The following is a 57,031-nucleotide window of genomic DNA, read 5'->3' on the forward strand; positions in this document are numbered from 1 at the left end:
ATCACGCCTTCGACGATCTCCGAGCGTGCGCCGATGAAGCAGTCGTCCTCGATGATGGTGGGCGCGGCCTGCAGCGGTTCGAGTACGCCGCCGATGCCGGCGCCGCCCGAGATGTGCACGTGCTTGCCGATTTGCGCGCATGAGCCGATGGTGGCCCAGGTGTCCACCATCGTGCCGCGGTCCACATAGGCGCCGATGTTGACGTAGCTTGGCATGAGTACCACGTCCGGCGCGAGGAAAGCGCCGTAGCGCACGGTGGCAGGCGGCACGATACGGGCGCCTTCGCGCTGGAATTCAGCCTGACTGTGCGCGGTATATTTAAGCGGAATCTTGTCGTAAAAGCGGGTGCCGGCGCCCGCGATGACCTGATTCGGCTGAATGCGGAAATACAGCAGCACGGCCTTCTTTAGCCACTCGTTCACCTGCCAGCGGCCAGCATGCTTTTCGGCGACTCGCAGCGTCCCGCTGTCCAGTTGCGCAATGGCGGTGTCCACTGCCGCGCGCAGGTCCGGCGGTGTGCGCTCCGGTGTGAGAGCGGCGCGCTGTTCATAAGCGGCATCAATTGTCTGGCGCAACATGTCGTGCATCACAGCGACTCCACGTAGCTGCGGATGCGCTTGGTCGCCTCGATGCACTCGGCCAGCGGCGGGACCAGCGAAATACGCACGCGGTTTGTGCCGGGATCGCCGGATGGAGTTGGGCGCGAAAGATAGCTGCCGGGCAGCACCGTGAGGTTTTGCGTGGCATACAGTTCCCTGGCAAAACGCTCGCCATCCACCGGTGTTTTCGGCCAGAGGTAAAACGCCGCTGGCGGACACTGCAGGTTCAGCACCGGGCCGAGAATTTCCATGGCGGCTTTGAATTTCGCCCGATACAGTTGGCGGTTGGCGGCGACATGAGGTTCGTCGTTCCAAGCCTGCACGCTGGCCGATTGCACCGGCAGCGGAACTGCGCAACCGTGGTAGGTGCGGTATTGGAGAAACTTTGCGAGGATGCCGGCATCGCCGGCCACGAAGCCCGAGCGCAAACCCGGCAGGCTGGAGCGCTTCGACAGGCTGTGAAACGTCACGCAGCGGCGAAAATCGTGGCGGCCGGTTTCCTCGCAGACCTGCAGCAGGCCGGGGGGCGGCTTGTCCTCATCCAGGTAGATTTCGACATAGCACTCGTCCGAGGCCACGATGAAGTTGTGTTGGTCAGCGAGTTCCAGCACCCGGGCGAGGTAGGCGCGGTCCATGACCGCACCGGTGGGGTTGCCGGGCGTGCATATATATAGGAGTTGGCAGCGTTGCCAGATGTCCGTCGGCACCGCATCCAGATCGGGCAGATAGCCGTTGGCTTCCAGGGTATTGAGGTAATAAGGTTCCGCACCGGCCAGCAGCGCGGCGCCTTCGTAAATCTGGTAGAACGGGTTCGGCATCAGTACCACCGGATTGACGCGGCGGTCAATCACCGCCTGCGCGAAGGCAAACAGGCCTTCGCGTGTGCCGGATACCGGCAGCACGTGGCGTTCCGGGTCAATGCGGCCGGGCTGAAGCTTGAAGCGGCGCGTGAGCCAAGCCGCGATAGACGCGCGCAGTTCCGGCAGACCCTTGGCTGTGGGGTAGGCGCCGAGCCCGCCGAGATTGTCGCGCAGCGCCTGCAGCACGAATTCCGGCGGCGCATGCTTGGGCTCGCCGATAGAGAGCGCGATATGGCGCAGATGCGCCGGCGGAGTCACGCCTTCCTTGAGCTTTGCCAGGCGTTCAAAGGGGTAGGGAAAGAGTTTCTCGAGATCAGGATTCATGCGGGTTCCGTCGTTGTCGGGCTTTCACGCGGCGTCGTTCAGTTGGGTGAGCAACACCGTGCGCAGCCGCTCGCGTGCGGCCGCATCGTCGAGCGGCCGGTTGTTGTTGTCGGTTATGAAGAATACGTCCTCGGCGCGCTCGCCGACGGTGGTTATTTTGGCATTCCACAGGTGGATCTCGCACTGCGCCAGCGCTTGACCGATGACTGACAACAGTCCGGGCCGGTCCCCGGCGCGTATTTCCAGCGCGGTACGCCGGCCGGAGAGATCCGCGGCGAACTCCACTTCGCTGCGTGTGGTGAACAGGCGCACCTGGCGCGGTGCATGGCGCGTGATCGTCATCGGCCTCTGCTGCTGCCGCTGGGCCTCGTGCTGCACGCTGCGGGCGATTTCGGCAAGGCGTTCGGAGTCCACGATCGGCTGACGGTCGTCTTCCAGCACCACGTACGTGTCGAGTCGCCGGCCATGGGTCATGGGTACGAGGCGCGCGTCCAGGATGGTAAGTCCGAGTTCCGCGAGTGTCGCGGCCACGCGCGCAAAAATGAAAGCATCGGGCCCGGCGTAGACGCTGATGGCGGTGCCGCCGCGCGCGGCCTGCTGACGCAGCAGTACCAGCGGTGCGCTGCCCGTGAGGTTTTTACGCAAGCCCGCGGTGTGCCAGGCAATTTCATCCGGGGCGTGGCCAAGGAAGTATTCCTGCGAGAACAGGGTCCAGACCTCGTGCGCAGCTTCGGGTTCAAGCCCCTGTGCGCGCAGCAGGGCGAGCGCCTGCGCCTGGGTTTCGCGGATCAGCTGCTCCTTGTCCAGGGGATTTTCCAGGCCCTGGCGCAATGCGCGGCTGGCTTCGGCGTAAAGCTCGTGAAACAGGCTGGCTTTCCAGGAATTCCACAATTCAGGATTGGTGCCGCGCACGTCGGCCACGGTGAGCACGTACAGGTAATCCAGATGCAGCTGGTCGCCGACCACGCGCGCAAAAGCGTGCACAACCCTCGGATCGCTGATGTCGCGTTTCTGGGCGGTGAGCGACAGCAGCAGATGGTGTTCCACCAGCCAGCCGACCAGACGCGCATCGTAACGGCTCAGGCCGTGGTCGAGGCAGAAGGCTTCCGCTTCCTGCGCGCCCAGCTGCGAGTGGTCGCCGCCGCGGCCCTTGGCGATGTCGTGGAAGAGCGCGGCCAGGTACGCCAATTCGGGCTTGGGCAGCGCCTGCATGATGCGGCTGCATTGGGGGAATTCCTGATCGTAGCGGCTCAAGGCAAAGCGCCGCAGATTGCCGATGACGAACAGGATGTGCTCGTCCACGGTGTAGGCATGGAACAGGTCGTACTGCATGCGGCCGACGATGCGGCCGAAGGCGGACAGGTAGCGCCCCAGCACGTCATAGCGGTTCATGCGCCGCAGTTCGTGGGTCACGCTCTGCGGCGCGCGCAGAATCTGCATGAACTGCGCGCGCGGTTCAGGCGCGGCACGAAAGTCGTCATCAATGTGCTCGAGATTGGCGCGCAAGCTGCGCAAGGTTTCCGCACTTACGCCCTTGAGGCGCGGATGTTGCTGCAGCACATGGAACATTTCCAGCAGCGCCGCCGGCCGGTGTTTGAACAGCCCGGGATCGCGCAAGCGCAGGAAACCGCCGCGCTCCTCGAAATTGTCATCCAGGACTGCGGGCGCCGGCGGCGCGTCGGCGAGGATCACTTCTTCCAGTGATTGCAACAGCATTTCGTTGAGCAGGCTGAGTTCCTTGATGCTGCGGTAATACGCCTGCATGAACTGCTCGACGGCCGGGTTCGCGGGCGCATCGTGGTAACCGAATTGCCGTGCGAGGCGCGGCTGAGCGTCGAACAGCAAGCGGTCCTCGCGCCGGCCGTAGAGCAGGTGCAGGGCGAAGCGCACGCGCCACAGAAAGGCCTGTCCTTGCTGCAGCGCCCGGTGTTCGTCCGCGGTCAGAAAACGGCGCGTCACCAGTTCCTGCAGGCTGACGGCACCGGTGTATCGCTGTGCGACCCAGGCAATCGTTTGAATGTCGCGCAAACCGCCAGGACTCTCCTTGACGTTAGGTTCCAGCCGGTACGCGGTATCGTGATATTTGGCATGCCGCAATTGCTGCTCACGCTGCTTGGCCCGGAAAAATTCTTTTGCCGGCCACATCTGCTGCGGTTGCATCTGCTGCTGCAGCTGGGTGCTCAGGTCCGCGGCTCCGGCCAGATGCCGGGCTTCCATGAGGTTGGTGGCGATGCTCAGATCGACGCGCGCCTGCGCGAGGCATTCCGCCACGCTGCGCACGCTGTGGCTGGCCTGCAGACCGATATCCCAAAGCGTGGTCAGGAATGTACCGATGGTACGGCGCTCGGGTCCGCCATCGGGTTGGCGCAACAGGATCAGCAGATCAATGTCTGAGTACGGATGCAGCTCGCCGCGCCCGTAGCCGCCGACGGCCACGAGCGCCACGTCCTGCGTATCGGCGGACCAATGCAACTGGAAGGCGCGGCGTAGCACCTCATCCACAGCTTGCGCGCGCGCGCGTACCAGCTGCTCAACCGGAACCGCTGCACTGAATTGCCGGCGCAGGTCTTGATCGCAAGCCTGCAGCGCAGCGCGCAGCTGCGCAAGTGCGGGAGGAAGCGGCGGTCGCGCGGCTTTGTGCGCTGTGGCGGGACTGGCGATGGAGTGGGTGCCGGATGTGGCGTTCAAGCGCGCGGTCAGATTTCGCCGCCCGCGCGCGCGGTCAGCACTTCGTGGCCGGATGCCGTGACCAGTAGGGTGTGCTCCCACTGCGCAGAGAGCGAATGATCCTTGGTTACCACGGTCCAGCCGTCCGGCAGCAGACGCACGTGACGTTTGCCGGCGTTCACCATCGGTTCGATGGTGAAGGTCATGCCCGGCTGAAGTTGCAGGCCGGTGCCGGGCGCGCCGTAATGCAGTACCTGCGGATCCTCGTGATACACGCGGCCGATGCCATGACCGCAGTATTCGCGCACCACCGAGTATCCATGCTCCTCGGCGTAGCGCTGGATGGCATGACCGATGTCACCGAGCTGCACGCCGGGTTTGACCATCTCGATGCCGGTGAGCATGGCGTCGTGCGTGACCTGCACCAGCCGACGCGCAGCTACCGAGGGTTCGCCCACGTAGTACATCTTGCTGGTGTCGCCGTGGAAACCATCCTTGATGACGGTCACGTCAATATTGAGGATGTCGCCGTGCTTGAGTTTGCGGTCGCCCGGAATCCCGTGGCACACGACATGGTTCACCGAGGTGCACAGGGTCTTGGGGAAACCGTGGTAGCCGACGTTGGCCGGGATTGCATGTTGCACGTTGACGATGTAATCGTGACACACGCGATCGAGTTCCTCCGTGGTCACGCCCGGCTGTACATAGGACGCGATCGTATCGAGCACCTCGGCCGCAAGCCGCCCGGCCACGCGCATCTTGGCTTGTTCTTCCGCGGATTTGATGGTGACGGGCATGTGAGTTCGGTTGAATAAATGGGGCCGCCGATGTGCGGCGCAAGCCCGGGTCAGCGTTGCCGTTGTGGGCGGCTTATGGTATAAAGCGCGGCCTTTTTTGGCAAACCGCCGGCTGCAGGCCGGCGAATTTCACTAAACCCACACATACACCGATACCGCTCGCGGGGTGCCCGCCGGTCCGCTTGGACCAGGGTTGCGATTCGGGGTGTATGGAGGCATAACCCCTGGAACCTCCGGGTTCCGAACCGCACGGAGTACATCCATGGGCGAGCTGTCCATGCGCCAGATGCTGGAAGCTGGCGTGCATTTCGGCCACCAGACACGTTATTGGAACCCGAAGATGGCACCGTACATCTTCGGCGAGCGCAGCCGTATCCACATCATCAATCTGGAAAAGACGCTGCCGCTGTATCGCGAGGCGCTGGAGTTCGTCAAGCGCCTGGTGACCGACGGCGGCACGCTGCTGTTCGTGGGCACCAAACGCGCGGCGCGCGAGGCCGTCAGCGCGCAGGCGCAGCGCTGCGCCATGCCGTACGTCACACAACGCTGGTTGGGCGGTACCCTCACGAATTTCAAGACCGTGCGCCAGTCCATCAAGCGCATGCACGAACTCGATGTGCAGTCGGAGGACGGTACCTTCGAACGCCTGGGGAAAATGGAAGTCATCCGCCTGCGTCGCGAGATGGAAAAACTGGAAAAAAGCCTGGGCGGCATCAAGGACATGAACAACCTGCCGGACGCGCTGTTCGTGATTGACGTTGGCCACGAGAAGATCGCGGTCAGCGAGGCGCGCAAGCTGGGTATTCCCATCGTGGCCATCGTGGACACCAACAACGCGCCGGACGGCGTGGATTACGTGATTCCCGGCAACGACGACGCGATTCGCGCCATTCAGCTGTACGCCGAGGGTGTGGCGGATGCGGTGCTCGCCGGGCGCGAATCCATGCCGCAACTCGCGGGCAGCGACGAAGATGAGTTCGTGGAGCTGGATGAGCACGGCAATCCGAAGCGCGGCCGCGGCCGCCGCCGGGCACCGGTGAAAATGACCACCGCCAAAAAGCCTGCGGCGCGGCGCAAACCCGCGGAAAGACCTGCGGCCCCGGCGCCCGCGCAAGCGACCGCCCCCGCAGCGCAGGCGGCACCGGCGGATGCGGCTGACGGGACTCCGGTACACAAACCCGTGGTGCGCAAAAAGTCGCCGGTCAAAAAAGCCGCGAGCCACAAGCGCGTGGCCAAGAAAGACAAAGCCGAAGACAGCACCGAGTAGCACCGCGACACTCCGGTGCGACGGCAGCCGGTGCGGGTTGGCACACGTTCACTACAGGATTTTGCATGACGATTTCAGCCTCTTTGGTCAAGGAACTGCGCGAGCGCACCGGCGCCGGCATGATGGAGTGCAAGAAGGCGCTGGCAGAAACCGGCGGCGATCTGGAACGCGCCGTCGAGCACATGCGCAAGGCCGGACTCGCCAAGGCCGACAAGAAAGCCGGGCGCATTGCGGCCGAAGGCCGGATTGCGATTGCGCAGATGCAGGGCGCAGTCGCCATGGTCGAGGTGAATTGCGAAACCGACTTCGTCGCCAACGGCGAGGACTTCAAGGCATTCGCCGCGCACGTGGTACAAGCGCTGCTCGAACAGGCACCACAGGATCCCGCTACGCTCGACACGCTGCGGCTGACGGGCGGCGCCAGCGTGGATACCGCACGCCGCGAACTGGTCGCCAAGATCGGCGAGAACGTGAGCGTGCGGCGCGGCACGTACTTCAAAAGTGGCGCAACACTCGGCAGTTATCTGCACGGCGCGCGCATCGGCGTGCTCGTGGAGTTGCAGGGCGGTGATACCGCCCTTGCCAGGGACATCGCCATGCACATAGCTGCCAGCCGGCCGCTGTGCGTGAGCCCCGATCAGGTGCCGGCCCAAGTGCTCGACAAGGAACGCGAAATCATCCGCGCCCAGTCCGCCGATAGCGGCAAGCCGGAAGCGATCGTCGAGAAGATGGTCGAAGGACGGCTGCGGAAATACCTCGGGGAAATCACCTTGCTGGGCCAGCCGTTCGTCAAGGAACCGGAGATCACCGTGGACAAACTGCTGGCGCGCCATGGCGCCAAGGCATTGCGATTCGCGCGCTTCGAAGTGGGCGAGGGTATCGAAAAGAAGCAGGAAGACTTCGCCGCCGAGGTCAAAGCCCAGGCCGCGAAAACCGCCTGAAGCGCGCCGCCGCAACACGGGCGGCGGCGGTTTACGGTACAATTCCGCCGGGAGCCCCGCGTTGCGGGGCTCTGCATATCCCTGGCGTGGCGGCGCATCAATGTCGAACCCGGCTCCGGCCTACCGGCGCATACTTCTCAAGCTGAGCGGCGAAGCCCTCATGGGCCGCGTCGACTACGGCGTCGATCCGGTCGTCATCAAGCAGTTGGCCGAAGAAGTGCGCGCGGTGCGCGATCTCGGCGTGCAAATCGGCATGGTCATCGGCGGCGGCAATATTTTCCGTGGCGCCGGGCTGGCGCGCGCCGGCATGGACCGCATCACCGCGGACCACATGGGCATGCTGGCCACCATCATGAATTCCCTCGCCATGCAGGACGCGCTCGAGCGCCTGGGCGTGTACGTGCGCGTGATGTCGGGACTGAGCGTCAACGAGGTGTGCGAGGACTACATCCGCCGGCGCGCGGTGCGCCACCTGGAAAAGGGACGGGTGTGCATCTTTGCGGCCGGCACCGGCAATCCGTTCTTTACCACCGACACCGCCGCGGCGCTGCGTGCCATCGAAACCGGATGCGAGCTGCTGCTCAAAGCCACCAAGGTGGACGGTGTGTATGCCGCTGATCCCAAGCAGCATCCGCAGGCGCAGCGCTACGCGCACATCACCTATGACCGGGTACTGGCCGACAAGCTCGGGGTCATGGATGCCACCGCCGTCGTCCTGTGCCGCGACAACAATATTCCACTGCGAATCTTTGATCTCACCCGTGCCGGCGACCTGCTGCGCATCGTCCAGGGCACCCCCAATGTGGGTACCCTGGTGGATAACGGAGGTTCAACATGACGACTGACGATCTGAAGAAGCATGCGGATGGCCGCATGCAGAAAGCCGTGGACACGCTCAAGGATGTGCTCGCCCGGCTGCGCACCGGCCGTGCCCACACCAGTCTGCTGGATCACATCCGCGTGGCCTATTACGGATCGGAAGTTCCGCTCAACCAGGTGGCCAACGTCAGCGCCTCGGATGCACGCACGCTCAACATCACGCCCTGGGAAAAGCAGATGATCCCGGTGATCGAGAAGGCCATTATGACGTCGGATCTGGGCCTGACCCCGGCCACCGCCGGCAACGTGATTCGCGTGCCCATGCCGCAGCTTACCGAGGAACGGCGGCGCGAAATCATCAAGCTGGCGCGCCAGGAAGCCGAGGGCGCGCGCGTGGCCATCCGCAATGCGCGCCGCGATGCGAATACGGAACTCAAGACCGCGCTCAAGGACCGGAAAATCACCGAGGACCAAGAGCGCCGCACCCAGGATGACATTCAGAAGCTCACCGACCGGCATATCGCGGGCATAGACAAGATTCTGGCCGCCAAGGAAACCGAGCTGCTGGAAGTCTGAACCTTGCCTGAGGCGCGGGGCAGCGCGCCGGAATTCACCCCATGACGAAAGATGAAGGCTCTAGTCTGCCGCGCCACATTGCCGTCATCATGGACGGTAATGGCCGCTGGGCGCAGCGTCGTCTGCTGCCGCGCCAGGCCGGCCATCGTGCAGGTCTCACCGCGGCGCGCCGCCTGATCGAGGCCTGCGTGCAACGCGGCATCGGCGCACTCACCCTGTTTGCCTTTAGCAGCGAGAACTGGCGGCGCCCGCAGCCGGAGGTTGGCAGTCTCATGGGCTTGTTCATGAACGCGCTGGAAAGCGAAATCGCGGAACTGCACAAGAACAAGGTACGCATGCGCTTCATCGGTGCACGTGAACAGTTTTCGGCGGCGCTGCAACAGGGCATGCGTGAATCCGAAGAGTTGACGGCCGGCAATAACGGCCTGGTGTTGAACATCGCGGCGGGTTACGGTGGACGCTGGGATTTGTTGCAGGCCGCGAGGCGCCTGGTGGGCGAGGCCGTAAGCGGGCGCTTGCGTGTCGAGGAGTTGGACGAACCGCAAGTGTCGCATGCGCTGGCGCTCGCGGAGCTGCCGGATCCCGATCTCTTCATCCGCACCGGTGGCGAACAGCGCATCAGCAATTTTCTGTTGTGGAATCTGGCGTACACCGAGCTGTATTTCACCGAGGTGCTGTGGCCGGATTTTGATGCTGCGGCGCTGGAGGCGGCGTTGAGCTGGTTTGCGCAACGCCAGCGGCGTTTCGGCCGCACACCCGAACAGACCCGGGACGCGGATCATGCTTAAGCTGCGCATCCTCACCGCCGCAATCCTGGTGCCGGCAGTCGTGGCGCTGGTGTGGTTTGCACCCACTTGGGCGCTGGGTCTGGCGGCCGGAGTGGTGGCGCTGGTGGCCGCGTGGGAATGGACCGCCCTGTCCAGACTGCGCGCGCCGTGGCTGCAAGCCGCTTTCACACTGCTGCTGGCGGTGCTGCTCATCTGCTTCTGGGTGCTGCGGCACAACAATTGGGTGCTGTGGATCACGACTGGGGCGGCGCTGGGCTGGTGGTTGTTCGCGCTCGTCTGGATCGCCGTCTGGCGCAGGGAATTTGCGCTGCCCGTAAAATTGCTGTGCGGCCTGCTGACAATCCTGCCCGCGTGGGTTGCCACCATCGCACTGCATGCCAGTGTCGACGGCCGGCGCAAGCTGCTGTTCCTGCTGGTGCTGATCTGGGCGGCGGATATTGCCGCGTATTTCGCCGGGCGGGCCTTCGGGCGGCGCAAGCTTGCGCCCGAAGTGAGCCCCGGCAAAACCTGGGAGGGCGTCGCCGGTGCTACGCTGGCGCTACTGGCTGTAGCCTGCGCCGGTGTGTTCTGGGCGCTGCCGGCCGGCGGCTATGCTCTTATTCTGGTGTGTGTACTCACAGGCTGGCTGTCCATCGTGGGCGATCTTTCCGAAAGCATGTTCAAACGTGAAGCCGCGCTCAAGGACAGCGGCCGGCTGTTTCCCGGTCACGGCGGCGTGCTCGACCGCATTGACAGCCTGACGGCCGCGCTGCCGGCTTTCTGGCTGGGTCTGGCGATCCTGGAGCGCCTGAAATGAAGGGCGTGACGATCCTCGGCGCCACCGGCAGCATCGGCATGAGCACCCTGGATGTCGTCGGGCGCCATCGCGAGGACTACCGCGTGGTGGCGCTGACGGCGCGCAGCAATGTCGAGCGCCTGCTCGGCCAGTGCCGCGAGCACCAGCCGGATTATGCGGTGATGGTGGAGGAGGCCGCGGCACGGGAATTGCGCGCGCAGCTCAAGGCGCAAGGCCTGAAAACCGAAGTGCTCGCGGGTGCGCGCGCCCTGGAAGACGTCGCGGCGCTGCCGGAGAGCGACTGCGTGATGGCTGCGATCGTGGGCGCGGCCGGGCTGCTCGCGACGCTGGCCGCCGTCAAGGCCGGCAAGCGCGTGCTGCTCGCCAACAAGGAATCGCTGGTCATGAGCGGTGCGCTGTTCATGCAGGCGGTGCGCAGTTACGGCGCCGAACTGCTGCCAATCGACAGCGAGCACAACGCGCTGTTTCAGTGCATGCCGAACGGGTATCGTGCCGGCGCACGTCCCGAGGGTGTACGCCGCCTGCTGCTCACCTGCTCGGGTGGGCCGTTCCGCGGCTGGTCGCGGGAACGGCGGCACACGGCCACGCCGGATCAGGCGTGTGCGCATCCGCGCTGGAAAATGGGGCGCAAGATTTCGGTGGACTCCGCCACGCTCATGAACAAGGGCCTGGAAGTGAACGAGGCATGCTGGCTGTTTGACCTGCCGCCCGAGCGCATCGATGTGGTGGTGCATCCGCAGAGCGTGGTGCACTCGCTGGTGGAATATGCCGACGGTTCGGTGCTGGCGCAGCTCGGCAATCCGGACATGCGCACGCCCATCGCCTGCGGGCTCGCCTGGCCGGAGCGCATCCAGGCCGGCATCCAGCCGCTGGACCTGTTCGGTGTGGCGCATCTGGATTTTGAACCGCCGGATTTCGCGGCGTTCCCGTGCTTGAGTCTGGCCATCGAAGCGGCCAAGACCGGTGGCAGCGCGCCGCTGGTGCTGAACGCTGCCAACGAAATCGCGGTGCAGGCGTTTTTGTCGGAACGGCTGCGGTTCACGGCGATTGCCGAGGTGGTGAGCGAGACCCTGGAACGCTGTCCTTCCGCGGCCGCTGGTTCCATTGAAGAGGTGCTCGACTGTGACCGGCGTGCGCGCAGCATGGCGACCGGGATTGCCGCGCAGGTGATGGGGCAGGCGTCGTGAACGTACTTATCAGCATCGGCGCGTTTTTGGTGGCCATCTGCGTGCTCATCATCTGGCACGAGTTCGGCCACTTCGTCGTGATGCGCGCCTTCGGCATCAAGGTGCTGCGTTTCTCCGTATTTTTCGGCAAACCGCTGCTGCGCTGGCAGCGTACTCCTGAGTCCACTGAAATCGCCGTCGGCTGGCTGCCACTCGGCGGCTACGTCAAACCGCTCGACGAGCGCGAGGGCGAGGTGCCGGAGGCCGAGAAACACCTGGCTTTCAACCGCCAGTCATTGCCCAAGCGGTTTCTGTCGGTGCTGGCCGGACCGGGCTTCAATTTCGTGTTTGCGATCATTGCCTATTGGGTGATTTTCATGATCGGCGTGCCCGGCATTCGCCCAATCGTGGGCGAGATCCGGGCCGGCTCGCCCGCCGCAATCGCCGGTTTGCAGCCGCAGGACGAGATTGTGTCCGTCAACGGTCACGCCACGCCTACCTGGGATACCGCGGTCGTGCACCTGTTCGAAGGCGTGTTGCAGAGCCATCGCATCGAAGTGACCGTACGTACTCCGCAACATGCCGAACGCCAGTTGCTGCTTCCCGCTGCCGACACCCGTGCGCTCACGATGCCGGGAGCACTACTCACAGGTCTGGGATTGAGCCAGTGGCAACCGCAGGCCGCGCCCGTGGTGGGACAGTTGGCCGCGGATGGCACCGCCCGGCAATCGGGGCTGAAACCGGGAGATGTCATTCTCGAAGTCGGCGGCACGGCACTTACCGGTCCGGGCCAACTGGCGAAAGTTCTGCAGGCTGCGCCACAGCAGACGCTCGAGATCCTGGTGCAACGGGGCAAGCAGCGGCTGAATTTATCGCTGCGCGTGGGCGCGCAGGAAGTTGACGGCAAAGTCGTCGGTCACATCGGCGCCGAGCTCGGGTATCCCGCCTGGGTGTTGCAGCGTCTGGAGTCCGAAGAACGGTATAATCCCGCGGCCGCTCTGGGCCGTGCCGTGGTGCGCACCGGCAGCCTGGCTTGGCTCACCCTGGATGCTTCCTGGAACATGGTGATCGGCAAGGTTTCGCTGCGCAACCTGAGCGGGCCGATAGACATTGCGCGCTACGCTGGCTACACCGCGGAGAGCGGCCTGGTGCCGTTTCTTGCGTTTCTGGCCATCGTGAGTATCAGCCTCGGGGTGCTGAATCTGTTGCCGGTTCCGGTGCTGGACGGCGGCCACCTGCTGTACTACGTCATGGAGGCGATCAAGGGTTCACCCCTGTCCGCCCAGGCGGAGATGACCGGTCAGCGTATCGGGTTGACGCTGATCCTGATGTTGCTGGGTTTTGCCGTCTACAACGATCTGCTGCGACTGTTTGGGTAAGGAGGACGAGTGGGTCTGTTAAAAGGCACCGGGATAATCCTGGCAACGCTGTTTGTCCTGATGCTCACTCTTCCTGCCGCCCGGGCGGATGAGTCGTTCGTGGTGAAGAAGATCGAGATCGTCGGCCTGCAGCGCATTTCCCAGGGCACGGTCTTCGACTATCTGCCCATCAATATCGGCGATCAGATCGACGCCACCCGCATCCAGGACGCCATCCGCGCGCTTTACAAGACCGGATTTTTCCGCGACGTCGCCATGCGCCGCGACGGCGATACGCTCATCATCGTCGTGCAGGAGCGTCCCTCGATTGCGAGCTTCGTGGTCACCGGCAACAAGCTTATCAAGAGCGACGACCTCAACAAAAATCTCACCAAAGCCGGCCTGTCCACCGGGCAGATCTTTAACCGCGTGACCCTGGATGGATTCCTGCAGCAGCTCACCGACGAGTACTACAGCCACGGCCACTACGGTGTGGTCATCACGCCCACGATCACCGACATCGGTGACAACCGCGTCAACGTGGCGGTGAAGATCAACGAAGGGGCGACCGCCAAGATCCGCGCCATCGACATCGTCGGAAACCATGCGTTCTCGGAGGATGAGCTGCGCGATGTATTCAAGCTCAAGGTGGCGGATTTCTGGACCTTTTTCGGCAGCTCCGACGAATACGCGCGTGAAAAGCTGGTCGGCGATCTGGAGTCCTTGCGCTCGTATTACATGGACCGCGGCTACGCGGACTTTGCCGTGGATTCCGCGCAAGTGGCGATCTCGCCGGATCGCACCAGCGTGTACATCACGGTGAATATCAGCGAGGGCGCGATTTACAAGGTCAAGGACGTGAAGCTTGCGGGCCAGTTCGTGGTGCCGGAAGCGGTATTGCGCAAACTGGTGCTGGTCAAGCCGGGCGAGACGTTTTCCCTGCAGCTTGCCACCACCACCACCAAGCTGATGCAGGCGCGGCTGGGCGAGGACGGCTATGGTTTTGCCAAGGTCAATTCCATTCCCGACATCGATCGCAAGGATAAATTGGTATCCATCACGTTCTTTGTCGAGCCCGGCCCGCGGGTGTACGTGCGGCATATCAATTTCAGCGGCAGTTCCGGTACCGATGACGTGGTGTTCCGCCGCGAGATGCGCCAGTTCGAGGGCACGTGGCTGTCGAACGTGGACGTCGAGCGTTCACGGGTGCGCCTCAATCGTCTGCCGTGGGTGGAAAATGCGACGGTCAAAACCGTGCCGGTGCCCGGAACCAATGACATGGTGGACGTGGATTACACGCTCACCGAGCGCCCGGCGGGCACGGCGCAGGTGGGAGTGGGCTACGGCAGCCTGAGCGGCCTGGTGTTGAGCGGGCAGATCGTGAACGCCAATTTCCTGGGAACCGGCGAGCGGCTGGAAATCAATGCCAACCGTACCTACATCGGCCACACTTATTCCGGAAGTTTCACCGATCCCTATTGGACCGTGAATGGCGTGAGCCGCACGATTTCCCTGTTCCAGAGCCAGTCTTCTTCCATCACCGTCAACAGCGCACCGCTGTCCACTAATTCCTACGGCGGCAGCCTGAGCTTTCTCATGCCGCTCACCGAGGTGAGTTGGTGGGGCTTGGGCGCAACGTATTCGCACAATGAGCTGTTCACGCAATCGGGCTCGTCACAGCAATACGTGGCTTTCATTTCCAATCCGCAGAACGGCAAAGTCGTGAATACGCTGGGTGCCTGCTCGGATGCGCGCGGATTCTTTTTCCTGTGTCCATACCCGGCGCTGCAGTACAACACGCTTGAGGGCAAGTTGAGTTATGTACGAGATACCCGCGATCGCATTATCTTCCCGACCAGCGGCTCGCAGGAAACCCTGAGTCTGACCGCGGCTTTGCCGGGATTCGATCAGCAATACTACATACTCACCTACCAGCAGCTGGCCTTCATCCCGCTGTTCAAGGGATTCATTTACGGCATCAACGGCGAAGCCGATTACGGCGCACCCTATGGCAAGACCGCCACCTACCCGCCTTACAAGAATTTCTTCGTGGGTGGCGCGGACACGGTGCGCGGCTGGCAGGTGGCGACACTCGGCCCCAAGGATTCCTACGGCTTTCCGTTTGGCGGGCGTGCTGATTTCTGGATCCAAAACGAGCTGATATTCCCGAATTTCGGCAAGAGTGACAATACCTCCGGCACCGGGGGTACCGGCTCAAGCCGCTGGGCACTGTTCATCGATGCGGGCAATGCGTTTGCCGATCCCGGTGATTTTCGCTGGAATCGGCTGCGGGTTTCCGCGGGCCTGGCCGCCACCTTCCTGACACCGCTCGGCGCTATGAAATTCAGTTATGCTTTCCCGCTGAATCCCAAACCCGGGGATTTGACGGAGCGCTTCCAGTTCACCCTCGGTACTTATTTCTGATGGTTACGGAGATCACTATGCGATTCGCTTACCGTATGTTGCTGATGGTCGCCGTTGCCGCGCTGTTGCTCGGCGCCGGGACGCTGCGTGCCGCGGAACTCAAGATCGGCGTAGTCAACATGCAAGCCTTGATGAAGGAGTCGCCACAGGCCAAAGCGGCGGAAGCAGACATGCAGAAGAAATTCGGCAGTCGGCGCAGCACGCTGCTTGCGCAGGAAAACAAGGTCAAGGCCTTGCAGGAGCAGATCAACCGCAATGGCTCGGTGATGAGCGCCTCACAGTTGCAAAGCCTGCAGAATCAGCTGGATGCCGATCAGCAGGATTTGAGCCGCAAGGAAAGCGATTTTCAGGCGGACTTGAATCAATGGCAGAACCAGAAGCTCGGCGCCATCCAGGAAGTCGTGGTCAAGGAAGTGCAGGCCTTTGCCAAGGCGCACAATTACAACCTGATCGTCGGCCTGGGCATCGTGTATGCCGACGGCACGGTGGACGTGACCGATCAGGTGCTGGCGCAGTTGCAAAAGGACTACAAGGCGTCGGCCCCTGCGGCGGCCACGGGCGGTAGTTGAGGTCGAGCGGCGCGTGGCGGCGGAATACACGCTGGCCGAACTGGCGGAAAGCTGCAGGGCACAGGTACGCGGCGATGCCAGTGTGCGTGTCCACAGCGTAGCCACGCTGGAGCATGCAGGTCGCGGCAGTATCAGCTTTCTTTCGAATCCGCACTATCGGCGTTATCTGGCGGGCACGCGCGCCTCGGCAGTGATTCTGGCGCCGGCCGATGCGGACGCCTGCCCGGTGCCCGCACTGGTGGTGTCCAACCCGTATCTGGCGTATGCGCGTGTCGCCGCCATGCTGGCGCCGGCAGCGCCGGCTCGGCAGGGAATTGATCCCGCCGCCCGGGTGCATCCCGCAGCCAAAATTGCCGCCAGCGCCTGGATTGGTCCCGGGGCGGTGATTGAGGAGACGGCGGAGATTGCCGCCGGTGCTGCCGTCGGACCCAACTGCGTAGTGCTGCGCGCGGCGCAGGTGGGCGAACACTCGCATCTGGTGGCCAACGTCACGCTCGCCGAGCGCGTGCAGATCGGCAGGCGCGTGCTGGTTCATGCCGGTGCGGTCATCGGCGCGGACGGCTTCGGTATCGCGCGCGACGACGAACGCTGGGTCAAGGTTCCACAACTGGGCTCGGTGGTAATCGGTGACGACGTGGAAATCGGCGCCAATACCACCATTGATCGCGGTGCGCTCGATGACACGCGCATCGAGAATGGCGTGAAGCTGGATAATCAGATTCAGATCGGGCATAACGTGCACATCGGCGCGCACACCGCCATCGCCGGTTGCGTGGCGATTGCCGGCAGCACGCGCATCGGCAAACGCTGCATGATCGGCGGCGCCGCCGGCATCGTCGGGCACATCGAGATTGCCGACGATGTCGTGATTACCGCGATGACCCTGGTGAGCCACTCGATACACGCGCCCGGGGTGTACTCCGGCAGCGCCCCTATGGATCGTGCGGCAAAATGGCGCAGGAACAGCGTGCGCTTCCGTCAGCTGGATGATCTGGCGCGGCGTCTGCAACAGCTTGAGCAAAAGTTGAAGGACTGAAACAGCATGTCAACGGCATCGTCCCTGGATATACACGCGATCCTGCGTCAACTGCCGCACCGCTACCCGTTCCTGCTGGTGGATCGGGTGCTGGAGTGCGTGCCCGGCAAGCGCCTGGTCGCCATAAAGAACGTCACCATCAATGAACCGTTTTTCCCCGGTCATTTTCCCCATCGGCCGGTGATGCCCGGGGTGCTGATCCTCGAGGCCCTGGCCCAGGCCACGGGGCTGTTGGCATTTGCCAGTCTGGGCCACGCGCCCCAGGCCAACGAACTGTACTATTTCGTCGGCATCGACAAGGCGCGCTTCAAGAAACCGGTGGAACCCGGCGACCAGGTGCTGCTCAAGGTGGAATACCTGTGGGACAAACGCGGCGTGTGGAAATTCGCCACCCACGCCGAGGTGGATGGCCAGATGGTTGCGGAAGCGGAACTCATGTGCGCGGCGCGGGAGTTCGAGGCTTGATTGACGCGCGCGCCGCCGTGGATCCGGGCGCACGGCTGGCGGCGGATGTCACGGTCGGGGCCTTCGCGGTCATCGGTGCGCAGGTGGAAATCGGTGCGGGCTCGGTGATCGGGCCGCATGCCGTGATCCAGGGTCCCACGTGCATCGGCCGCGACAACCGCGTCTTCCAGTTTGCCTCGATCGGCGGCATTCCCCAGGACATGAAATATCACGGCGAGCCGACCTGGCTGGAAATCGGCGACCGCAACACATTCTTTGAATGCGTCACCATCAATCGCGGTACCGCGCAGGACCGCGGCAAAACCACCATTGGCAACGACAACTGGATCATGGCCTACGTGCATGTGGCGCATGATTGCCAATTGGGCAATCACATCATCATGGCCAACAATGCCACGCTTGCCGGGCACGTGAACATCGAGGACTGGGCGATACTCGGCGGGTTCACCAAAGTGCACCAGTTCTGCCGCATCGGTACCCACAGTTTTACCGGCATGAACGTGGACCTGAGCCGCGACGTTCCGCCCTACATGATGATTTCCGGCACACCGGCCGAGCCGCGCGGCATCAACAGCGAAGGCCTGCGTCGCCGTGGATTCGATGCCGCGCAGCTGCGTAACATCAAAAACGCCTACCGGGTGTTGTATCGTTCGGATCTGCGTCTTGCGGAAGCGCTCGCCAAGCTGCGCGCGCTGAGCGCCACTCAATCCGAGTTGCAATGCCTGGTGGAGTTTCTGGAAGCGAGCGAGCGCAGTATCACGCGCTGAGAGTACGGCAGGACAGCGGGGCGCAGCCGGGCATGTTGCGAATTGGAATGATTGCAGGCGAAAGTTCCGGCGACCAGTTGGGGGCCGGGCTGATGCGCGCCATCCGTGCGCGCGTGCCGGATGCCGAATTCGAGGGCGCCGCGGGCCCGGCGATGATCGCGGCCGGTTGCCGGCCCCTGGTACACGCCGAGACGCTTGCGGTCATGGGCATCACCGAAGTGCTGGCGCACCTGCCGCGTTTGATGCGGCTGCGCCGGCGCCTGTACAAACATTTCCTGCAACACCGTCCCGATGTGCTCATCGGCATCGACATGCCGGATTTTAATCTCGGTCTCGAATCCAGGTTGCGCAAGGCCGGAATCCGCACCGTACATTACGTCAGCCCTTCGATCTGGGCCTGGCGCGCACGCCGTGTATTCAAGGTCGGCAAGGCCGCGGAGCTGGTGCTCACGCTGTTGCCATTTGAACAGCCGCTGTACGCGCAACATGGATTTCATGCCGTGTACGTCGGCCACCCGCTTGCGGATCGCGCGCCGCGCAGTCTGGACCGCGGCGCGTTGCGTCGCGGCCTGCATCTGCCGGTCGAGGATGCGCTGGTGGCCTTGTTGCCCGGCAGCCGTTTCACCGAGGTGGAACGCCTGCTGCCGGTGTTCCTGGAAACCGCGCAGTGGCTGGCGAACCACCTGCCGCAGCTAAGATTCGCCATGCCCGCCGCATCGCCGGCGCTCAGCCGCCATATCAAGAATCAGGTGCGCATGCTGGTGCCCGATCTTCCGGTCACCGTGATCGAGGGGCATGCGCAGGAGATTCTGGGAGCGGCCAATGCCGCACTCATTGCCTCCGGCACCGCCACCCTGGAAGCCATGTTGTGGCGCTGCCCGATGGTGGTCGCCTACCGCCTGTCCGCCGGCAGCTACGCGCTGGTCAAGGGCCTGGGACTGTTGCGAGTGCCGCATGTGGCCTTGCCGAATCTGCTGGCGGGCCGGGAGGTGGTACCGGAATTTCTGCAATACCGGGCGCTGCCGCTCAATCTCGGCAATGCCATACTGCGCCTGCTGCAGGATGCGCGTGCGCGCGATGCCCAATTACAGAGTTTTGCCGAGCTGGAACGGGGCTTGCGCTTGGGCGCGAACGAGCGTGCCGCCGCCGCGGTTCTCGCTCTGCTGCAACGACCGGCGGCGACGCCGCAGGCGCGCACGCGGTCGCGCGCCGATGGTGCGATCTCATGACACAGGCACACAGCCATATTCTGGTCGCCGGCGTGGACGAGGCCGGACGCGGGCCGCTTGCCGGTCCGGTGGCCGCCGCCGCGGTGATTCTGCGCGCCGCAGTGCCGATAGCGGGATTGCGCGATTCCAAACAACTCACGGCCGCGCGCCGCGAAACGCTTGCGGCTGAAATTCGCGCGCTGGCCGTGGCCTGGGCAGTGGGTTGGGCGGATGCCGCGGAGATCGATCGCATCAACATCCTGCAGGCCTCGCTGCTGGCGATGCAGCGCGCGGTGATGGCATTGGCGGTGACGCCGCAGCGCGTGCTGGTGGACGGCAATGTGTGCCCACGCCTGGACTGCCCGACAGAGGCGCGCGTGCAGGGCGATTGCAGCGTAGCCGCGATCAGTGCCGCGTCGATTCTTGCCAAGGTTGAACGCGACGCGCTCATGTGCCGCATGGATGCGGAATTTCCGCATTATGGTTTTGCGCTGCACAAGGGTTATCCGACGCCGGCACACCTGCGGGCGCTCGCAAGTCACGGACCCTGCAGCATCCACCGCCTTTCATTCGCGCCGGTGCGGCGCGTCCTGGAGCACTGAGATGAGTGCGGCTCCGGGTTTCGTGCACCTGCGCCTGCACAGCGAGTATTCGCTGGCCGACAGCGTGATCCGCATTCCCGAATTGGTAGAGGCCGTGGCGGCGGCGGACATGCCGGCCGTGGCGCTCACCGATCAGGGCAATGTGTTTGCACTCGTGAAGTTTTTCCGCGCGGCGGAAGCCGCCGGCATCAAGCCGCTGATCGGCGCGGATTTGCGCCTGCGCGACACCGAGGCGGACAGCAGCAGCCGGTTTACGCTGTTGTGCTGCGATGCACGCGGCTATCGCAATCTGTCGCAGCTGATTACGCGCAGCTATCTCGAGGGTCAGCAACGCGGCCAACCGGTGCTGGAGCGCGCCTGGCTGGCGGAACACTGTACCGGATTGATCGCCCTGTCCGGCGCGCGTGAGGGCGAGATCGGCCGCGCGTTGCTCGCCGGCCGCGACGCCCAGGCGCAGTCGCTGCTTGAGGAATGGGCGCGGTGGTTTCCGCAGCGCTTTTATCTGGAACTCCAGCGCACCGGGCGTGAAGGCGAGGAGGAATATCTGCGCACGGCGGTGGCCCTGGCGGCACGCAGCGGCTTGCCGGTGGCGGCCACCAACGACGTGCGTTTCCTGCAGGCCGCGGACTTCGGTGCGCACGAGGCGCGCGTCTGCATCCAGGAGGGCTACACGCTCAACGATGTGCGGCGGCCGCGGCGTTACAGCGAACAGCAGTACCTGCGCAGCACGGCGGAAATGCAGCAGCGCTTCGCGGATCTGCCGGAAGCCCTGGAAAACAGCGTCGAGATCGCGCGCCGCTGCAATTTCAGCCTGGAGGCGGGGAAAAATTTCCTGCCGGCCTATCCGGTGCCGTCCGGCATGGATATCGGGAGCTTTCTGCGTGCCGAGGCCGAGCGCGGGCTCGCGCGGCGGCTGCATGCCGTGGCCGCGGTTGAGGACAGCGCACACATGCAGCCTTACCGCGAACGTCTGGCGAGCGAAGTCGACGTGATTCTGCGCATGGGATTTGCCGGCTACTTCCTGATCGTGGCGGATTTTATCCGCTGGGCGCGCGAGCACGGCGTGCCCGTGGGTCCGGGCCGAGGCTCGGGAGCGGGCTCGCTGGTGGCGTACGCGCTCGGCATCACCGATCTCGATCCGTTGCAGCACCATTTGCTGTTCGAGCGTTTCCTCAATCCCGAACGCGTCTCCATGCCGGACTTCGACGTGGACTTCTGCATGCAGGGGCGTGATCGCGTGATTGACTACGTGGCCGGGCGCTACGGCCAGGGTCATGTGGCGCAGATCATCACCTTCGGCAGCATGGCTGCACGCGCGGTTGTGCGCGACGTCGGTCGGGTGCTGGGGCACAACTACGGCTACGCGGACCAGATTGCCAAGCTCATTCCCTTCGAGCTGGAAATGACGCTCGACAAGGCGCTGGCCCAGGAACCGGAGTTGCGCAAGCGCTATCAGGAAGACGACGAGGTGCGCCAGCTGATTGATCTGGCGAAATCCCTCGAAGGCCTGGCGCGCAATGCCGGCAAGCATGCCGGCGGCGTGGTGATTGCGCCCGCGGAGCTCACCGATTTCATGCCGCTGTACTGCGAAGCCGGTGGCAGCCACCCGGTCACGCAGTTCGACAAGGATGACGTGGAGGCCGTGGGTCTGGTGAAATTCGATTTTCTCGGCCTGCGCACGCTCACCATCATCGACTGGGCGGTGAAGAGCATCAACGCGCGCCGTACGGACAAGGATGAACCGCCGCTCGACATCGCCACCCTGCCGCTCGACGACCCGGAAGTCTTCAAGCTGTTCCGCGCGGCACGCACGGTCGCGGTATTCCAATTTGAAGGCGGCGGCATGCAGCGTCTGCTGAAAGACGCGCACCCCGACCGCTTCGAAGACCTGATCGCACTCAACGCCTTGTTCCGTCCCGGCCCCATGGAGCTGATTCCCAATTACGTGGCGCGCAAGCGCGGGCGCGAACCCGTCGTCTATCCGGACGCGCGCGTCGAGCCGATCCTGAAGGAGACCTACGGCATCATGGTCTATCAGGAACAGGTCATGCAGATGGCGCAAATCATCGGCGGCTACACGCTGGGTGGCGCCGATCTGCTGCGCCGTGCCATGGGCAAGAAAAAGCCCGAAGAGATGGCGCAACAGCGCACGATTTTCCGCGAAGGCGCCGCTCGAAACGGGCTGGCCGCTCACAAGGCCGACCGGATTTTCGACCTCATGGAGAAATTCGCGGGCTACGGTTTCAACAAGTCGCACGCCGTGGCCTATTCCCTGGTGGCGTATCAGACCGCCTGGCTCAAGGCGCACTATCCGGCGGAATTCATGGCGGCGGTGTTGTCCTCCGACATGGATCACACCGACAAGGTGGTCGGTCTAATCGATGAATGCCGCAAGCTGGAGCTCGAAATCCGGCCGCCGGACATCAATCGTTCCGAGTACCTGTTCACGGTGGTCGATGCACGCAGCATCAGTTATGGTCTGGGCGCCATCAAGGGCGTGGGGCTGGCGGCCATCGAAGGCGTGCTCGCCGAGCGCCGCGCACACGGCGCTTACCGCAATCTCGAGGATTTCTGTCGCCGCATCGATCTGCAGAAAGCCAATCGCCGCGTGCTCGAGGCGCTGATTCGTGCCGGCGCCCTGGATACCTTCGGCATCAATCGCGCCACACTCATGGCGCGTCTGCCGCAGGCACTGGCGGCGGCGGATCAGGGCAGCCGTGCGCAGGACGCCGGGCAGGTGGATCTCTTCGGTCTGGCCGGCGCGGCGGCGCGCATGCCGGCGCAGCCATCGGCCCGCGAGCTGCCCGACTGGGAGGAGGACGAACGCCTGCGCGGTGAGCGCGAAACCCTGGGGCTGTATCTCACCGGTCATCCGGTAACACGCTATGCCGCGGATCTGCAGCATGTGGTGAGCGCGCCCCTGGCGGAGCTTGCGGATGCCGCGCCGCCCGCCGGCGATCGCGGCCAGGTGTTCGCGAGCGCGCGTAACGTGACCGTGGCCGGACTGGTGGTGGAGATGCGCCGCCGCGGCGGCCGCGTCAACCTGACGCTGGATGACCGCAGCGGCCGGCTCGAACTCACCTTGTTCGAGGAGGTGTTCAATCGCTTCCGTACCCTGGCGGTCAAGGACCGGGTGGTGGTGGTGGAAGGGCGGCTCACCTTCGACGAGTTCAGCGACGCCTGGCGCGTCACCGTCAAAAACATGTATGGGGTGGACGAATTGCGCGAGCGTTACGTGCGCCGCCTGGATGTGGACTGGACGGAGCAGGCCGGAGCGGATTTCCCCGGGCGCCTGCAGGATGCACTCAAACCGTATCTGGGGGGGCGTTGCGCGGTGTGGGTATGCTATGCGGAGGCACAGGCCAGCGTGCCGGTTTTCCTGGGCGACGCCTGGCGGGTGCATCCGGCCGAGATGCTGGTGCGCCGGCTGCAGGCGTGGCTGGGCGCCGACAAAGTCCGGTTGCATTACGGCGCCCGCCCCATGGAACCAGCCGGTGAGCGGGCCAGTGCCTGAGCGTCCCGGGTGCGCCGACCGTGGACCGGAGCCCGGACTCTGTGCATCCGGGGGGTTGCCCGCCGCCAGGCCAGCCGGTAACGTTTGCCCTTCCTGAGAGGTCCGGCCGCCGCGATGAAATTCAGTTTCCTTGAATTCGAACAGCCGATTGCCGAGCTCGAAGCCAAGATCGAGGAATTGCGCTTCGTGGGCGACGAATCCGCGGTCAGCATCACCGACGAAATCGAGCGCCTGCAGGCCAAGAGCCGCATGCTCACCGAGACCATCTTCTCGAACCTCAGCGCCTGGCAGGTCGCGCAACTCGCGCGCCACCCGCTGCGGCCCTACACGCTGGATTACATCGGGCGCATCTTCACCGACTTCGAAGAACTGCACGGCGATCGCGCCTTCGGCGACGATGCGGCGATGGTCGCGGGTGTCGCGCGTCTCGACGGCCGGCCGGTGATGATCATCGGCGAGCAGAAAGGCCGCGATACCAAGGAGAAAGTGCGGCGCAATTTCGGCATGCCGCGTCCCGAGGGTTATCGCAAGGCTTTGCGCATCATGAAGCTCGCGGAGCGCATGCGCCTGCCGCTCATGACCTTTATCGATACGCCCGGCGCCTACCCGGGCGTGGGCGCCGAGGAACGCGGCCAGTCCGAGGCCATCGCCCGCAACCTGTTCGAGATGTCCGAGCTGCGCGTGCCGATCATCGCCACCGTGATCGGCGAAGGCGGTTCCGGCGGCGCGCTCGCGATTGGCGTGGGCGATCGCGTGCTGATGCTGCAATACAGCATTTACTCGGTGATTTCACCCGAGGGTTGCGCCTCGATCCTGTGGAAGAGCGCGGACAAGGCCAGCGACGCCGCCGAGGCCATGGGCATCACCGCCGAACGCCTCAAGAACCTCGGGCTGATTGATGCGGTGCTCAAGGAACCGCTGGGCGGCGCGCACCGCAATGTGGATGCCATGGCCACCGCCGTCAAGAAAGCGCTGGTGGACAATCTCAGCCGTCTGGAGCACGTGTCCATGGATGAGCTGCTGGAGATGCGTTACAAGCGCTTCACCTCCTTTGGCACGTTCAAGGAGTGACGCTGCATTCGTCCGGGCGCCGTGAACTTCGATGCCGACAAATTGCTGAATACACTGCGCGGCCTTCCGGCCGCGCAGCGCTATTGGGTGGCCTACAGCGGCGGACTGGATTCCAGCGTGCTGCTGCATGCGCTGGCGCAGTGCCGTACCGAACTTGGCGGCGAACTGCGCGCGGTGCACGTGAATCATCACCTCCAGCCGCAGTCAGATGCCTGGCAGGCGCACTGTGCGCGCGTGTGCACGCAGCTCAGCGTGCCGCTCGAGTGCCGCGACGTCAGCGTGGCCCCGGCCAGGGGCGAAAGTCTCGAAGCCGTGGCGCGTGCGCAACGTTACGCGGCTTACCGCAAATTGCTGCGTGCGGGAGACCTGCTGCTGCTCGCACATCATCAAGACGATCAACTCGAGACGTTTCTGCTGCAGGCGCTGCGCGGTGCCGGCCTGCGCGGATTGGCGGCCATGCGTGCGCGTGCCAAATGCGGCACCGGAAAATTGGCGCGGCCGCTGCTCGGGTTCACACGCGCGGAATTGCGCGCCTGGGCGGAGCTGCAACGCTTGGAGTGGCTGGAGGATCCCAGCAACGCCGACACGCGCTTTGCGCGCAATTACCTGCGCCATGAAATCCTGCCGCGGCTGAAAGCTCGCTGGCCGGCGGCCGCGGCGACCGTGAGCCGCAGTGCGCGGCATTGCGGCGAGGCCGTGGAATTGCTCGCCGCCGTAGCGGCGGAGGACTGGCAGCGGTGCGCCGACAGCGAGGGGTGGTCGCTGGCGGTAGCGGCGCTGCGCAAGCTGGGCGTGGCGCGCGCCGGGAATCTGCTGCGTTTCTGGTTCGCCAGGCTGGAATTGCCGGCACCGCCTGCCCACAAACTCGAGCAGGTGTTTACTGAAGTGCTGGCGGCCGGCGCGGATCGCAATCCGCGCGTGAACTGGGAGGGCGCGGAATTGCGCCGTTTCCGCGCGCGTCTGTATGCCATGGCGCCGCTGCCGGAGGCGCCGGCAGAGGAACTGCGTCTGCATCCGGGGATTGCGCTGGACCTCGGTGCTGGCTTGGGCAGCCTGTCTCTGCAGACGATGGACGGCGAGGGTCTGCGTGCGGCATTGTGCCCCGCGGAGGGCTTGCGTATCCGGTTTCGCAGCGGCGGCGAGATTTGCCGGCCGGCCGGTCGCGCGCATCGCCGGCCATTGAAGAAATGGCTGCAGGAATTCGCGGTATTGCCCTGGATGCGCGAGCGCCTGCCGCTGATTTATGCCGGCGACGAACTCGCGGCCGTGGCCGGCCTGTTCGTGTGTGCCCGGTTTGCCGCCGGCAAAGCTGAGCCCGGACTGCGCATTCAGTGGCATGCGCATCCGCCGTTGCAAGCGTAGTCAACTGCAAGCATCGGGTCTTTTTGCCGCGCAGCTTCATTCAGGCGGCCGATTCTGTTACCCTGTCATCCCGATTCGCGGAGCCGTTCCGGCACCGCATCGGGAGTGTCGATGGCTCATTTTGTATTCGTCACCGGCGGCGTGGTTTCTTCCCTGGGAAAGGGCATCGCCTCCGCCTCGCTGGGCGCGCTGCTTGAAGCGCGCGGCCTCAAAGTCACCATGGTCAAGCTGGATCCCTACATCAACGTGGATCCCGGCACCATGAGCCCGTTCCAGCACGGCGAAGTGTTCGTCACCGAGGACGGCGCCGAAACCGACCTCGATCTCGGCCATTACGAACGCTTCGTGCGCGCGCGCATGGGGCGCAGCAACAATTTCACCACCGGCCGCATCTACGAAAACGTGATCCGCCGCGAGCGCCACGGCGACTACCTCGGCGGCACGGTGCAGGTGATCCCGCACATCACCGACGAGATCAAGCGCTGTGTGCGCGAGGGCGCGGGCAACGCCGACATCTGCATGGTGGAAATCGGCGGCACCGTGGGCGACATCGAATCCTTGCCGTTCCTCGAGGCCATCCGCCAGATGGGTATCGAGGCGGGCCGTGGCAAGTGCGTGTACATGCACCTGACGCTGGTGCCGTACATTCCCACCTCCGGCGAGACCAAGACCAAGCCCACCCAGCACTCGGTCAAGGAGCTGCGCTCCATCGGCATTCAGCCGGATATTTTGTTGTGCCGTGCCGCCAAACCGCTGCCCGAGGAAGCGCGCCGCAAGATCGCGCTGTTCACCAATGTCGAGGAGCGCGCGGTGATTTCGGCACCCGATGCCGACGATATCTACCGCATCCCGCTCATCCTGCACGAGCAGGGTCTCGATGACATTGTGGTGGACATGCTGCGCGTGAACGCGCGGGCCGCCAACCTGAGCGAGTGGCGCCGGGTGGTGGAAGCCCGGGCCAATCCGGAAGCCAGCGTCAACGTCGCCATGGTGGGCAAGTACGTGAATCTCGCCGACGCCTACATGTCGCTCAACGAGGCGCTCAAGCATGCCGGCATCCGCACGCGCACCGAGGTCAAGATTCACTACATTGATTCCGAGGAAGTCGCCAAGCGCGGTACGCAACTGCTGCACGGCATGGATGCGATCCTCGTGCCCGGCGGGTTCGGCGAGCGCGGCATCGAGGGCAAGATCGCAGCTGCCGGTTATGCGCGCGAACAGCGCATTCCCTATCTCGGCATCTGTCTCGGCCTGCAGGTGGCGGTTATCGAGTTCGCGCGTCACGTGGCCGGTCTCAAGGATGCGCACAGCACGGAATTCGCGCCGCGCACAGGGCATCCGGTGATCGCCCTGATTACCGAGTGGCAGGACCGCAGCGGCCAGACGGAAAACCGCAGCGCGCAATCGGATCTGGGTGGCAGCATGCGCCTGGGTGCGCAGGCGGCACATCTCAAGTCCGGTACGCTGGCGCACAAGGTGTACGGCAAAGACGTCATCCAGGAGCGCCATCGCCATCGTTATGAATTCAACAACAATTACCTGGAGACGCTGGAGAAGAAGGGTCTGGTGTTCTCCGGTTTCTCAGTGGACCAGCTGGTGGAAATGATCGAGCTGCCCGGGCATCCGTTCTTCATCGCCTCGCAGTTCCATCCGGAGTTCACGTCCACGCCGCGCGACGGCCATCCGCTGTTCAGCGAATTCATCCGCGCCGCGCGTGCCTACGCCGCCGCGCAGCCCGCACTCAAGGCGGCACGCGCATGAAGCTGTGCGGATTTGAAGCCGGAAACCACCAACCCTTCTTTCTGATTGCCGGACCTGACACGCTGGAAAGCGAGCAACTGGCGCTGGACGTGGCCGGTCATCTGAAAGAAGTGACCCGGCGGCTCAAGATTCCGTACATCTTTAAGGGCTCTTTCGACAAGGCCAACCGCAGCTCCGGCAAGAGCTACCGCGGTCCCGGCATGCAAGAGGGCCTGCGCATTCTTGCCAAAGTGCAAAAAACCCTGGGCGTGCCGGTACTCACCGACGTGCACGAGGACACGCCCATCGAGGAAGTGGCGGCCGTGGTGGACGTGGTGCAGACGCCCGCGTTTCTGTGCCGCCAGACCAATTTCATCCAGCGCGCCGCGCGCGCCGGCAAGCCGCTCAACATCAAGAAGGGCCAGTTCCTCTCGCCCTGGGAAATGCGCAACGTGGTGGACAAGGCGCACGCCGCCGGCAACGCGCAAATTTTGGTGTGTGAGCGCGGATTTTCCTTCGGCTACAACAATCTCGTCGTGGACATGCGCGGGCTCGCGGTGATGCGCGACACCGGCTGCCCGGTGGTGTTCGACGCCACCCACTCGGTGCAGTTGCCCGGCGGACAGGGCGCAAGCTCCGGCGGGCAGCGCGAATTCATTCCGGTGCTGGCGCGTGCCGCTATCGGCGCCGGTGTGGCCGGCGTGTTCATGGAAACCCATCCCGATCCCGACAAAGCGTTGTGCGACGGGCCCAATTCCTGGCCGCTCAAACTTATGGCGGAGTTGTTGGGCACACTCAAAGAACTGGATACGACGGTTAAGTGCAAGCCTTATGTGGAATCTCAGCTTTGAGCTAGGGGCTAAAGGAACCGCGATGGAACCCAGATTGCTTGCGAAGATTTTGCTCAGGCTGTTGGCGATCTATTTAGTAGTCCGCGGAATTATGTTTTTGCCGAATTTGTATATTGTACGTTCAGCGGCGCAATTTCATTCGGATAGCTTGAATCCATATCTTTGGTCTGTGATCACAGTGCTTGCTCCCATCGTTGCCGGAATCATACTTTGGGCGCTATCACCGTTTATTGCTTCCTGGCTCGTGGGAGCTAATGACCGAAAGTTGAATGTATCCATGATGTCTAGCGACAACATTCAGGAGATTGTCGTTGGCTTGGCTGGTCTGATCATTGTGATTTTGGCAATCCCAGAGGTTGTCAATTGGCTAATACATTTGTTTACGCGCTCGTTCTTTAACGGCCAACACCGTGTATTTGATATGGATGAATTGGCATGGTTGATTGCGTCGGCATTGCAGCTGCTTCTTGGTTTGTGGTTGTTTTTTGGAGTTCGGTTTTGGGTAAGGTTATTTCGGAAAGCGCGCGAGTTTGGCTTGAGCAAGCCTCTGTGATCGGATGCTATTGTCGTTTGGGAAAATTGGATCATGACCAAAATTACTGAACTCCGTGCCCGCGAGATTCTGGATTCACGCGGCAATCCCACCGTGGAGGTGGACGTGATCCTGGATTCCGGCACCGTGGGGCGCGCGGCCGTGCCGTCAGGGGCCTCTACCGGCTCGCGCGAAGCGGTGGAGCTGCGCGACGGCGATCCGCGGCGTTACGGCGGCAAGGGCGTGCGCAAGGCAGTTGCCAATGTGCAGGGCGAAATTCAGCGTCGCGTGCGCGGCCTGGCGGTCGAGAATCAGGAAAAACTGGACCGCGCCTTGATCGAATTCGACGGCACCGAAAATAAATCACGCCTCGGCGCCAACGCGATTCTCGGTGTATCGCTGGCCGCGGCACGCGCCGCGGCACGTGAGCACGAGATGCCGCTGTACCGCTGGCTGGGCGGCGAGCGCGCTGTGACTTTGCCGGTGCCGCAGATGAACGTCATCAACGGCGGGGCGCATGCGGACAACAACGTGGACCTGCAGGAATTCATGATTCTGCCGGTGGGTGCGCCGAATTTCGCTGAGGCGCTGCGCCATGCCGCCGAAGTGTTTCACGCGCTCAAGGAAGTGCTGCACGCACGCGGACTTTCAACCGCCGTGGGCGACGAGGGCGGGTTTGCGCCGGATCTGCCGTCGAACGAAGCGGCACTCGAAGTCATTATGGAGGCCATCGACCGCGCCGGCTACGTGGCGGGCAGGGACATTTACCTGGGCGTGGACGCGGCGAGCAGCGAGTTCTACCGGGAAGGCCGCTATCAACTCGATTCCGAACAGCGCCGCTACAGTTCCGCTGAATTCAACGATTATCTGGTGCGGCTCGTGGACCGCTATCCCATCATCAGCCTCGAGGACGGCATGGCGGAGAATGACTGGGAAGGCTGGAAACTCTTGACCCGGAAACTCGGCGCACGCGTGCAACTCGTGGGCGACGACATCTTTGTCACCAACACCGGAATCCTCCAGCGCGGCATCCAGGCTGGCGTGGCTAATTCGATTCTGATCAAGCTCAATCAGATCGGCACGCTCACGGAAACCCTGGCGGCCATCAACATGGCCGTGCAGGCCGGCTATACGGCGGTAATCTCGCATCGTTCGGGCGAGACCGCGGACAGCAGCATCGCGGATCTGGCGGTCGGCAGCCGCGCCACCCAGATCAAGACCGGGTCGCTGTCGCGCTCGGAACGCCTCGCCAAGTACAACCAGTTGCTGAGAATCCAGGAGTCACTCGGGCGCCGGGCGCGTTATCATGGGGCGGCGGCCTTTGCCGCAGCGGTGGTCCGGCACTCATGAAACCAGGCGGGTTGCAGCTCAAGTTCTTGTTGCCGCTGATTCTCATATTGCTGCTGTTGCTGCTGCAGTATCAGCTCTGGTTCGGCACCGGCAACATCCACGATGCCACCAAGCTGCAACAACAGGTCACGGCGCAGCAGTCCCAGAACGTCGAGCTGGCCAAGCGCAACCAGGAACTGGCGGCGCAGGTGCACGACCTCAAGCAGGGCCAGGCCGCAGTCGAGGAACAGGCGCGCAGCGATCTCGGCATGATCAAGCAAGGCGAAACGTTCTACCAAATCGTGCGTATACCGCCGCCGGCTGCGGCCACGCATTGAGCGCATGTCGTCCGGGCCGAGATTCTGGGCCGTCGTTCCCGCCGCGGGCCGCGGGACGCGCATGGGCGGCGGAGTTCCCAAGCAGTATCTGCCGCTCGCCGGACGCACGGTTATCGAGCACACGCTGGAGTGTTTGCTGGCACAGGCGCGCATTGCCGTAGTCACCGTGGCCGTGGCCGACGATGATGTTTACGCTAGGCGCTACCTGGCGCGCGGCTGGAGCAAGCCGGTGAAGCTGGTACCGGGCGGTGCGCAACGCGCGCACTCGGTGCTCAACGCCCTGCACAGCTTGCAGGACGAGTTGCATGCAGACGACTGGGTGCTGGTACACGATGCGGTGCGCCCGTGCTTGCATGCCGAAGATCTGGATAAGCTGATGCGCACACTCGAATCAGCGGACGTTGGCGGCATCCTGGCAGCGCCACTCGCCGATACCGTGAAGCAAGTCGCGGAAGACGGCACCATTCAGGCAACGCCGGACCGGCAGAAGCTGTGGCGGGCATTTACTCCGCAGATGTTCCGCTACGGCTTGTTGCAATCCGCACTGCAGACTGCGTTGGATTCAGGCCGGGTGCCGACCGACGAAGCCGCGGCCATGGAAACCGCGCATCCCGGGCAGGTCCGCGTGGTCGAGGGGCGCAGCGATAACATCAAGATCACGCGACCCGCAGACGTGATCCTCGCGGAGGCTATTTTGGGAGCACGTGCATGAGAATCGGACAGGGTTTTGATGTGCATGCCTTCGGACCCGGGACCGGATTTGTTCTGGGCGGCGTGCACATTCCGCACATACAAGGCATCAAGGCGCATTCCGACGGCGATGTGCTGCTGCACGCGTTGTGCAATGCGCTGTTGGGTGCGGCGGCGCTCGGCGATATCGGCCGGCATTTTCCCGACACTGACGCACGCTACAAGGGCGCTGACAGTCGCAAGCTGCTGGCACAGGTAATAAGACTTCTGGCAGGGCGTGGACTGAAGCCCGTGCAAGTGGATTCCACCATCATCGTCCAGTCACCGAAAATGGCGCCCCACATTCCCGCCATGTGTGCCAATCTGGCCTCGGATCTGAAACTGTCGCACGATCGCGTGAACGTCAAGGCCACCACTACCGAGGGCTTGGGTTACATTGGCCGCGGTGAGGGTATTGCCGTGCAGGCGGTGGTGTTGGTGGATGTGGATAGCTAGAACTTAAAATCAGATTTTCTAACCGTTCGTGTTGAGCTTAGCGGAGCGCAGCTCCGCGAAGTCGAAACGCCGGATATTGAGAAACCTGCTGTCCTTCGACTTCGTGCCTTCGGCACTACGCTCAGAACCTGCCCCGGACTTGATCCAGGAGCGAACGTATTTTGAGATCAGTATTAAAACGTTGGAGAATGCTGTGCTGACGAAAATTGAACACGGAAACGGAATCACGGAGCTGCAGCTCGCGCATCCGCCGGCCAATGCCCTGAATCCGGCCTTGGTGCAGGCGTTGCGTCAAGCCATCACATCCGCTGCCAGAGGCGGGACACGCGCGCTGATACTGTCCGGCGCCGAAGGCATGTTTTCTGCCGGCCTGGATGTGCCGGAACTCCTGAAACTGGATGCCGCCGCCATGAGCGCGTTCTGGAGGGAATTCATCGGACTGCTGCGAACGATCGCACTGTCGCCGGTTCCCATCGCCGCCGCGCTTACGGGACATAGTCCCGCGGGCGGCGCGGTGCTCGCGATTTTTTGCGATACGCGCATCGCAGCCCAGGGCGAGTTCAAGATTGGCTTGAATGAAGTGCAGGTGGGTCTGCCCGTGCCGGCGGTCATTTATGCCGCCATGCAGCGTCTGATAGGTGCGCGCCAGGCGGAACGCCTGTGTCTGCACGGCTTGTTGATCACACCGGATGAAGCGCTGCGCATCGGATTGGTGGACCAGGTGTTGCCAATGGAACGGGTGATTGCCGCTGCGCTCGAATGGTGCCGCAGCCTGCTGGCCTTGCCGCCGCAGGCCGTGGCCGCCACGCGCCAACTCGCGCGGGCTGACCTCGTGGAGTCATGTACAAAACTCGGCGAACGCAGTCATGAGGACCTGATGAATGTCTGGTTCAGCGCTGAAACCCAGGCCGCGATGCGCGCCATGGTAGCGCGGCTGGCTGCGCGTAAAACCTCCTCTTAAGGCGGCAGGTTTGTTGCTTATTGCACAAACCCACGTCTGCCCGTCGTCACCTATCCGTAATTCTCTTCTCCTGTAGGAGCGCCTTTCAGGCGCGATTCTGACGCGATAAGCAGATTGATTGAATCGCGGCAGCATGCCGCTCCTACCGCAAAATGTGCTGATTCCGTGGCATGTCGCTGCGAGGCTGCCGCCCGCTATAATCTGGCGCGGCCACTCTGGGGATTCCATGGCTGACGAGCAACCAAGCTTTTGGGCACGCCTCAAGCAGCACCACATCTACCGCGTGGCGGCATGGTATGGCGCGTCCATTGCCGTGCTGATTCAGATCGTGGCCCGCGCCTTTCCATACTTTGGCTGGTCGTCGGCGGTGCCGGCCGTAATCATTATCCTGATTGCGGGGTTCCCGGTAGCGATGGTGCTGGCCTGGCTCCTGGTCACGCCTGCCGATGCCGCCAGCCAAACCGTTTGGCAGCGACGACACTGGAAGCTTGGCGCCATAGTCGTGCCCGTGGTGATCGCCGCGGTGGTGGTGTCCGGTTACTTCGCTTGGGGGGTTTCCAAGCGTCATGTACAGCGGCTCGCTGAAGCGTCTGCGGTGACCGCCGCCATTCCGACGAAATCCATCGCAGTACTGCCATTCGAAAATCTCAGCGCCGACAAGAACAATGAATATTTCGTCGCTGGCATGCAGGACCTGATTCTGACCAAGCTGGCCGATATCGGCGATCTCAAGGTGATCGCACGCACTTCGACCGCGAATTACGCCAGTCATCCCGATAACCTGAAATCCGTCGGCCGGCAACTGGGTGTTGCAAGCGTTCTGGAAGGAAGTGTGCAGAAACAGGGTACGCAGGTGCTGATCAACGTGCAGTTGATCGATGCCGATACTGAGAGTCATATCTGGGCGCAGGCTTACACGCGCACGCTGGACAACGTGTTCGGGGTGGAAGGTGAGGTGGCGGAAAAGATCGCCGCTGCGCTCGATGCAAAACTGACCCACGCCGAAACGGCGCGCCTTGCAGCGGTGCCGACCCAGAACCAGGCCGCGTTCGATCTGTTCCTGCGTGCCGAGTACCAGACGAACCAGGGCGAAATCGGGGGCGGCAACCCTCTGTTCTTTGCGGTCGCGATCCCGCTGTACCGGCAAGCCATCGAAAGGGATCCCGGTTTTGCGCTTGCTTACGCGCGGCTGTCCTACGTGGAAAGCGCCCTCGCATGGGAAGGCGCCAGTGGGCAGGATGCAGGGCAGCTCAATGCACAGGCACGTGCCGACGCCGAACAGGCGCTCAAATTGGCGCCGGATCTCGCCGCGTCGCAACTCGCGTTGGGCTACAACGACTATTTGGGCCATCTCGATTACGACGGCGCGCTCAAGGCCTTTGCGGCAGCACTTGCGCTTCGTCCCAACGATCCCGACGCGCTTGAAGCACAGGGGTTGGCTCAACGTCGCATGGGACGTTTCGATGCGGCGATCGCTTCTCTCGAACAGGCGTTCACGCAGAATCCACGCAACTCCGTGCTTGCCGAAGATATCGGCAGCACCTACATGGGTGTGGGTCGTTACCCGGATGCCGAACGCTGGTCATCGCGTGCACTGACCCTGGATCCAGGCAATATCAGTGCCACGGAGGACCTGGTTCACAGCATCCTGTTCGGCAGCGGCGATGTTGCGCGCGCCTTGGCTGCGGCGGATCCCGCAACTCGCGGATCAACCATTCCCGAGCGCTACTCCAACCGCGCGAAAATCGGAATGCGCGTACCGCTATTGATCTATCAAAGGCAGTACCGGCAGGCACTGGAGCTGCTCGACAGTGTTCCCGGCCCCAACATACCCGACCCGTTCCTTCGCTACGTGATAATCGGCAAGCCGCAGACGAAAGCGCGGTTGTTCCGGTTGCTGGCCGAGCCGGACCGTGCCAAGCCTCTGTACGAGCAGGTTCTGCCCATACTGCGGGCACAACTCAAGGTGCAGCAGGATGTCAATCTGGCGCTGGTCTGGAACCGTATCGCCGAAGCCGAGCTGGGTCTTGGTCACACCGCGGAAGGTCTGGACGCGGTCGCCAGGTCGCAGGCCATCGCTTCCAGGAGCAACGATCGCATATCTGCAGCGAGGGTGATGGAACTCAACGCCGGGCTCTACGCTCAGGTCCATCGCCCCGATCTTGCGGTGCCGCTGGCGGCCAAGTCCCTGGCGACGCCCGGCATCGGCGACCACTACTCACCAGTGATGCTGTGGTTGGACCCGGCCTGGGATCCGATCCGTAACGATCCGCACTTCCAGGCGTTGCTGATGCAATATGCGAAATACAAACCGGCGGTCACCTACGACAGCGCGCCCGCCGCCGCGACGTCCGCCTCCGCTTCCACACATTGATGCCGCACTTCGTTGTGTCCTGAAAGCAGTTGAATTCGCTGGATTCCGGCTTTCGCCGGAATGACGAAATGAGGGCGCGGCTTGTCAGAGCTTATTCACGTACGGGATCAGGATGCCCAGCAGCGCGAGCACACCCAGCACGATGAGGCCGATACCGGCGATGTAACGCAGTACCCTGATTCTCTGGAACAGTCCTGGCCACAGCAGAACAATGAAGCCGCCGACGATGGTGAAGATGACCAGCAGGTTGATGTTGAGCGTGATGTGCATGATTTCGGTCCCCTGAAAATAATGAATTCAAATCAATGTCGTTCGTGCTGAGCCCGTCGAAGCCTAGATAAAAATACTGCAATGACGGCATGATTTTTAAATAGACCCTTCGACTTCGCTGCGCTACGCTCAGGGCGAACGGACAATAAGGCGGAGTCGCAAAATGGGAGCCTTAGCGGCCACTCAATAATACATAGACCGCGCCGGTGCCGCCGTCCACCGGCCGCGCCGAGCAGAAGGCCATGACCCCGTCGTGTTGCCTGAGCCAGCCGTTGAGTTTCTGCTTGAGCACCGGCCCGCGCGGCCCTGAACGGTAACCCTTGCCGTGGATGATGCGCACGCAGCGCACGCGCCCGCCGCGCACCTGCTGCAGGAATTCAGCCAGTGCCAGGCGCGCATCCTCGCTGCGCAGGCCGTGCAGGTCCAGTTCCGCGCCCACGCTGAAATGCCCGCGGCGCAGCTTGCGCAGTACACGATCCTGGACACCGGGTTTGGCGTAGAAAAGTCCCTCGCCGATCAGAGGCTCGGACGGGTCCGGCAGGCCGCTCAGGCTCTCCACGAGGATTTCGCGCACCGCCGCACGGGTGAAACGCGCGTGCGGTTTAGGTTTGGGTGTACGGCGCACGGGTTTGGGTGGCAGCGGTTTGGCGTCGGCAACCGCTGCGCGGAATTCGCGAACTTCTTCGTGGCTGATTTTGTTCGGGCTTGTCATGCGCGCCACCATCCACACCGGCCACAGTATATCAAGCGCGGTTTTACAGTATCCTAGGAGCTGCAGTTGCAACGGCGGAATATCGCGTGCGTATCCTGCTGAGAAATAGCAACGGCGGTCACGCCAAAGAGCTGCACTGTCTGTCCGACGCCGTGCATCACGGCGGTGTGCCGCGCCCATGATGGCAGCCGGCGTACGCGGCATCGGCATGACATCGGCGCGCACCCGCGACCGGCTCATGCAGCGCCTCAAGGAGCAGGGCATCCGCAATCCGGCGGTGCTCAATGCCATCCGCTCCGCACCGCGACACCTGTTCGTGGACGAAGCGCTCGCCAGCCGTGCGTATGAGGACACCGCCTTGCCCATCGGGCTGGGTCAGACCATTTCCCAGCCCTTTATCGTGGCGCGCATGACCGAAGCGCTGCTCGAGGATGGCGTGCCGCAAAAGGTTCTGGAAGTCGGCACCGGCTGCGGTTATCAGACCTTGATTCTGGCCAGGCTCGTACCGCAGGTGTTCACGGTCGAGCGGCTCGCGGCCTTGCAGCAGCGTGCGCGCCGCACGCTCAATGACCTGAAAATCCGCAACGTGCGTTTCAAGCACGCCGACGGCAACTGGGGCTGGCCGCAACATGCGCCCTACGACGGCATCCTGGTCACCGCGGCGCCGGAAGAAGTGCCGGGCGCGCTGCGGGAACAACTGGCGGTCGGCGGGCGCATGGTGATTCCCGTGGGCGGGGCGGGCGGACAGGATTTGCTGCTGGTGACGCGCACGGGCGAGCGCGATTACGCGCGCCGGAGCCTGGACCGCGTGAGTTTCGTGCCGCTCCTGGGAGGCACGGAATGAGCCGCGCGCTGCGCGGCCTGCTGATCGCGGTGTGTGGCGGTGCGCTCGCCGCGTGTGCCGGCGCACTCACCTGGAATCCTTACAGTACGTCCGCACCGGCGCAGGCGAGCGCTGCCGTGGAGCCGATTCCCGGCAGGTACGTAGTGCAACCCGGCGACACGCTGTATTCCATCGCCTGGCGTTATGGGCTGGATTATCACGATGTGGCGGCCTGGAACGGTATCGGCTCCAGTTACCTCATCAAACCCGGCCAGACCCTGGTGCTGTCCGCCCCGGCGCATGTGGTGATTACACGCCCGCCGGCGCATACCTCTGCACCAAGCCGCGTGACAGCTCCGACGAGCGGTTATGCAGCGCCTGCCAGCCCCCTCAGCTGGGCCTGGCCCACCAGCGGTGCGGTCGTGCGGCTCTTCCACGCCGGCGATCCGTTGTCCAAAGGCATTGATATCAGCGGTGCGCAGGGCCAGCCGGTGTATGCCGCCGCACCCGGGAAAGTGGTGTACACCGGCAGCGGCATCATCGGTTACGGCAAACTCATCATCATCAAGAATAGCGAGCAGTTTCTCAGCGCCTACGCCGACAATGACAGCATGCTAGTGCGCGAGGGCGATGCAGTGCAGTCCGGCGAACGTATCGCCACCATGGGCCTGGATCGCAACGGCCACCCGCTGCTGCACTTCGAGATCCGTTACAACGGCAAACCGGTGAATCCACTCGATTACCTTCCGGGGCGCGTACACTTGCGCAATATGCCATAACGTTGGCAAGATTAACCTTCTGCGCCGTCCCGAGAGCGTTTCCGACATCATGACCGACCGCGAGCACGACCCCATGTCGGAACCGGAAGAGGAAATGCTTCCCGATGCCGAGACTGGGGAATCGCCGGACGGCGACAACCTGCTGGACGACGAGCAACAGGCCGCGCCGCTGGCCGGCGAGGTCGCCACGGCCTTGCGCGCGGAACCGGCCGATCCCGAGCCGCAGTTCGGCGAGGACCAGCTCGACGCCACGCGCATCTACCTTTCCGAAATCGGCTACTCGGCGCTGCTCACGGCCGAGGAAGAGGTGTATTACGCACGCCGTGCGCTGCGCGGCGACGAAGCCGCGCGCCGCCGCATGATTGAAAGCAATCTGCGCCTGGTGGTGAAAATCGCGCGCAAGTACATCAATCGCGGCCTGCCGCTGCTGGATCTGATCGAAGAAGGCAATCTCGGCCTGATTCATGCGGTGGAAAAATTCGACCCGGAGCGTGGCTTCCGGTTTTCCACCTACGCCACCTGGTGGATACGCCAGACCATCGAGCGCGGCATCATGAACCAGACGCGCACCATCCGTCTGCCCATCCACGTCATCAAGGAACTCAATCTTTATCTGCGGGCCGCACGCAAACTCTCGCAATCCCTGGACCGCACACCCTCACCCGAAGAGATTGCCGGCATGCTGGACAAGCCGCTGGCCGACGTGAAGCGTCTGCTGGGCCTGAACGAGCATATCGCCTCGGTGGATACTCCCATCGGCAAGGACGGCGACCGCATGCTGCTGGATGCCATTCCCGACGAGAACAACACCGATCCCTCTAACATCGTGCAGGACACCGATCTGCAAATCATCGTGGGACGGTGGCTGGCGCGCCTCAACGAGAAGCAACGTGAAGTCGTGGAATTACGCTTCGGCCTGAATGGCCGCGACAAGGGCACGCTGGAAGAAGTCGGAGTAGCCATCGGCGTCACGCGCGAGCGCGTGCGCCAGATCCAGATGGATGCGCTCAAGCGTTTGCGCCAGCTGCTGCAGGCGGAAGGGTTGTCGGAAGAATCGTTGTTTGAATAGCGGGGTGCCAGATCAAACTGGTAGAAGTAAATTAAGAAGTGTGGATACTAAAAATGGCGGGCTATTATGATTAAGATATTTCTTATAGTTGTGCTGTTCATGATTTCACTCCATTCATTTGGTGCTGGCAATAAAATTGACACCGACTTATTTTATATACCAAATGATGCTCCGAAAGGAACGATGTCGCTCTTGAAGCATGCAGCTCGTTTGGCACTGAAGAGTCAGCAGTGTGTGGAAGTGATCGGTGGTGCATGGTCAACAAGAAAGGAAGCGGCTGAAGAAACGCCGTTTGATCCAGATAAGCAGTTTTTCATTCAGTGTCAATCTAACCAACCTGGTCCAGTTCCGGGGTCACCTGCTGTATTTAACCTCTATTACAGTTACAAAGATCTACGCAGCAATACGATAGAACAACGACCCGTACCCATACCGGATAATGTAGCTATCGCAGAATGCAAAAAAGCAATCCTAGGTCGTTTGAAATTTCCTAGTTCAGCAGAGATGGCACTTGTTCGCTACGGAGCTAACGGAACTGATAATAATTTGGTTATCTATAACTTCACCGCGCTAAATGGGTTTGGTAATCGTATTCCACAGAAGGGAAGTTGCATAATAACCCCGAAGAATGAGATTGACGTAAGAATCACCAATCGTTAGGCGAAGTTGTGAATTTCAGTGTGAAGCGAATACTGGTTAAGTAAGCTAGGAAGATTTCAAATCATCAGCAGCGCCGCGGCCACTTTGCGGTTTTCACTGATGAGCACGTTATAGGTGCGGCAGGCGGCGGCAGTATCCAGCACTTCCAGGCCGATGCCGCGACCCTGGATTTCAGCGCTGAGGCGCGCGTCCAGAAAATGCAATTGAGCGCCGGTGCCGACCACCAGAATTTCCGGTTCCAGCGCCAGCGCCACTTCGAGAGTCTCGAGGCTGATGTCCGCGGCGCGCTGCGGCGACCAATCTTCGATCAGCGTTGCGGATGAAATCACGAAACTCCGGTTGAGCAAGCGGTCATTGACGTTGATGCGCCCCGGCGCATAGGCGCGGATGACATGGGTGCTCGCGGTGCTGTCAAGCGTGAATTTCATCGCCAATAGGTTAGGGGAACGGCATAATGCGCACAAGCGCGTATGCGAGAGTCACGCCTCCTTCTCTATCTTCCCGATCTGGCCGGCGCGATCCGCGCGGCAGGCAAGCGGCGTTTCCCGGTCATGGAGAAATTCCTGGCGCGCGCCTCCCGCCACCCGGTTGCGGACGGGCCTGCGCTGCTGGCGGAATGTTTCGGGATGCCGCCCGATGATTTTCCCGTGGCGGCTCTTGAACGCTTGGCCCTTGGCGGCGCGCACAGAGGGGGCCACTGGTGGCGCGCCGATCCGGTGCACCTGCTGGTGGACCGTGATCAGGTAGCGATGCTGCCGCGCAACGCGCTGGGCGTGACGCCGGAAGAAGCGGGTGCCTTGGCCGTCAGTATCAACGCATGTTACGCAGACGACCACATGGCGCTCGAGACCCCGCGGCCGGATGCGTGGTACCTGCGCGTGCCGCAGGTCTGGCGCTGCCGTACCTGGGATCCGGCGCGGGTGGAAAGCCGTGCGATCACGGAGTTCATGCCCTCCGGTGCCGAGGCGGACCAGGTGCGCAAACTCATGACGGAAATCCAGATGCTGTTGCACACGCATCCCGTGAATCAGGCGCGCGAAGCCATGGGCCAGCCGGCTGTCAACAGTGTGTGGCTTTGGGGAGGCGGCCCGCTGCCTGATCGAACCGCACATGCGCCCGCGCGCATTGTTGCGAGCTTGCCTCTGGTGCAGGGCCTGGCGCAGCTTGCAGGACAGACCAGCGCACCCTGGCCTGCGGATCTTGATGCCCAAGCAGTAAAAGGCGAATGGCTCGTGGCCTTGAGCGTGAATGACTTCGGCGCAGATCTGGCGCGCTTGGAGCGGGAGGTTATGGCCCCGCTGTGGCGCGCGTTGCTGCGTGGACGCGTGCGTAAAATCCGGTTTTTTCCCGGCGGCAATGCGGTGTACGAGTTGACGCCAATGCCCGCACGCCACTTCTGGCGGCGTGCCCAACCTACGGCGGAACAATTGCGTGGGCCGGATGACTCACCGGCGCATTGAGCATCGCATACCGGCGGCCGACGTGTCCCTGCCGGATACGCTGCATCCGCTGCTGCGGCGCATTTACGCGGCGCGCGGAGCGCTGACGGCGGCGGATCTGGATCACGCGCTCAGCGCCCTGCACGATTTCCGCGGATTTCACGGCATGCACGCCGCGGTCGGGCTGCTGGCGGAGTGCCTGCAGCAGGACTTGAATATATTGATAGTCGGCGACTTCGATGCCGATGGCGCCACCAGTTCGGCGCTCGGAGTGCGCGCACTGCGCGCGCTCGGCGCCCGGCACGTGGATTACTTGGTGCCGAACCGTTTCGAGTACGGCTATGGCCTCACGCCTGAAATCGTGGCGCTTGCCGCCACGCGCAACCCGCAGTTGATTGTTACCGTGGATAACGGCATTTCCAGTCACGCGGGGGTGACGGCGGCGCGCGCGGCCGGCATGCGCGTTCTTGTGACCGATCATCACTTGCCCGGCGCAACCCTGCCGGACGCCGATGCGATTCTCAATCCCAATCTCCCGGGCGACGGCTTTCCGAGCAAATGCCTGGCAGGCGTGGGCGTGACCTTCTATCTGCTGTTGGCATTGCGTGCGCACCTGCGCGAATCCGGCTGGTTCACGCAGCGCGCCATCCCGGAACCGAATCTCGCCGAATTTCTCGATATCGTGGCGCTCGGCACGGTCGCCGACCTCGTGCCGCTGGATCACAACAACCGCGTGTTGGTGGCGCAGGGGCTGGCCCGCATCCGCGCCGGTCAGTGCGTGCCCGGAATCCAGGCCCTGCTGCGCAGCGCGCAGCGCGAATTGGGGCAGGTCACGGCGGAGGACCTGGGATTCGCGGTGGCGCCGCGCTTGAATGCCGCCGGCCGGTTGACCGACATGTCCCTCGGCATCGAATGCCTGCTCGCGGACGACGCTTTGCGCGCAGGCGAACTCGCTGCGAGGCTCGATGCGCTCAATCGCGAGCGCCGCGCCATCGAAGCGCAGATGCGCGCGGAGGCGCTGCGCGCAATCGACCAGATGAGCCTGAATGCGGAGGATGCGACGCTGCCGTTCGGCCTGTGCCTGTTCAATACCGAGTGGCACCAAGGCGTGATCGGTCTGGTGGCCGCGCGCATCAAGGATCGCATGCACCGCCCGGTGATTGCCTTTGCGCGCGCCGAGGACGGCCAGCTCAAGGGTTCGGCGCGCTCCGTGGCGGGCGTGCACATCCGCGATGTACTGGAAGCGGTGGACACGCGTCATCCCGGACTGATTACGAAATTCGGCGGCCATGCTATGGCGGCCGGGCTCAGCCTCGCGGCGCAGCACTATGAGGAATTTGCGCGGGCCTTTGATGCCGAAGTGCGCGACTGGCTGAAGGCCGCCGACCTGGACGGCGTGCTGTACACCGATGGCGAGCTGGAGCCCGAATACCTGACGCTGGAATGCGCCACGCTGCTGCGCACAGCCGGGCCCTGGGGCCAGGCGTTTCCCGAGCCGAGTTTCGACAATGTGTTCCAGATACTGGAGCGGCGCATCGTGGGCGACGGTCACGTGAAGCTCACGCTGGCGGAGCCGCGCAGTCATGCGCAGGTGGATGCCATCGCGTTCCATCCGGTAGGCGCGCAATTGCCAATGGACTGCCGGCAGGTACGCGTGGTTTACCGGCCGGACGTGAATGCCTGGCGCGGTGAAACCCGGCTGCAGTTGCTCGTGGAGCACATCGAGCCTGTAGTACCATAGCGCCCTTTGTTTGACCGGAATACCGCCGTGGAAGACATCAATCCCCTGCGCAACAAGATCACCGACCTCACGAGCCGCGTGCAGGCTCTCCGGGGGTATCTTTGACTACGACACCAAGCGCGAGCGCCTGCAGGAAGTAAGCCGGGAACTGGAAGATCCCGGAGTCTGGAACCAGCCGGCGCACGCCCAGGAACTGGGGCGCGAGCGAGCGCGCCTTGAGGAAACCGTGACCGGCCTCGACCGGCTGACGCGCGAGCTCGCGGATTCCGATGAGCTGCTGGGCTTGTTGGTCGAGGAGGGCGATGCGGCCTCCGCTGCAAGCCTGACGCGCGACGTGGAGCGTGTCGAGCAGCAGGTGGCGGACCTCGAGTTCCGCCGCATGTTCTCCGGCGAAATGGACGCGCACAACGCGTTCCTCGACATCCAGTCCGGTTCCGGCGGCACCGAGGCCCAGGACTGGGCCAACATGCTGCTGCGCATGTATCTGCGCTGGGGTGAACGCCGCGGTTTCAAGACCGAGCTCGTGGAAATCTCGGCCGGCGAGGTGGCGGGCATCAAAAGCGCCACGCTGCGTTTTGAGGGGCCGTATGCTTTCGGCTGGCTGCGCACCGAAGCCGGCGTGCACCGGCTGGTGCGCAAGTCACCGTTCGATTCCGGCAACCGCCGGCACACCTCGTTTGCGGCGGTGTTCGTGTCACCGGAAGTGGACGACGACATCGAGATCGATATCAACCCGGCGGACCTGAAGGTGGACACTTATCGGTCGAGCGGCGCGGGCGGCCAGCACGTCAACAAAACCGACTCTGCCATCCGCATCACGCACATTCCGACCGGCATCGTGGTGGCCTGCCAGAATGAGCGCTCGCAGCACAAGAACCGCTCCACCGCGATGAAACAGCTCAAGGCCAAACTTTACGAGCGGGAGATGCAGAAGCGCCGCGCTGACCAGCAAAAGCTCGAGGACAGCAAGGCGGACATCGGCTGGGGCAGCCAGATCCGTTCCTACGTGCTGGACCAGTCGCGCATCAAGGATTTGCGCACCGGGGTGGAGAAAGGCGACACTCAGGCGGTGCTGGACGGCGCTCTGGACGATTTCATCGAAGCGTCGTTGAAGCAGGGGCTTTAAGAAGTGAGGGGTGAGGGTGAATTGGATATCCAGGACGCAAAATGAACGAACAACAAGATGAAAATAATCTGATCCGGGAGCGGCGCGGGAAGCTCGCGAAACTGCGCGCCGACGGGCATGCGTTCCCCAACGATTTCAGGCGCGATGCGCTGGCCGAAGAACTGCATGCCGTGTACGGCAAGCATGGTCCCGAAGCGCTGGAGAAACAGGCGGTGCACGTCACCGTGGCCGGGCGCATGATGGCCAAGCGCGTCATGGGCAAAGCCAGCTTTGTCCATATCCAGGACGGGTCCGGCCGCATCCAGTTGTTTCTGCAAAAGGACGTGCTCGGTGACGCCTACGAGGCATTCAAAGGCTGGGACATCGGCGACATCCTGGGTGCGCAAGGCGTGCTGTTCAAGACCAAGACCGGCGAGTTGTCGCTGCGCGTGCAGCAACTGCGGCTGCTGACGAAATCGCTGCGGCCGCTGCCCGAGAAGTTTCACGGCCTCGCTGACACCGAGATCCGCTACCGCCAGCGCTATCTGGATCTGGTCATGAATCCGGAGTCCGCGCGCGTGTTCCAGACACGCACGCGTATCGTGCAGCACCTGCGCGATTTCATGAACGCACTCGGATTCGTGGAAGTGGAAACCCCGATGATGCAGCCGATTCCGGGCGGCGCCGCCGCCCGGCCGTTTGTGACGCATCACAACGCGCTCGACATGGACCTGTACCTGCGCATCGCGCCGGAGCTGTACCTCAAGCGCCTGGTGGTGGGCGGTTTGGAGCGCGTGTTCGAGATCAACCGCAATTTCCGCAACGAAGGCGTGTCCACGCGCCACAATCCCGAATTCACCATGCTGGAGTTCTATCAGGCCTACGCCAGCTACTCCGATCTCATGGATCTGACCGAGAACCTGATGCGCAGCCTGGCGCAGACCCTGGGTCATGGCACGCAGATCACCTACCAGGGCGCAACCCATGATTTCGGTCCCGCGTTCCGGCGCCTGCCGATCGAGCAGGCGATTGCCGAGGCCAATCACCTGGAGCGCACCCGGCTGCGCGAGCTGCCTTATCTGCGCGGAGTGTGCGAAAAACTCAGGCTGCCGGTGAAATCCGGCGACGGCGCGGGCAAACTGCAATTCTCGATTTTCGAGAAGACCGTGGAACCCAGGCTCGCGCAGCCCACGTTCATCATTGATTATCCGCTGGAAGTCTCGCCGTTGTCGCGCCGCAAAGACGGCGATCCCTTCCTGGTGGATCGCTTCGAGTTCTACGTGGGCGGACGCGAAATCGCCAACGGTTTTTCCGAGTTGAACGATCCCGAAGATCAGGCTGAGCGTTTCCGCCAACAAGCCGGCCAGAAGGCCGCGGGCGATGAGGAAGCCATGTATTACGACGCCGATTACGTGCGTGCGCTGGAATACGGCATGCCGCCCGCGGCCGGCGAGGGCATCGGCGTAGACCGGCTGGTGATGCTGTTTACCGATTCGCCCTCGATCCGCGACGTGATCCTGTTCCCGCTGATGCGGCCGGAGTAGGCGCGTCGGCGCGCCCAGGCAATACGTCGTGCAGCAGCGCAACGGCTTAGCCAGCGCACGGTTCAAACAGGCCGTCGAACTTCTGACCCTGCTGCTGCGCTTTGTGTATCCAGCCGATGCGGAGATCGGCCGCTATTTCCACGCGCGCCGCAAGATGGGTTCCACCGATCGCGGTTTCGCGGCGGAAACCGTTTACGGGTGTCTGCGTCGCAAGCGCGAGCTGGAAGCGCTGTACGAGCCCGTGCACCGGCCGGAAGCGGACGACGAGTGCGCGCGCTGGCTGGTTGCCACCTGGTTGTTGAAATATGGCGGCTGGAGTGCGCGTGCGCTAGCCGATGCCGGCTTCAATGAGGGCGCCGTGGCGTTGGTGGAGCGCATCCGCGCGCTGGACCTGTTCGAGTTTCCGCTGGAAGTGCGCGCCAACCTGCCGGACTGGATGGCCCACAAGCTGGTGGCGCAATTCGGTCCGGAACAAACCCTGCAGCTTGCCGATGCGCTCAACCAGCCCGCGCCCGTGGACCTGCGGGTCAATCTGCTCAAGATTACACGTGAAAATCTACAGGCCCAACTCAAGGACGAGGGCTTCGAACTTGCGCTCACACCGTATTCACCGCTGGGATTGCGGCGTGAACAACGTGCCGCCTTGTTCAATACACGCGCCTTTGGCATGGGGCTGTACGAAGTGCAGGATGAAGGCAGCCAGCTCGTGGGCCTGTTGGTGGAGGCCAAACCCGGGGAAAAGATCGTGGACTTCTGCGCCGGTGCGGGCGGCAAGACGCTACAGCTTGCCGGCCAGATGCGCAATTCCGGCGTGGTGCAGGCTTTCGATGTGTCGCGCAAACGCCTGGATCGTTTCCGGCCGCGCCTGAACCGCGCGGGCGTGGACAACGTGCAACGCCGCATGCTGCGCGACGAACACGATCCGGTGCTCAAGCCGTTCGCAGGCACGGCCGACGCAGTGCTGGTGGACGCGCCGTGTTCGGGAACCGGCACGCTCAGGCGCAACCCCGACGTCAAATGGAAGAACATCGATCTTGCCGGGCTGCAGCGCACGCAGCGCAGCATTCTCGAGGCCGCATCCGCGCTGGTGAAACCCGGCGGCCGGCTGGTGTATGCGACCTGCAGTCTGCTGCATGATGAAAACGCCGCAGTCACCGCCGCGTTTCGGGCGGAGCATCCGGACTTCAGGCCGGAGCATGCGGGTGAGATTCTGATGCGACAGGGCGTCGCAATTCCGGATGCGGTGACCTCCGAGGGCGCCCTGCAGTTGTTGCCGCAGCGTCACGGGACGGATGGCTTTTACGCACTCGTCATGCGCCGCAATACGGATGGCTAAAGCAGGCCGGCCTGCCCTAAGAGCGTCTAACAAAATGTACGATGGTCATCATCCGGCACACGTTAAATCCCCCCGTACCCCCCTTTGCAAAGGGGGGGCCACGCTTTGCGCGCGGGAGGTTTTATCACGAATGGCCATTTTGTTATGGGCTCTAAGCGATCACTGTGACGGGTGAGCCCTGGATTTTCAACGGAGTTGCCGCGGATTCATCCTGCAGCACCAGCAGCATCTGCCACTTGCCACTCGCGTCGCGGGAGGCATCCGCAATTTCGCCCACCGGCTGATCGTGCGCCGCAGCGAAAACCGCCAATCCCGGCCGCAACGGTTCGGTCGAGCGGCAGCGGGCGCGATGCAGATGGCGTTTGACGGCGCCGCGATAATGCGCGCGCGCGATGACTTCCTGACCCAGATAACAGCCCTTGTTGAAATGCACGGCGCCAAGCTCTTCGAGTCCCAGCATTTGCGCGACAAAATGCCCGGAGGTCTCGGGATGCACCGCGGGCTCGCCGGCCAATATGCGCAGCACGGTCCACACGTCGCTGCCCACGGGCCGGCCACCGCGCTCCAATATATTGGTCCACAGCGACTGCAGCTCTGGGCTGGGGCCGAGCACGAGGTAGCGTGGTGTTTTGCCGTGCAGTCGTGCGAGTCGCATGCCTTGGTGCTCCGTGACTGCATTGATTTCCGCCGGTGCGCTGAGCCCGCATGTGGTCAGCAAATCCGCGGCGTGCTCGCCCGTCAGGCCAAATTGGCAGAGGGTGTCGCTGGCATCCATGAGTCTGGCTTGGGCGCGCAGCACGTACATGGAGAGCCCCTTGAGTACGGTCGCGGCCAGTGCCTGGGGCAAAATCAGCAGCAGGCGGTCGTCGTACTCGAGCACGCGCAGCGTCGTGGTTACACGGCCCTTGACGTTGCTCCAGGAACTGAACTGGCTCAAGGCGGGCGTGAGCGCCAGCAGGTTGGTACTCAACTGGCCTTGCAGAAAGTTGCGGCCGTCCGCGCCCTCGACCGCGATCACCGCGTAATCGCCCGACAGGTCCGCGATCACCACGTCGCCCGCGGCCGCGCGTAGCCCGGCCGCGGCGTCGCCGTAATGCAGCACGCGCTGCGCGTCGAAAACCGCGCCTTGTCGTTGCAGAAACGCTCGCCAGTCAGGGTGCATGCATGTTCCGGTTGCGATTATCCATGATAAGTGGTGCGGGTCGCGCTGTCAGTGATGCGCAGCTTGGGTGTAAAATGGCGCGCACCGTCCGAATAACAAGCACATGTCCGAACGCGACGCCCAGACCAAGCCATCCACGCCGCCGCTGCGCCCACCCGCTGCCACGCCGCAGCCAAAGCGCAAGCCGCGCGAAATCGGCGGTCCCAAGGGGCCCGAACCCACGCGTTACGGCGACTGGGAAAAGGCCGGTCGCTGCATTGATTTCTGAATGCCCCCGGTGCGCTGCCCGATGCCGAGTGAGGTAAGGCCATGACCGACACACGACCGCTGTCACCGCACGTTGGCGTTTACCGGTGGCAGATCACCATGACCATGTCGATCGCACACCGCATCACCGGAGTGTGGTTGGCGATCGGCACGCTGGCGCTGGTGTATTGGCTGGTGGCCGCCGGTACCGGGCCGGACAACTTCGCGACCGCGCACTGGTTTTTCGGTACCTGGATCGGCCAGATTCTCATGTGGTTGTGGACGTTCAGCCTGTTCTACCACCTGTGCAACGGCATCCGCCACCTGTTTTGGGACGCCGGGCAGGGATTCAAGATCCGGACCATCTACTTGAGCGGCTACAGCGTATGGGTGCTGGCCTGCATCCTGACGGCCCTGACCATCCTGTTTGCCTATCTCGGAGGCCGGCCATGAGCTACCGCACACCGCTGGCGCGCGCGCGCGGGTTGGGCTCGGCCAAGGACGGCACCACGCACTGGGTCGTGCAACGCATCACGGCCGTGGCCCTCGTGCCGCTCAGCCTGTGGTTCGTGGTTTCAATACTCATGCTCATGCATGCCGACTATGTTGCGGTCGTGAACTGGATGCATGCGCCGTGGAATGCCATTCTGCTGGTGCTGCTGGTGCTCACGATGTATTGGCACGCTTACCTGGGCCTGCAGGTGGTGGTCGAGGACTACGTGCATGTCGCGTGGGTGAAAGTGAGCGCCATCGTTTTGCTGCGCCTGCTGGCCGTGGTGTTGACCGCCATCGGCATTTTCGTGGTGCTACGTATCGCCTTTGGGGGTTGATGAGCATGGCCGAAGCCTACAAGCTGGTGGATCACGTGTATGACGCGGTGGTGGTGGGAGCGGGCGGCGCGGGCTTGCGTGCCAGCGTGGGACTGGCGGAAGCCGGCCTGTCCACGGCCAACATCACCAAGGTCTATCCCACGCGCAGCCACACGGTGGCCGCGCAGGGCGGCATCGCCGCCACGCTCGGCAACATGGGCGAGGACGACTGGCGCTGGCACATGTATGACACCGTCAAGGGCGGAGATTACCTCGGCGACCAGGATGCCATCGAGTACATGACGCGCGAAGCGGTGTCCGCGGTGATTGAACTCGAACACTACGGCGTGCCGTTTTCGCGCACCGAGGAAGGCCGGATCTATCAGCGCCCGTTCGGCGGCATGACCACGCGTTTCGGCGAGGGCACCGCGCACCGCACCTGCGCCGCGGCCGACCGCACCGGTCACGCGATGTTGCACAGCCTGTATCAACAAAGCCTCAAGCATCACGTCGAGTTCTACTACGAATACTTCGCCATTGACCTGCTCATGGAGAATGGCGTCTGCCGTGGCGTGATCGCCTGGGATCTGGCCACCGGTACCTTGCACCGCTTCCTCGCGCAGCAGACCATTCTGGCGACCGGCGGTTACGGACGTGCCTATTTTTCCTGCACCTCGGCGCATACCTGCACCGGCGACGGCAACGGCATGGTGTTGCGCGCGGGCCTGCCGCTCGAAGACATGGAGTTTGTGCAATTCCATCCCACCGGCATCTATGGTGCCGGCTGTCTGATTACCGAGGGCGCGCGCGGCGAGGGCGGTTATCTCACCAACTCCAGCGGCGAACGCTTCATGGAGCGCTATGCGCCGCATGCCAAGGACCTGGCTTCGCGCGACGTAGTGTCGCGCGCCATCACCCTCGAAGTGCGCGAAGGTCGCGGCGTGGGTGAGGAAAAGGATCACGTGTTCCTGAATCTCATGCACCTCGGTCCCGATGTGCTGCACGCGCGCCTGCCGGGGATTTCGGAGACCGCGCGCATCTTTGCCGGCGTGGATGTCAGCAAGCAGCCGATTCCGGTACTGCCCACGGTGCACTACGACATGGGCGGAATCCCGACGAATTACCACGGCGAAGCCATGACCTTGAAGGACGGCAATCCGGATGCGGAAATTCCCGGGCTCATGGCGGTGGGCGAGGCGGCGTGCGTGTCGGTGCACGGTGCCAATCGCCTGGGCTCCAACTCGCTGCTGGATCTCGTGGTGTTCGGGCGTGCCGCAGCCAGGCGCTGTGCGGGAAAGGTCAAGCCGGGCGAAACTCCGCGCACCGCTCCGCAGGAAGCCAGCGACCGCATTCTGGAGCGCTTCGACAAATTGCGTCACGCCCAGGGTTCGGAACCCACGGCGGCTATCCGCCTGCGCATGCAGAAGGTGATGCAGTCCGATGCCGCGGTATTCCGGACCGCCCAAACCCTGGAGCAGGGCCGCAACAAACTCGCGGAGGTGGCGCAGTCCTTCGAGAAAGTGCGCGTCAGCGACCGTTCCCTGATCTGGAATTCCGACCTGGTGGAAACCCTGGAGCTCGCCAACCTGCTGGCCTGTGCCACGGTCACCATGGGCGGCGCCATCAATCGCACCGAAAGCCGCGGTGCACACGCGCGCGAGGATTTCCCCGAGCGCGACGACAAAAACTGGATGAAACACACACTCGCCTGGCTGGACGCCAAGGGCAAGGTGAAACTCGACTATCGCCCGGTGCACAGCTATACGCTCACCCGGGACGTTGAAACTTTCCCGCCCAAGAAGCGGGTTTACTGACGACGCTGTTGCATGGCGGGATGCGCCGTTGCCGGAAATTCGCGCGAGCCGCCGGGCTCAACTCGGTAGCCGCTGGCAAGCGTCCGAGAATACCCAGAGCGTGCATAGAGCCAGTCGCCAACCCACCAGGGACGGGATATCACCCATGAATGAAATCTCCCGCTTGCGCTGGCAGTGCCGACGGGGGCGAGCCGGAAAGAGAAATTCGTCCAGTGGACGAAATTCCCGGCGAGCGCCCGGACAGGGAAGTCCGGGCTGGCCAGCGCACCACGGACGGTCGCCTGCTCATGAATGAATACGGGCGCATGCGCTGGCAGTGCCGGCGTGGCTTGAAAGAACTGGACGTGTTGCTGGAACGCTATCTGCAGGAGCATTTCAGCACGGCACCGGCCGCGGAACAGCAGGCGTTCGCGGAATTGCTGTGTCTCCCGGATCCTTTGCTGTTGAGTTACATCATGGGCCGGGACCAGCCGGACAACCAGGAGCAACGCCGTGTCATCGCCAGCCTACGGCGAACCCCTCGAACTTGATATCCGGCCTTCGCGCCAGGTGGCGAGCCTTTTGCTGGCCATCCATCTCACCGCAGCCGTGGTGATTGCGCAGCTGCCCATGGCGCTGACGAGCCGGCTGGCGATTCTGACGGCGATCCTGGCGAGCCTCATCTGGAACGGGGTGATGTTCTGGCGGCGCACGCCCAAGAAGCTGCTGTGGTCGCGCGAGCAGGGCTGGCGTATCACCGATCGCCGCGGCCACACACATGATCTCGACTTGCTGCCGCAGGCTTATCTTGGCAACTGGATGATGGTCGCGCATTTTCAGACGCCCGGGGGAAAGCGCCGTGCGGTGATGCTGGCGCGCGACAGTTGCAGCGCGGACAGTCTGCGCCGTTTGCGGGTGATGCTGCGTTACGGAACGCCGAAGCACTGACCAGGAGCTTTGCGCTGCACAGCTCAGCACATCCAGTTCACGGCCTGTTTGGCCGCCGCGAAATTGGGTGGCACCAGCACGGTGCTCTGCGGTGTGCGCGTGTTGTCGGGCTCGGGGTAGTCCAGGGTGTAATGCAGGCCGCGGCTTTCCTTGCGTGATATCGCCGACAGGATGATGAGCCGGGCCACCTGTTCCAGATTGCGCAGCTCGATCAGGTCTCCGGTGATGCGGAAGTTGCCGTAGTACTCCGCGATTTCGTGCAGCAGCAGTTCGGTGCGGCTCAAGGCGCGTTGCAGGCGTTTGTCGGTACGCACAATGCCGACGTAGTCCCACATGCAGTGTCGCAGCTCGCTCCAGTTGTGCGACACCACGACTTCCTCATCCGAATCCGTGACGCGGCTCTCGTCCCATTTGGGCAATTTCCCCGGCAGGTCGCTGTGCAGGGCAGACGTGATGTCCGCGGCCGCGGCGGCGCCGAATACGATGCATTCCAGCAAGGAATTGGAGGCCATGCGATTGGCGCCGTGCAGTCCCGTGCACGCGACTTCACCGATGGCATACAGCCCCGGCAGGTCGGTGCGCGCATGCAAATCGGTAAGCACGCCGCCGCAGGTGTAGTGCGCGGCCGGCACCACCGGGATCGGGGCTTTGGCCATGTCGTAGCCGTATTGCAGGCAGCGTGCGTAAATGGTGGGAAAGTGTTCCTGGATGAATTCCCGCGGCCGCTGGCTGATGTCGAGCAGCACGTGATCGGAACCCAGGCGTTTCATCTCGTGGTCTATGGCGCGCGCCACGATGTCGCGCGGAGCAAGCTCGGCGCGCGCATCGAATTTGTGCATGAAGGGCGTGCCGTCCGGCAGCAGCAGCTTGCCGCCTTCGCCGCGCACCGCCTCACTGATCAGGAAGGACTTGGCAGCCGGGTGAAACAGGCAGGTGGGGTGAAACTGCATGAATTCCAGGTTGGCCACTCGGCAGCCGCTGCGCCATGCCATGGCGATGCCGTCACCGCTGGAACTGTCGGGGTTGGTGCTGTAGAGATACGCCTTGTTAGCGCCGCCGGTCGCGAGTACCACGTGGTGAGCGCCCACGGTGCGCACGTGCTGCGTGCGCCGCTCGAGCAGGTAGGCGCCGTAACAGCGCGGCTCTGGCAGGCCGAGCTTGGCGGCGGTGATCAAATCCACGGCGATGTGGTGCTCGAGCAGCGTGATGTTGGCGCGCGCGCGCACCAGTTTCTCGAGCGTAGTCTCGATCTCGCGTCCGGTGGCGTCGTCCGCATGCACTACGCGACGGTGGCTGTGTCCGCCCTCGCGCGTCAGATGGTAGGCGTCCGGATCGTGCGCGTCGTGAGCGCGGGTGAAGCGCACGCCTTGCGCAATCAGCCAGCGGATGCACTCCGGTCCCTGCGCGACCACAAAGCGCACGGTCTCGGGATCGCACAGGCCGGCGCCCGCGTTGAGCGTATCCGCGACGTGGGACTCGAGCGAATCGGCCTTGTCCAGCACCGCGGAGATGCCGCCCTGGGCATAGAGCGTGCTGCCTTCCTGCAGCGGCCCCTTGGAGACCAGGGCAACGCGGCAGCTTGGGGGCAGGCGCAGCGCCAGGCTCAGGCCGGCCGCGCCGCTGCCAAGGATGAGCACGTCGTAACTGGCCGCCTGTTGCATGCAATCGGCCCCTCTTCAAGGCTGCTAGAATGGCCGCCGGGTGCCCGGGGGACGCGAAATATACCTGTCCCGGCCGATTTTGGCGAACTATCCAGCCTCCCATGTGTCTATGAGCCGAGCGCATGCATAACCCCAAGCCGGTGGTCACGCTCCAGCCGGGCCGGACCGATACCGACCAGATGTTTGTGGCTCGGGTGCAGCGCGGTGACAAGTCGGCCTTCGATGTACTGGTGCGCAAGTATCAGCACAAGATCGTCAAGCTGGTCACGCGCTACGTGCATGACAACAGCGAGGCGTTGGATGTGGCGCAGGAAGCTTTCATCAAGGCGTACCGGGCGATCCCGGGGTTCCGCGGTGACAGCGCGTTTTATACCTGGCTGTACCGCATTGCCATCAACACCGCCAAGAATTACCTGGTGGCGGAGAACCGCCGCCCGCTGGATCATGGCGTGGACCTGCAGGATCCGGAGCAGTACGAGGTACAGTCGCGCTTGCGCGACTTGGATACGCCCGAACGTCTGCTGCTCACCGAGGAGATCCAGCACACCGTGGAGGCTGCGATCCGGGAATTGCCCGAGGATTTGCGTACCGCGATTGTCCTGCGCGAGATTGACGGCATGAGCTACGAGGAAATTTCCCAGGCCATGTCCTGCCCGGTGGGCACGGTACGTTCGCGCATCTTCCGGGCGCGCGAGGCGATTGACGGCAAACTGCGGCCCTTGCTGGATTGAACGCGAGCGATTGAACCCATGACGGAAAAACTGCGCGAACAGATTTCAGCTCTGGCGGACAACGAGCTTGCCGAGAGCGAGCACGAGCTGCTGGTGCGGCGCTTTGCAAGCGAGGGTTACCTGCGCTATTGCTGGGAACGCTACCATCTGATCGGCGAAGCCATGCGCAAGAGCCTGCCGCAGGTGGACACGCGCGGACTGGCGGATCGCATCATGCAGGCGCTCGCGGGAGAAGCCGCCAGTCCTCAGCAGCAAGGCGTGCGCCGCGTTCCGGCCATGCGCATTGCCGCGAGCGTGGCCGCGGCGGTCTGCGTGGCGGTGGCGGCGCTGGCGGTCACGCGCTTTGGCGGTGGTCCCGGCCACCTGGGCGCCGCGCCCGCGGAGATCGTGCCGCCGGCATCGGTGCTGCAGACCACGCCGGTGGGCTATGGCATGGTGAACGCCGCGGCCTGGAACGGCAACATGCCGGAGGTCCAGGCGGAACTCAACAACTACATCATCAATCACTCCGAGACCAGTGCGGCACTCGGCCGGCCGGATCCGCTGCCTTACTTTTACATCACCACGTATAACGTCAACCAGGCAACGCGCGGCGCCGCGCGCGCCGGTACGCCGCAAATACCGCCGCGCAAGCGATGACCGTCGGGCCGCCGCTGGCGATCGCACTGATCGTGTGCGGGCTGCTGGCTCCAGCAGCGCAGGCAAGCAGCCACTCCAAGCCCGCTTCCAGTCCCCAGGTCTGGCTGCAGCGCATGAATCTGGCGCTGCGTGATCGCAATTACACCGGTACGTTCGTGTATGTTCACGGCGACCATCTGGAAAGCATGCGCATCTATCACCGCGCCGACGCCCACGGCGGCATCGAGCGCCTGGTGTCCCTGACCGGGCCGCCGAGCGAGGTGATTCGCGATCATCACAGCGTCAAGTGCATACTGCCCGACAGCCGCATGGTATTGGTGGAACGCCGCTATGCGGCCGAGCGTTTCCCGGCAGCGCTGCCCGCCAGCATCCCCGCAGCGCGGCTTGCGGCGTATTACGATTTCAAGGATCTCGGGGACGGCCGGATTGCCGGCTATCGGAGCAAAATCATCGGCATCATGCCGCGCGACCGGTACCGCTACGGTTACCGGCTGTGGCTGGATGCGCACACCGGCATGCTGCTGCGTTCCGATCTCGTGAACAGCGACGGGCATACCGTGGAACGCGTGATGTTCACGTCGCTGCAATATCACCAATCCATCCCAGACCAGGAGCTGCAAGCCACGGAAATTGGCCGCGGGTTTGTGTGGAATATCCAGGGTGACAGCGAAAAGCTGTCGCCTGCCGAAGCGCACGTAAGCTGGCACGCCACGCAGCTGCCGCCCGGATTCGTGCTGTCGTTGACCGAAGTACAGCGTATGGCCGGCGTCACCCAGCCGGTGCGTCACCTGATATTCAGCGACGGCCTGGCGTCGGTATCGGTGTTCGCGGAAGCGGCCGGCCCGAGGCACAATGCGCTGATCGGTCCGTCGCAAATGGGCGCCATCAACGCATTCGGGCGCCAAGTGGGGGAGCACCACCTCACCGTGGTGGGGGCGGTGCCGGCCGCAACCGTACAGCTGATTGCCGAATCCATGCGCCTGGTGCGCTCACCGTAGCGCGCCACGGGGACGCTTGCAGGCGCTCGGCGCTTGCTCGAAAATGACCACGTGCGACAAATTTCCTGGCTGATTCCCTGGGTGCTGGCCACGGTGGCGCTGCCGGCGCGCATGACGCTGGGCGCGGACCTGCCGGACTTTGCTGCGGTGGTCAACAAGGTATCCGCCGTCGTAGTGAACGTGAGTGCAGTGCAGCCGGCCGGCGTGCTTGCCGACAACCGCGCAGCCAACGGACCGGATGACGACAGCAGCGACTCCTATTCCGACTGGTATCGCCGCTACTTCGGTGTCACGCCAGACGATGGTGCACAGGACGACAGTGACAGCGCAGATGCCGCCGCCACCGAATCCCTGGGTTCGGGATTCATCATTTCGAAAGACGGAGAAATCCTCACCAATTATCACGTGGTGGCGCAAGCGCAAAGCATAAGCGTGAAGCTCAGCGACCGGCGCGTATTGCCGGCGCGCATCGTGGGCGTGGATCGGCAAAGCGACCTCGCGTTGCTCCGGATTCACGCCGATCATCTGACAGCGGCCAGTATCAGCACCCAGCCGGTACGCGTGGGTCAGTGGGTGCTGGCGATCGGTTCGCCTTTCGGGTTTGACCATTCAGTCACCGCCGGGATCGTCAGCGCCGAGGGCCGCAGCATCGGCGGCGATCAATACGTGCCCTACATCCAGACCGATGTGCCCATCAATCCCGGCAATTCCGGCGGGCCGCTGTTCAATCTCCAGGGTCAGGTGGTGGGCATCAATGCGGAGATCTACAGCGGCACCGGCGGCTACCAGGGCGTGTCGTTCGCCATCCCCATGAATCTGGCCATGCAGGTGGTGCGCCAGTTGCGCGCATCCGGGCATGTCACGCGTGGCTGGCTGGGAGTCAGCATCGGGGACGTGGACACGGATCTGGCCGGGAAACTGAAATTGCCGCGTCCGGAAGGCGCGCTGGTGCGCCGCGTGACACCGGCGAGTCCGGCCGCACGCGCCGGCATTCGCGCCGGTGACGTGATTCTGAATTACGACGGCATGGATATCGTGAGCTCGGAAAGCCTGCCGCCGCTGGTCGGCAGCACCGCCGTGGGCCATGAAGTCGCGGTGACCATATTGCGCAGCAATCGCGTGGACAAGCTGCAGGTGCGCGTGGGCCTGTTGCCGGCCGACGCCGCAGGAACCGCGCAGGCGGATGGGCGCACGCAGGACTGGAGATTCGATGCCCTGGGCCTGGCAACACGTGCGCTCACGCGCGATGAGCGCAATCAGTTCCGGGTCAGGCAAGGCGG

General features: G+C 63.4%; 55 protein-coding genes (2 of these 55 only partly in view). 46 read left to right on the forward strand and 9 right to left on the reverse strand.

Going from position 1 to position 57,031, the window contains the following annotated elements:
* The 4 genes in view from dapD to map are tightly spaced (at most 24 nt apart) and all read right to left on the reverse strand, a layout consistent with a single transcriptional unit that may run on beyond the window.
* On the reverse strand, positions 1 to 578 hold the 5' portion of the coding sequence (gene dapD, locus VJR90_04020; protein HKV96645.1) for a 2,3,4,5-tetrahydropyridine-2,6-dicarboxylate N-succinyltransferase. Its footprint begins 241 nt before the window's first position; 578 of the gene's 819 nt are visible here — the first part of the coding sequence; the start codon lies at positions 576 to 578; the stop codon falls past the left edge of the window.
* An 8-nt stretch (positions 579 to 586) separates the two neighbouring features.
* Positions 587 to 1,783 carry a succinyldiaminopimelate transaminase gene (gene dapC / locus VJR90_04025; GenBank protein HKV96646.1) on the reverse strand — a complete coding sequence of 399 codons (1,197 nt, stop codon included), beginning with the start codon at positions 1,781 to 1,783 and terminating at the stop codon, positions 587 to 589.
* A gap of 24 nt (positions 1,784 to 1,807) precedes the next feature.
* Positions 1,808 to 4,471, reverse strand: coding sequence for a [protein-PII] uridylyltransferase (gene glnD / locus VJR90_04030; GenBank protein ID HKV96647.1), 2,664 nt, complete (start codon positions 4,469 to 4,471; stop codon positions 1,808 to 1,810).
* 8 nt (positions 4,472 to 4,479) lie between these two features.
* Positions 4,480 to 5,247, reverse strand: a complete 768-nt coding sequence (map, locus tag VJR90_04035) for a type I methionyl aminopeptidase (protein ID HKV96648.1) — start codon at positions 5,245 to 5,247, stop codon at positions 4,480 to 4,482.
* A 262-nt stretch (positions 5,248 to 5,509) separates the two neighbouring features.
* Here map and rpsB point away from each other — a divergent pair, with 262 nt between their 5' ends.
* From rpsB to VJR90_04170, 27 genes are all read left to right on the forward strand, one after another.
* Complete coding sequence (gene rpsB, locus VJR90_04040; GenBank protein ID HKV96649.1) at positions 5,510 to 6,514, forward strand: 30S ribosomal protein S2; 1,005 nt, start codon at positions 5,510 to 5,512, stop codon at positions 6,512 to 6,514.
* 65 nt (positions 6,515 to 6,579) lie between these two features.
* A complete protein-coding gene (gene tsf / locus VJR90_04045) occupies positions 6,580 to 7,455 on the forward strand; it encodes a translation elongation factor Ts (GenBank protein ID HKV96650.1) in 876 nt (291 codons plus the stop codon).
* Between the two features lie 100 nt (positions 7,456 to 7,555).
* Complete coding sequence (pyrH, locus tag VJR90_04050) at positions 7,556 to 8,293, forward strand: UMP kinase (protein HKV96651.1); 738 nt, start codon at positions 7,556 to 7,558, stop codon at positions 8,291 to 8,293.
* Entirely contained in the window at positions 8,290 to 8,850 is a 561-nt protein-coding gene (gene frr, locus VJR90_04055; GenBank protein ID HKV96652.1) for a ribosome recycling factor, read from the forward strand. The genes pyrH and frr overlap by 4 nt, the downstream gene beginning before the upstream one ends.
* A gap of 41 nt (positions 8,851 to 8,891) precedes the next feature.
* Positions 8,892 to 9,638, forward strand: a complete 747-nt coding sequence (gene uppS / locus VJR90_04060) for a polyprenyl diphosphate synthase (GenBank protein ID HKV96653.1) — start codon at positions 8,892 to 8,894, stop codon at positions 9,636 to 9,638.
* Positions 9,631 to 10,434, forward strand: coding sequence for a phosphatidate cytidylyltransferase (locus VJR90_04065; GenBank protein ID HKV96654.1), 804 nt, complete (start codon positions 9,631 to 9,633; stop codon positions 10,432 to 10,434). The genes uppS and VJR90_04065 overlap by 8 nt, the downstream gene beginning before the upstream one ends.
* Entirely contained in the window at positions 10,431 to 11,621 is a 1,191-nt protein-coding gene (gene ispC / locus VJR90_04070) for a 1-deoxy-D-xylulose-5-phosphate reductoisomerase (protein HKV96655.1), read from the forward strand. The genes VJR90_04065 and ispC overlap by 4 nt, the downstream gene beginning before the upstream one ends.
* Positions 11,618 to 12,979, forward strand: coding sequence for an RIP metalloprotease RseP (rseP, locus tag VJR90_04075; protein ID HKV96656.1), 1,362 nt, complete (start codon positions 11,618 to 11,620; stop codon positions 12,977 to 12,979). Before ispC ends, rseP begins: the two co-directional genes overlap by 4 nt.
* 9 nt (positions 12,980 to 12,988) lie before the next feature.
* A complete protein-coding gene (gene bamA / locus VJR90_04080) occupies positions 12,989 to 15,382 on the forward strand; it encodes an outer membrane protein assembly factor BamA (protein HKV96657.1) in 2,394 nt (797 codons plus the stop codon).
* A 17-nt stretch (positions 15,383 to 15,399) separates the two neighbouring features.
* Positions 15,400 to 15,951 carry an OmpH family outer membrane protein gene (locus tag VJR90_04085; protein HKV96658.1) on the forward strand — a complete coding sequence of 184 codons (552 nt, stop codon included), beginning with the start codon at positions 15,400 to 15,402 and terminating at the stop codon, positions 15,949 to 15,951.
* 13 nt (positions 15,952 to 15,964) lie between these two features.
* On the forward strand, positions 15,965 to 16,987 hold the full coding sequence (gene lpxD, locus VJR90_04090) for a UDP-3-O-(3-hydroxymyristoyl)glucosamine N-acyltransferase (protein HKV96659.1): 1,023 nt from the start codon (positions 15,965 to 15,967) through the stop codon (positions 16,985 to 16,987).
* Between the two features lie 6 nt (positions 16,988 to 16,993).
* On the forward strand, positions 16,994 to 17,452 hold the full coding sequence (gene fabZ / locus VJR90_04095) for a 3-hydroxyacyl-ACP dehydratase FabZ (protein ID HKV96660.1): 459 nt from the start codon (positions 16,994 to 16,996) through the stop codon (positions 17,450 to 17,452).
* A complete protein-coding gene (gene lpxA, locus VJR90_04100; GenBank protein HKV96661.1) occupies positions 17,449 to 18,219 on the forward strand; it encodes an acyl-ACP--UDP-N-acetylglucosamine O-acyltransferase in 771 nt (256 codons plus the stop codon). Before fabZ ends, lpxA begins: the two co-directional genes overlap by 4 nt.
* A gap of 32 nt (positions 18,220 to 18,251) precedes the next feature.
* Positions 18,252 to 19,448, forward strand: a complete 1,197-nt coding sequence (lpxB, locus tag VJR90_04105) for a lipid-A-disaccharide synthase (GenBank protein ID HKV96662.1) — start codon at positions 18,252 to 18,254, stop codon at positions 19,446 to 19,448.
* Positions 19,445 to 20,029 carry a ribonuclease HII gene (gene rnhB / locus VJR90_04110; GenBank protein HKV96663.1) on the forward strand — a complete coding sequence of 195 codons (585 nt, stop codon included), beginning with the start codon at positions 19,445 to 19,447 and terminating at the stop codon, positions 20,027 to 20,029. Before lpxB ends, rnhB begins: the two co-directional genes overlap by 4 nt.
* A gap of 1 nt (position 20,030) precedes the next feature.
* Positions 20,031 to 23,543, forward strand: coding sequence for a DNA polymerase III subunit alpha (gene dnaE / locus VJR90_04115; protein HKV96664.1), 3,513 nt, complete (start codon positions 20,031 to 20,033; stop codon positions 23,541 to 23,543).
* Positions 23,544 to 23,657: 114 nt separating this feature from the next.
* Entirely contained in the window at positions 23,658 to 24,614 is a 957-nt protein-coding gene (accA, locus tag VJR90_04120) for an acetyl-CoA carboxylase carboxyl transferase subunit alpha (GenBank protein ID HKV96665.1), read from the forward strand.
* Between the two features lie 21 nt (positions 24,615 to 24,635).
* Entirely contained in the window at positions 24,636 to 25,976 is a 1,341-nt protein-coding gene (gene tilS / locus VJR90_04125; GenBank protein HKV96666.1) for a tRNA lysidine(34) synthetase TilS, read from the forward strand.
* Positions 25,977 to 26,087: 111 nt separating this feature from the next.
* The gene (locus VJR90_04130) at positions 26,088 to 27,737 is read left to right on the forward strand and encodes a CTP synthase (protein ID HKV96667.1); all 1,650 of its coding nucleotides are present in this window, start codon (positions 26,088 to 26,090) and stop codon (positions 27,735 to 27,737) included.
* Positions 27,734 to 28,567, forward strand: coding sequence for a 3-deoxy-8-phosphooctulonate synthase (kdsA, locus tag VJR90_04135; GenBank protein ID HKV96668.1), 834 nt, complete (start codon positions 27,734 to 27,736; stop codon positions 28,565 to 28,567). Before VJR90_04130 ends, kdsA begins: the two co-directional genes overlap by 4 nt.
* 22 nt (positions 28,568 to 28,589) lie before the next feature.
* Positions 28,590 to 29,120 (forward strand): hypothetical protein, encoded by a 531-nt coding sequence (locus VJR90_04140; protein HKV96669.1) that lies wholly within the window; start codon positions 28,590 to 28,592, stop codon positions 29,118 to 29,120.
* A 33-nt stretch (positions 29,121 to 29,153) separates the two neighbouring features.
* On the forward strand, positions 29,154 to 30,449 hold the full coding sequence (gene eno / locus VJR90_04145) for a phosphopyruvate hydratase (GenBank protein HKV96670.1): 1,296 nt from the start codon (positions 29,154 to 29,156) through the stop codon (positions 30,447 to 30,449).
* Complete coding sequence (ftsB, locus tag VJR90_04150) at positions 30,446 to 30,766, forward strand: cell division protein FtsB (protein HKV96671.1); 321 nt, start codon at positions 30,446 to 30,448, stop codon at positions 30,764 to 30,766. Before eno ends, ftsB begins: the two co-directional genes overlap by 4 nt.
* A gap of 4 nt (positions 30,767 to 30,770) precedes the next feature.
* Entirely contained in the window at positions 30,771 to 31,478 is a 708-nt protein-coding gene (ispD, locus tag VJR90_04155; protein ID HKV96672.1) for a 2-C-methyl-D-erythritol 4-phosphate cytidylyltransferase, read from the forward strand.
* Complete coding sequence (gene ispF, locus VJR90_04160) at positions 31,475 to 31,951, forward strand: 2-C-methyl-D-erythritol 2,4-cyclodiphosphate synthase (protein ID HKV96673.1); 477 nt, start codon at positions 31,475 to 31,477, stop codon at positions 31,949 to 31,951. Before ispD ends, ispF begins: the two co-directional genes overlap by 4 nt.
* A gap of 193 nt (positions 31,952 to 32,144) precedes the next feature.
* Entirely contained in the window at positions 32,145 to 32,912 is a 768-nt protein-coding gene (locus tag VJR90_04165; GenBank protein ID HKV96674.1) for an enoyl-CoA hydratase/isomerase family protein, read from the forward strand.
* Between the two features lie 226 nt (positions 32,913 to 33,138).
* Positions 33,139 to 35,286, forward strand: coding sequence for a tetratricopeptide repeat protein (locus VJR90_04170; protein HKV96675.1), 2,148 nt, complete (start codon positions 33,139 to 33,141; stop codon positions 35,284 to 35,286).
* A gap of 84 nt (positions 35,287 to 35,370) precedes the next feature.
* Here VJR90_04170 and VJR90_04175 read toward each other — a convergent pair whose 3' ends face one another.
* Entirely contained in the window at positions 35,371 to 35,556 is a 186-nt protein-coding gene (locus VJR90_04175; protein ID HKV96676.1) for a hypothetical protein, read from the reverse strand.
* A gap of 172 nt (positions 35,557 to 35,728) precedes the next feature.
* Entirely contained in the window at positions 35,729 to 36,268 is a 540-nt protein-coding gene (locus VJR90_04180; GenBank protein ID HKV96677.1) for a Smr/MutS family protein, read from the reverse strand.
* 181 nt (positions 36,269 to 36,449) lie between these two features.
* On the opposite strand from VJR90_04180, the gene VJR90_04185 reads away from it, so the two are divergent.
* The 4 genes from VJR90_04185 to VJR90_04200 all read left to right on the forward strand — a co-directional run bounded on the left by VJR90_04185 (position 36,450) and on the right by VJR90_04200 (position 39,599).
* Complete coding sequence (locus VJR90_04185; protein HKV96678.1) at positions 36,450 to 37,112, forward strand: protein-L-isoaspartate(D-aspartate) O-methyltransferase; 663 nt, start codon at positions 36,450 to 36,452, stop codon at positions 37,110 to 37,112.
* Positions 37,109 to 37,870, forward strand: a complete 762-nt coding sequence (locus VJR90_04190; protein ID HKV96679.1) for a peptidoglycan DD-metalloendopeptidase family protein — start codon at positions 37,109 to 37,111, stop codon at positions 37,868 to 37,870. Before VJR90_04185 ends, VJR90_04190 begins: the two co-directional genes overlap by 4 nt.
* A gap of 73 nt (positions 37,871 to 37,943) precedes the next feature.
* Positions 37,944 to 38,939: an RNA polymerase sigma factor RpoS gene (gene rpoS, locus VJR90_04195; GenBank protein ID HKV96680.1), complete on the forward strand. Its 996-nt coding sequence runs from the start codon at positions 37,944 to 37,946 to the stop codon at positions 38,937 to 38,939.
* A 66-nt stretch (positions 38,940 to 39,005) separates the two neighbouring features.
* Positions 39,006 to 39,599 carry a hypothetical protein gene (locus VJR90_04200; GenBank protein ID HKV96681.1) on the forward strand — a complete coding sequence of 198 codons (594 nt, stop codon included), beginning with the start codon at positions 39,006 to 39,008 and terminating at the stop codon, positions 39,597 to 39,599.
* 56 nt (positions 39,600 to 39,655) lie between these two features.
* On the opposite strand, the gene VJR90_04205 is transcribed toward VJR90_04200, so the two are convergent.
* Positions 39,656 to 40,027 (reverse strand): Mth938-like domain-containing protein, encoded by a 372-nt coding sequence (locus tag VJR90_04205; GenBank protein ID HKV96682.1) that lies wholly within the window; start codon positions 40,025 to 40,027, stop codon positions 39,656 to 39,658.
* Between the two features lie 42 nt (positions 40,028 to 40,069).
* Between VJR90_04205 and VJR90_04210 the strand changes: the two genes are divergently transcribed.
* The 5 genes from VJR90_04210 (at position 40,070) to VJR90_04230 (ending at position 46,764) form a co-directional block, all read left to right on the forward strand.
* Positions 40,070 to 41,059, forward strand: coding sequence for a hypothetical protein (locus VJR90_04210; protein ID HKV96683.1), 990 nt, complete (start codon positions 40,070 to 40,072; stop codon positions 41,057 to 41,059).
* Positions 41,040 to 42,779 carry a single-stranded-DNA-specific exonuclease RecJ gene (gene recJ, locus VJR90_04215; protein HKV96684.1) on the forward strand — a complete coding sequence of 580 codons (1,740 nt, stop codon included), beginning with the start codon at positions 41,040 to 41,042 and terminating at the stop codon, positions 42,777 to 42,779. Before VJR90_04210 ends, recJ begins: the two co-directional genes overlap by 20 nt.
* Before the next feature lie 27 nt (positions 42,780 to 42,806).
* Positions 42,807 to 43,905 (forward strand): peptide chain release factor 2 gene (gene prfB / locus VJR90_04220; protein HKV96685.1). Its coding sequence is split into 2 segments (ribosomal slippage): positions 42,807 to 42,881 and positions 42,883 to 43,905, totalling 1,098 coding nucleotides; the frame shifts between segments, so codons are not numbered across the junction.
* A gap of 41 nt (positions 43,906 to 43,946) precedes the next feature.
* Positions 43,947 to 45,428 carry a lysine--tRNA ligase gene (gene lysS / locus VJR90_04225; GenBank protein HKV96686.1) on the forward strand — a complete coding sequence of 494 codons (1,482 nt, stop codon included), beginning with the start codon at positions 43,947 to 43,949 and terminating at the stop codon, positions 45,426 to 45,428.
* A 28-nt stretch (positions 45,429 to 45,456) separates the two neighbouring features.
* The gene (locus VJR90_04230; GenBank protein ID HKV96687.1) at positions 45,457 to 46,764 is read left to right on the forward strand and encodes an RsmB/NOP family class I SAM-dependent RNA methyltransferase; all 1,308 of its coding nucleotides are present in this window, start codon (positions 45,457 to 45,459) and stop codon (positions 46,762 to 46,764) included.
* A gap of 151 nt (positions 46,765 to 46,915) precedes the next feature.
* On the opposite strand, the gene VJR90_04235 is transcribed toward VJR90_04230, so the two are convergent.
* Positions 46,916 to 47,926 (reverse strand): hypothetical protein, encoded by a 1,011-nt coding sequence (locus tag VJR90_04235; protein ID HKV96688.1) that lies wholly within the window; start codon positions 47,924 to 47,926, stop codon positions 46,916 to 46,918.
* Between the two features lie 103 nt (positions 47,927 to 48,029).
* Here VJR90_04235 and VJR90_04240 point away from each other — a divergent pair, with 103 nt between their 5' ends.
* From VJR90_04240 to VJR90_04265, 6 genes are all read left to right on the forward strand, one after another.
* Positions 48,030 to 48,194, forward strand: a complete 165-nt coding sequence (locus VJR90_04240) for a DUF1674 domain-containing protein (GenBank protein ID HKV96689.1) — start codon at positions 48,030 to 48,032, stop codon at positions 48,192 to 48,194.
* Positions 48,195 to 48,235: 41 nt separating this feature from the next.
* Positions 48,236 to 48,625 (forward strand): succinate dehydrogenase, cytochrome b556 subunit, encoded by a 390-nt coding sequence (sdhC, locus tag VJR90_04245; GenBank protein ID HKV96690.1) that lies wholly within the window; start codon positions 48,236 to 48,238, stop codon positions 48,623 to 48,625.
* Positions 48,622 to 49,002, forward strand: coding sequence for a succinate dehydrogenase, hydrophobic membrane anchor protein (gene sdhD, locus VJR90_04250; protein HKV96691.1), 381 nt, complete (start codon positions 48,622 to 48,624; stop codon positions 49,000 to 49,002). Before sdhC ends, sdhD begins: the two co-directional genes overlap by 4 nt.
* 5 nt (positions 49,003 to 49,007) lie before the next feature.
* Positions 49,008 to 50,795, forward strand: a complete 1,788-nt coding sequence (sdhA, locus tag VJR90_04255; protein HKV96692.1) for a succinate dehydrogenase flavoprotein subunit — start codon at positions 49,008 to 49,010, stop codon at positions 50,793 to 50,795.
* 212 nt (positions 50,796 to 51,007) lie between these two features.
* Entirely contained in the window at positions 51,008 to 51,325 is a 318-nt protein-coding gene (locus VJR90_04260) for a succinate dehydrogenase assembly factor 2 (GenBank protein ID HKV96693.1), read from the forward strand.
* Positions 51,288 to 51,722, forward strand: a complete 435-nt coding sequence (locus VJR90_04265; protein ID HKV96694.1) for a protein YgfX — start codon at positions 51,288 to 51,290, stop codon at positions 51,720 to 51,722. Before VJR90_04260 ends, VJR90_04265 begins: the two co-directional genes overlap by 38 nt.
* A 23-nt stretch (positions 51,723 to 51,745) precedes the next feature.
* Here the strand turns inward: VJR90_04265 and nadB are convergent, their stop codons facing one another.
* On the reverse strand, positions 51,746 to 53,383 hold the full coding sequence (gene nadB, locus VJR90_04270; GenBank protein HKV96695.1) for an L-aspartate oxidase: 1,638 nt from the start codon (positions 53,381 to 53,383) through the stop codon (positions 51,746 to 51,748).
* 122 nt (positions 53,384 to 53,505) lie between these two features.
* On the opposite strand from nadB, the gene rpoE reads away from it, so the two are divergent.
* The 4 genes in view from rpoE to VJR90_04290 are tightly spaced (at most 33 nt apart) and all read left to right on the forward strand, a layout consistent with a single transcriptional unit that may run on beyond the window.
* The gene (gene rpoE, locus VJR90_04275) at positions 53,506 to 54,114 is read left to right on the forward strand and encodes an RNA polymerase sigma factor RpoE (GenBank protein HKV96696.1); all 609 of its coding nucleotides are present in this window, start codon (positions 53,506 to 53,508) and stop codon (positions 54,112 to 54,114) included.
* Positions 54,115 to 54,132: 18 nt separating this feature from the next.
* Positions 54,133 to 54,753: a sigma-E factor negative regulatory protein gene (locus VJR90_04280; protein ID HKV96697.1), complete on the forward strand. Its 621-nt coding sequence runs from the start codon at positions 54,133 to 54,135 to the stop codon at positions 54,751 to 54,753.
* A complete protein-coding gene (locus VJR90_04285) occupies positions 54,750 to 55,751 on the forward strand; it encodes a MucB/RseB C-terminal domain-containing protein (GenBank protein ID HKV96698.1) in 1,002 nt (333 codons plus the stop codon). The genes VJR90_04280 and VJR90_04285 overlap by 4 nt, the downstream gene beginning before the upstream one ends.
* A gap of 33 nt (positions 55,752 to 55,784) precedes the next feature.
* On the forward strand, positions 55,785 to 57,031 hold the 5' portion of the coding sequence (locus VJR90_04290) for a Do family serine endopeptidase (protein HKV96699.1). It continues 208 nt past the right edge of the window; the window shows 1,247 of its 1,455 coding nt (coding positions 1–1,247); its start codon is at positions 55,785 to 55,787; the stop codon falls past the right edge of the window.

The sequence above is a fragment of the Gammaproteobacteria bacterium genome, from assembly GCA_035279405.1.
In the GTDB taxonomy this organism is placed as follows: Bacteria; Pseudomonadota; Gammaproteobacteria; order Natronospirales; family REEB76; genus REEB76.

Bases quoted from the DNA above. Each gene is read 5' to 3' on its own strand.
- dapC (HKV96646.1), bottom strand. From the start codon at position 1,783: ATGAATCCTGATCTCGAGAAACTCTTTCCCTACCCCTTTGAACGCCTG.
- map (HKV96648.1), bottom strand. From the start codon at position 5,247: ATGCCCGTCACCATCAAATCCGCGGAAGAACAAGCCAAGATGCGCGTG.
- rpsB (HKV96649.1), top strand. From the start codon at position 5,510: ATGGGCGAGCTGTCCATGCGCCAGATGCTGGAAGCTGGCGTGCATTTC.
- tsf (HKV96650.1), top strand. From the start codon at position 6,580: ATGACGATTTCAGCCTCTTTGGTCAAGGAACTGCGCGAGCGCACCGGC.
- pyrH (HKV96651.1), top strand. From the start codon at position 7,556: ATGTCGAACCCGGCTCCGGCCTACCGGCGCATACTTCTCAAGCTGAGC.
- frr (HKV96652.1), top strand. From the start codon at position 8,290: ATGACGACTGACGATCTGAAGAAGCATGCGGATGGCCGCATGCAGAAA.
- uppS (HKV96653.1), top strand. From the start codon at position 8,892: ATGACGAAAGATGAAGGCTCTAGTCTGCCGCGCCACATTGCCGTCATC.
- VJR90_04065 (HKV96654.1), top strand. From the start codon at position 9,631: ATGCTTAAGCTGCGCATCCTCACCGCCGCAATCCTGGTGCCGGCAGTC.
- ispC (HKV96655.1), top strand. From the start codon at position 10,431: ATGAAGGGCGTGACGATCCTCGGCGCCACCGGCAGCATCGGCATGAGC.
- VJR90_04085 (HKV96658.1), top strand. From the start codon at position 15,400: ATGCGATTCGCTTACCGTATGTTGCTGATGGTCGCCGTTGCCGCGCTG.
- fabZ (HKV96660.1), top strand. From the start codon at position 16,994: ATGTCAACGGCATCGTCCCTGGATATACACGCGATCCTGCGTCAACTG.
- lpxB (HKV96662.1), top strand. From the start codon at position 18,252: ATGTTGCGAATTGGAATGATTGCAGGCGAAAGTTCCGGCGACCAGTTG.
- rnhB (HKV96663.1), top strand. From the start codon at position 19,445: ATGACACAGGCACACAGCCATATTCTGGTCGCCGGCGTGGACGAGGCC.
- dnaE (HKV96664.1), top strand. From the start codon at position 20,031: ATGAGTGCGGCTCCGGGTTTCGTGCACCTGCGCCTGCACAGCGAGTAT.
- accA (HKV96665.1), top strand. From the start codon at position 23,658: ATGAAATTCAGTTTCCTTGAATTCGAACAGCCGATTGCCGAGCTCGAA.
- VJR90_04130 (HKV96667.1), top strand. From the start codon at position 26,088: ATGGCTCATTTTGTATTCGTCACCGGCGGCGTGGTTTCTTCCCTGGGA.
- kdsA (HKV96668.1), top strand. From the start codon at position 27,734: ATGAAGCTGTGCGGATTTGAAGCCGGAAACCACCAACCCTTCTTTCTG.
- VJR90_04140 (HKV96669.1), top strand. From the start codon at position 28,590: ATGGAACCCAGATTGCTTGCGAAGATTTTGCTCAGGCTGTTGGCGATC.
- eno (HKV96670.1), top strand. From the start codon at position 29,154: ATGACCAAAATTACTGAACTCCGTGCCCGCGAGATTCTGGATTCACGC.
- ftsB (HKV96671.1), top strand. From the start codon at position 30,446: ATGAAACCAGGCGGGTTGCAGCTCAAGTTCTTGTTGCCGCTGATTCTC.
- ispD (HKV96672.1), top strand. From the start codon at position 30,771: ATGTCGTCCGGGCCGAGATTCTGGGCCGTCGTTCCCGCCGCGGGCCGC.
- ispF (HKV96673.1), top strand. From the start codon at position 31,475: ATGAGAATCGGACAGGGTTTTGATGTGCATGCCTTCGGACCCGGGACC.
- VJR90_04170 (HKV96675.1), top strand. From the start codon at position 33,139: ATGGCTGACGAGCAACCAAGCTTTTGGGCACGCCTCAAGCAGCACCAC.
- VJR90_04175 (HKV96676.1), bottom strand. From the start codon at position 35,556: ATGCACATCACGCTCAACATCAACCTGCTGGTCATCTTCACCATCGTC.
- VJR90_04180 (HKV96677.1), bottom strand. From the start codon at position 36,268: ATGACAAGCCCGAACAAAATCAGCCACGAAGAAGTTCGCGAATTCCGC.
- VJR90_04185 (HKV96678.1), top strand. From the start codon at position 36,450: ATGGCAGCCGGCGTACGCGGCATCGGCATGACATCGGCGCGCACCCGC.
- VJR90_04190 (HKV96679.1), top strand. From the start codon at position 37,109: ATGAGCCGCGCGCTGCGCGGCCTGCTGATCGCGGTGTGTGGCGGTGCG.
- rpoS (HKV96680.1), top strand. From the start codon at position 37,944: ATGTCGGAACCGGAAGAGGAAATGCTTCCCGATGCCGAGACTGGGGAA.
- VJR90_04200 (HKV96681.1), top strand. From the start codon at position 39,006: ATGATTAAGATATTTCTTATAGTTGTGCTGTTCATGATTTCACTCCAT.
- VJR90_04205 (HKV96682.1), bottom strand. From the start codon at position 40,027: ATGAAATTCACGCTTGACAGCACCGCGAGCACCCATGTCATCCGCGCC.
- VJR90_04210 (HKV96683.1), top strand. From the start codon at position 40,070: ATGCGAGAGTCACGCCTCCTTCTCTATCTTCCCGATCTGGCCGGCGCG.
- recJ (HKV96684.1), top strand. From the start codon at position 41,040: ATGACTCACCGGCGCATTGAGCATCGCATACCGGCGGCCGACGTGTCC.
- lysS (HKV96686.1), top strand. From the start codon at position 43,947: ATGAACGAACAACAAGATGAAAATAATCTGATCCGGGAGCGGCGCGGG.
- VJR90_04235 (HKV96688.1), bottom strand. From the start codon at position 47,926: ATGCACCCTGACTGGCGAGCGTTTCTGCAACGACAAGGCGCGGTTTTC.
- VJR90_04240 (HKV96689.1), top strand. From the start codon at position 48,030: ATGTCCGAACGCGACGCCCAGACCAAGCCATCCACGCCGCCGCTGCGC.
- sdhC (HKV96690.1), top strand. From the start codon at position 48,236: ATGACCGACACACGACCGCTGTCACCGCACGTTGGCGTTTACCGGTGG.
- sdhD (HKV96691.1), top strand. From the start codon at position 48,622: ATGAGCTACCGCACACCGCTGGCGCGCGCGCGCGGGTTGGGCTCGGCC.
- sdhA (HKV96692.1), top strand. From the start codon at position 49,008: ATGGCCGAAGCCTACAAGCTGGTGGATCACGTGTATGACGCGGTGGTG.
- nadB (HKV96695.1), bottom strand. From the start codon at position 53,383: ATGCAACAGGCGGCCAGTTACGACGTGCTCATCCTTGGCAGCGGCGCG.
- rpoE (HKV96696.1), top strand. From the start codon at position 53,506: ATGCATAACCCCAAGCCGGTGGTCACGCTCCAGCCGGGCCGGACCGAT.
- VJR90_04280 (HKV96697.1), top strand. From the start codon at position 54,133: ATGACGGAAAAACTGCGCGAACAGATTTCAGCTCTGGCGGACAACGAG.
- VJR90_04285 (HKV96698.1), top strand. From the start codon at position 54,750: ATGACCGTCGGGCCGCCGCTGGCGATCGCACTGATCGTGTGCGGGCTG.